Consider the following 57,671-nt stretch of genomic DNA (forward strand, 5'->3'; position numbering starts at 1 on the left):
CCGGTAGCGGACCCTCGTCGCCGGGCCCTCCCGCGTGCTGGTCACCGGTGCGGGATTCACCGGCTCCGATCGCCTCCGCCTACCGAAGCGAACAGACCCGAACGGCCAACCCTCGCTTATGACGCCCCTCTTCCAACAGACTCCGACACGTCCTACCGTAAACGCGCACCGATGACGCGTACATGCCGTCATCCCGCCGTTCGCGAGTTGGAGGAACGTCGACGATGCGTCACCCTCACAGCCGCACGACCCGCCGCAGAGTGGCCGGAGCGTTCACCGCAGGACTGCTGTGCGCGGCGGGCCTCGCCGCGCCCGCCCTGGCGGCCCCCACCGGGCCTCCCGCGATCCCCGCCGTCACCGAGGGCCTGGCCCTCACCCCGCCGATGGGCTTCAACAACTGGAACTCCACGCACTGCCGGGCCGAGTTCAACGAGGACATGGTCAAGGGCATCGCGGACCTCTTCGTGGCGAAGGGCCTGAAGGACGCGGGCTACCGGTACGTCAACCTGGACGACTGCTGGGCCCTGCCGCACCGCGACGCGAACGGCGAGCTGGTACCCGACCCCGTGCGCTTCCCCGGCGGGATCAGGGCGGTCGCGGACTATGTGCACGCCAAGGGGCTCAAGCTCGGCATCTACACCAGTGCCGGCACCAAGACCTGCAACAGCGCGGGCTTCCCGGGCGCGCTGGGCCACGAGTACAGCGACGCGCGGCAGTTCGCCGACTGGGGCGTCGACTACCTGAAGTACGACAACTGCAACAACCAGGGCGTGGACGCCCGGCAGCGCTACCGGACCATGCGGGACGCGCTGCGGGCGACCGGCCGGCCCATCGTCTACAGCATCTGCGAATGGGGCGAGAACAAACCCTGGGAGTGGGCCTCGGACGTCGGCCAGCTGTGGCGGACCACCGGGGACATCAGCGACAGCTGGAGCTCGATGCTGTCGATCCTGAAGCAGAATCTCCCGCTCGCGCCGCACGCCGGTCCCGGCCACTGGAACGACCCCGACATGCTGGAGGTCGGCAACGGCGGCATGACGGAGACCGAGTACCGCTCGCACTTCTCGCTCTGGTCGGTCATGGCCGCGCCGCTGCTCATCGGCACCGACCTGCGCAAGGCCTCGCAGGCGACCTTCGACATCCTGGCCAACGAGGAGGTCATCGCCGTCGACCAGGACCCGCTCGGCAGGCAGGGCGCGGTCGTCTCCGCCGCGGACGGGCGCTGGGTCGTCGCCAAGGAGATGCGGGACGGCAGCCGCGCGGTGGCCCTCTTCAACGAATCCGGCACCGCCCAGCGGATCGCCACCACCGCGAGCGCCGTGGGACTCCCCGACGCCGACGCCTACACCCTGCGCGACCTGTGGCAGCACCGCGGCTACAACACCGCCGGGACCATAGCGGCCACCGTCCCGGCCCATGCCACGGTCCTGCTGCGCGTGTCGGCCGACCCGCGCTGGGCCGACCACCCGCCCGCCGTCGAACTCGGCCTGGACGGCGACCCGTTGCTGGAGGCGGCCACCCCGGCCACGCTGACCAGCACCGTCACCGACCTCGGACGCACGCCCGCACGGCGGGTGTCCGTGACGCTGACCGGCCCCGCCGGCTGGACCGTGCGGGCCACCTCGGCGGCCTCGGCCGCCACCCTTTCCACCGGCCGGACCCTGCGCACCGGCTGGCGGGTGACCGCCCCGCCCGGCACCCCGGCCGGGTCCTACGGCCTCACGCTGCGGACGAGCCACCGCTCGCCGTCCGGCACACCGGTCACCGGCACCCTCCCGCTGACCGCGTCCGTCGTCGTGCGGCCGCCCTCCGGCACGTCGTACCTCGGCGACCTGCCGTGGCTGTCCGCGACCAGCGGCTGGGGGCCGGTGGAGCGCGACACCAGCAACGGGGAGAGCGACGCGGGCGACGGCCGGCCGCTCACCATCGGCGGGACGGTGTACGCCAGGGGACTCGGCGTCCACGCGCTCAGCGACGTCTCCTTCTACACCGGCAGGGCCTGCGAGAAGATCACCGCCTCCGTCGGTGTGGACGACGAGAAGGGCGCGAAGGGCACCGTCGCCTTCGAGATCCGGGCGGACGGCACCCGGGTCGCGGCCACGGGCGTCCTCACCAACGCGATGCCCGCCGAACCGGTCACCGCCGACGTCACCGGCGCCCAGGTGGTCCGGCTCGTCGTCACCGACGGCGGGGACGGCGTCGACTCGGACCACGCCGACTGGGCGGACGCGCGGCTGAGCTGCTGAGCCGCCGTACCACCGGACCGCCGACGCCGACGCCGACGACCGGCTACACGCTCGCCGCGGTCGCGTCCGGCCTGCGGGTCAACGCCGCCGCGGCGGCACCGACCAGGCCCGCGTCGGTGCCCATCTGGGCGGGTACGACGGTGAGCCGCCGCACGAAGGACAGGGTCGCGTAGTCGGTGAGGGCCTTGCGCAGGGGGGTGAACAGGATCTCGCCCGCCTTGCCGACGCCCCCGCCGATCACCGCGATGTCGATCTCGACCAGGGTCGCGGTGGCCGCGATACCGGCGGCCAGCGCCTGCGCCGCCCGCTCGAAGGAGGCCACGGCGACCGGGTCGCCCGAACGGGCGGCGGCGGCCACCGCGGCGGCCGAGGTGTCCCCGTCGGGCCCGGGACGCCAGCCCCGCTCCAGCGCGCGGCGGGCGATGTTGGGGCCGCTCGCGATGCGCTCCACACAGCCGCGCGCGCCGCACGGGCAGGGATCGCCGTCGAGGTCGACACTGATGTGGCCGATGTGGCCGGCGTTTCCCGTCGGACCGGGGTGCAGCCGCCCGTCGAGAACCAGGCCGCCGCCGACGCCCGTCGAGACCACCATGCACAGCGCGTTGTCGTGGCCGCGGGCGGCGCCCTGCCAGTGTTCCGCGGCGGTGATCGCGACACCGTCGCCGATCAGCTCGACCGGCAGACCCCCGGTGGCCGTACGCACCCGGTCGACCAGCGGAAAGTCACGCCAGCCCGGCACGTTCACCGGGCTCACGGTGCCCGCCGAGGCGTCCACCGGGCCGGCGCTGCCGATGCCCAGGGAGCCGGCGCGTCCCCACAGGGGCGACCCGGCGAGGTCGCCGAGCACCCCCTCGACGGCCCGCATGACCGTTTCGCCGTCCTGCTGGGCGGGCGTGGCGCGCTGGGCCCGGGCCAGTATCCGTCCGTCGCCGTCCACCAGCGCGCCGGCGATCTTGGTGCCGCCGATGTCCAGGGCCGCCACGAGGTCGGTGTGCATCAGAGTCAGATCTCCCCGTTGAAGCGTGAGAAAAAGAGGCAGGCCGGTCAAGCGGTGGGGGCGCAGGCCGGAGACAGCGGTGGACAGTCTCTCTCGCATCTGACAACGTTGTCCAGGCTCTATGCTCGACGCCACATCCTCATACAAGCCCACGGATCACGCACTACCCCCGGTGTGAGAGACGGACGAGAGACAGGACAGCGCATCGTGCCCGAGACCACCCGCCGCGCGGACCGCCTTCCCGGCACGCGGTACGGCAACCGCCCGACGATGAAGGACGTGGCGGCGCGCGCCGGGGTCGGACTGAAGACGGTCTCCCGGGTGGTCAACGGCGAGCCCGGGGTCACGCCCGACACCGAGCGCCGGGTGCAGGAGGCGATCGACGCCCTCGGGTTCCGCCGCAACGACAGCGCCCGGGTGCTGCGCAAGGGGCGTACGGCGAGCATCGGCCTGGTCCTGGAGGATCTCGCGGACCCGTTCTACGGCCCGCTCAGCCGTGCCGTGGAAGAGGTGGCCCGCGCCCACGGGGCGCTGCTGATCAACGGCTCCAGTGCCGAGGACCCCGAGCGGGAGCAGGAGCTGGCGCTGGCCCTGTGCGCCCGGCGGGTGGACGGCCTGGTGGTGATTCCGGCCGGGGACGATCACCGCTATCTGGAGCCCGAGATCAGGGCCGGCGTGGCGACCGTGTTCGTGGACCGGCCGGCCGGGCGCATCGACGCCGACGTGGTCCTGTCCGACAACTTCGGCGGTGCCCGTGACGGCGTCGCCCACCTCATCGCGCACGGCCACCGCCGGATCGGTTTCATCGGCGACATGCCCCGCATCCACACCGCGGCCGAGCGGCTGCGCGGCTACCGGGCGGCCATGGAGGACGCCGGGATAGCCGTCGAGGAACGCTGGATGTCCCTGGGGGCGACGAACCCGGAGCGGGTGCGCAGGGCGGCGGAGGACATGCTGGCCGGCCCCGGTCCCGTCACCGCGGTCTTCACCGGCAACAACCGGGTGACGGTCACCGTCATCCGGGTCCTCGCCGAGCAGTCCCGCAGGGTCGCGCTCGTCGGCTTCGACGACATCGAGCTGGCCGATCTGCTCCAGCCGGGCGTCACGGTCGTCGCGCAGGATTCCGCGGCCCTCGGCCGTACCGCCGCCGAGCGTCTCTTCCGTCAGCTGGACGGCACGCTCGTCGCGCCGGAGCGGATCGAGCTGCCGACCCGGCTGATCACGCGCGGTTCGGGTGAACTGCCGCCGGCGGACTGACCGCGGCACACCGCCGCGGCGCCGGACCGGCCGGCGCCGCGCGGAGCGGGCCGTACGGCGGCCGTCGGCCCCAGCGGGTACCGCCGGAGGCTCGTCCGGCCGCGGCCCGGGCGGCACGCTACTGCGCGGAGGCGGTCAGGTCGCCCCGCCGGGGTGACGCGAAGCCCTCCAGATCGGCGCGGGTCAGGCCGCTGAGGCGGGCGACCTCGGCGATGTCCAGGGCGCCGCAGTCCAGGCCGCGCAGGAGGTAGCCGCTGAGGGCCTTGGCGGTGGCGGGCTCGTCCATGACGTCGCCGCCGGCCCGGTTGGCGTACCGGGCGAGGCGGCCCGCGGCCTGCTCGAAGCCCTCGCGGTAGAAGGCGAACACGGCCGCGTAGCGGGTGGGGATGTGCCCCGGGTGCATGTCCCAGCCCTGGTAGTAGGCGCGGGCGAGGGCGCGGCGGGTGAGGCCGTAGTGCAGCCGCCAGGCGTCGTGGACCTTGGCGGTCGGGCCGACGGGCAGCACGTTGGTGGAGCCGTCGGAGACCCGGACACCGGTACCGGCCGCCGCGACCTGCATGATCGCCTTGGCGTGGTCGGCGGCGGGGTGGTCGCTGGCCTGGTAGGCGGCGGAGACGCCGAGGCAGGCGCTGTAGTCGAAGGTGCCGTAGTGCAGGCCGGTGGCGCGGCCCTCGGCGGCCTGGATCATGCGGGCGACGGTGGCGGTGCCGTCGGTGGCGAGGATGGACTGGCTGGTCTCGATCTGGATCTCGAAGCCCAGCCGGCCGGCGTCCAGGCCGTGCGCCTTCTCGAAGGCCTCCAGGAGGCGGACGAAAGCGCCGACCTGCTCGGGGTAGGTCACCTTCGGCAGGGTGAGGACGAGGCCGTCGGGCAGGCCGCCGGCCTCCATCAGGCCGGTGAGGAAGACGTCGAGGGTGCGGATGCCCCGGTCGCGTACGGGGGCCTCCATGCACTTCATGCGGATGCCCATGTACGGCGCCGCCGTGCCGTTCTCGTACGCCTCGGCGATCAGGCGGGCGGCACGGGCGGCCGCCTCGTCCTCCTCGGCGTCGGGGCGGGGGCCGTAGCCGTCCTCGAAGTCGACGCGCAGGTCCTCGATGGGCTCGCGCTCCAGCTTGGCGCGGACGCGGGAGTGGACGGGCTCGGCGAGGTCGTCGGCGAGGCCGAGGACGGCCGCGAAGGAGGCGGCGTCGGGGGCGTGTTCGTCGAGCAGGGCGAGCGCCTGGTCGCCCCAGGTGCGCAGGGTGTCGGCGGCGAAGGCGTCACCGGGGACGTACACGGTGTGGACGGGCTGCCGGGTGCCGGGGTCCCCGGGGTAGCGGCGCTCCAGCTCCGCGTCGACCGGTGCGAGGGAGGCGCTGATCTCCTCGCTGACAGTGCCTGCGAGGCTTGTCGCCACCTTCTCCTGCTGACCCATCCCACACCCTCCAAGCTTTCCGCTCTACGGAATCAACAATCCGTATAGTGAAGTTATCCGCCAACCTTCCCGCTGGTCAACACCGCACGGCGTTCCCTCCGCTCCCCGCTCCCGGCCCGTTCACGTCGATCTGGCAGCCTGGACCGAGTCCCTCCTTCCCGTACAGCGGTTCCTCAACGGGCCGCCCGGCAGCCGTCGCAGAAGGAGCACACGTGCCGATCCTCAGCCGCGTCACGCGCCGTACGGGCCGGAAGGCCGCGTCGGCCCCGGCCGCCGTGCCCCCGCCCAGTACAGCACTCTCCGCCGGCCCCGCCCGGGCGGGCAGACGGCCCGGCGCTCCACCCCTCCACGTCATGTCGTTCAATCTCCGCCACGCGAGCACCGCCGAGCCCCACAGCTGGGCGGCCCGCAGACCCGCGGTGCGCGCCCTGATGCACCGCGAGGGCCTGCACATCATCGGCACCCAGGAAGGGCTCTACCAGCAGCTGCGCGACATCGAGGCCGACCTCGGAGCCCCTTACGACTGGATCGGCACCGGACGCGCGGGCGGCAGCCGCGGCGAGTTCGCGGCCGTCTTCTACGACACCCGCCGGCTCGCTCCGCAGGAGTACGACCACTTCTGGCTCTCGGACACACCGGACGTCATCGGGTCCAACGGCTGGGGCGGCGGCTCCGTCCGGATGGCGACGTGGGTCCGCTTCCGGGACCTGCTCGACGGCGACCGGGAGTTCTTCGTCCTGAACACCCACCTCGACGACCGCAGCCGGAGGGCACGGGCGCGGGCCGCCGCCCTGATCCTCCGGCGCATCGCCGGGCTGGACCGCTCGCTGCCGCTCCTCGTCACCGGCGACTTCAACGTCCCCGCGCACAGGAGCCCGGTCTACGACGCGATGCTGGCCTCCGGCCTGACCGACACCTGGGACACCGCGGCCGAGCGCGGCGCCCTGTACGGGACCTTCCACGGATACCGGCCGCCCAGGCCGAACGGGGACCGCATCGACTGGATCCTCGCCACCCCCGCGGTCACGGTCCACCGGGCCTCGATCGGCACCTTCTCGCTGAACGGCCAGTTCCCCAGCGACCACCTGCCGGTGCAGGCTTCCCTGACGCTGGGATGAGGCGAGGCCCCCGCGACCGTCTGCTCGGTCGCGGGGGCCTCGTACGGCGAAGGCGGAGCTCAGCCCTTGCGGGTCTTGATCTCCTCGGTCAGCTGCGGGACGACGTCGAAGAGGTCGCCGACCACACCGAAGTCGACCAGCTCGAAGATCGGGGCCTCGGCGTCCTTGTTGACGGCCACGATCGTCTTCGAGGTCTGCATGCCGGCACGGTGCTGGATGGCGCCGGAGATGCCGTTGGCGATGTACAGCTGCGGCGAGACCGACTTGCCGGTCTGGCCGACCTGGTTGGTGTGCGGGTACCAGCCGGCGTCCACCGCGGCACGCGAGGCGCCGACGGCCGCACCCAGGGAATCGGCGAGCGCCTCGATGATCGAGAAGTTCTCCGCGCCGTTGACACCGCGGCCACCGGAGACCACGATCGCGGCCTCGGTCAGCTCCGGGCGGCCCGTCGACTCACGCGGCGTACGGCCGGTGACCTTCGTGCCGGTCGCCTTGTCCGAGAAGGTGACGGACAGGGCCTCGACCGCACCGGCGGCCGGGGCGGCCTCGACGGCGGCCGAGTTCGGCTTGACCGTGATGACCGGGGTGCCCTTGATGACACGGGACTTGGTGGAGAAGGACGCGGCGAACACCGACTGGGTGGCCACCGGGCCCTCGTCGCCGGCCTCCAGGTCGACGGCGTCGGTGATGATGCCGGAGCCGATGCGCAGCGCCAGGCGGGCGGCGATCTCCTTGCCCTCGGCGGAGGACGGGACCAGCACGGCGGCCGGGGAGACGGCCTCGTGGGCGGCCTGCAGCGCGTCGACCTTCGGCACGACCAGGTAGTCGGCGTACTCGGACGCGTCGTGGGTGAGGACCTTCACCGCGCCGTGCTCGGCGAGCGTGGCGGCGGTGTCGGCGGCGCCGTTGCCCAGCGCGACGGCGACCGGCTCGCCGATGCGGCGGGCGAGGGTCAGCAGCTCCAGGGTGGGCTTGCGGACGGCACCGTCCACGTGGTCGACGTAGACGAGGACTTCAGCCATGGGATTGCTCTCCTGCGTAACGAAGTTGAGGGGCGGTCAGCGGGGGCGGGCCCTAGATGAACTTCTGGCCCGCGAGGAACTCAGCGAGCTGCTTGCCGCCCTCGCCCTCGTCCTTCACGATGGTGCCGGCCGTGCGGGCCGGACGCTCGTTCGCGGCCTCGACCTTGGTGAACGCGCCGTCGAGACCGACCTCCTCGGCCTCGATGTCCAGGTCGGACAGGTCCCAGGACTCCACCGGCTTCTTCTTGGCCGCCATGATGCCCTTGAAGGACGGGTAACGGGCCTCGCCGGACTGGTCGGTCACGGAGACGATCGCCGGGAGCTGGGCCTCCAGCTGCTCCGAGGCGGCGTCACCGTCGCGGCGGCCCTTGACCACGCCGCCCTCGACGGAGACCTCGGAGAGCAGGGTGACCTGCGGGACGCCCAGGCGCTCGGCGACCAGCGCCGGGACGACGCCCATGGTGCCGTCGGTGGAGGCCATGCCGGAGATGACCAGGTCGTAACCGGCCTTCTCGATGGCCTTGGCCAGCACCAGGGAGGTGCCGATGGCGTCGGTGCCGTGCAGGTCGTCGTCCTCGACGTGGATGGCCTTGTCGGCACCCATCGAGAGGGCCTTGCGGAGCGCGTCCTTGGCGTCCTCGGGGCCGACCGTCAGAACGGTGACCTCGGCGTCGTCCGCGTTCTCCGAGATCTGCAGCGCCTGCTCGACCGCGTACTCGTCCAGCTCGGAGAGCAGACCGTCCACGTCGTCGCGGTCGACGGTCAGGTCATCGGCGAAGTGCCGGTCGCCAGTGGCGTCGGGCACGTACTTCACAGTGACAACGATCCTCAAGCTCACGCCGGCTCTCCTACTGCATCGTCTATTTCCGGGCTGCCTCTTGGAGGCAGCATAGGCGCCTCAAGCGGCCGATCCCGGTCGGGGCGTCGGCGCGCTCCGACCGAAATATTACTCGTCAGTACACCCAGTTCCTGCCCGCTAAGCAAGCGCTTTGAACTGTGACGTTCGCAACGCAGCGTAACCGGAATTCGACGGCTCCGCAGGAGCGGTCGGCCGTGATCAATCCCGCAGGCCGTGGAAGCGGCCCTGGTGGTAGAGGAGCGGTCGGCCGGCGCCCGAGGGGTCGCCCACGACCACCTCGGCGAGCACGATCCGGTGATCACCGGCCGGCACCCGGCCCACGATCCGGCAGACCAGCCAGGCGAGCACGTCGTCCAGCACCGGCGCGCCCTCCGGCCCGTCCCGCCAGGCGGTGGCCGCCCCGAACCGGTCGGCACCGCTGCGCGCGAAGGTGGCGGCCAGGTCGCTCTGGTGCTCGCCGAGTATGTGCACGCCGACATGGTCCGCCTCGGCCACTGCGGGCCAGCTGGAGGCGCCCGTACCGATGCCGAAGGAGACCAGCGGCGGATCGGCGGAGACGGAGGTGAGGGAGGTGGCGGTGAACCCGACGGGACCGGAGGCGCCGCGCGCCGTGATCACCGCGACCCCGGCCGCGTGCCGGCGGAAGGTGGAGCGCAAGAGGTCGGGAGAGGCGATCTGGGGGGTGCCGAGGCCGGGCGTTGCCGTCATGGAGTTGTCCTTCTGCGAGGAAAGAGGAACGGGTCCGTGGCTGCTCAACAGCCGGGACAACGTGCGCTCGCGGTGCGGGCGAGGTCGATGTGGACCCGCCCGTGGAGAAGGAGTTCGGTCGGCATACGGTCAGGTTGACGATAGGTGTGGCGCACAGTCAAGCAGGTTCCCCGTTCTGGAAGATGTCTCACTGTCCCGTGCGGCCCGCCCGGACGGCCTCCCCCAGCGCGGCGATGACGTCGGCCCTGCGGGGCTGCCCGGCGGCGCGGCGCACCACCCGCCCATCGGCGTCCAGGACCAGGACGGTGGGGGTCTTGAGGATCTCCAGCTCGCGTACGAGGTCCAGGTGGGCCTCGGCGTCGATCTCGACGTGGGTCACGCCCGGGACCATCCCGGCGACCTCGCCGAGGACGCGCCGGGTGGCCCGGCAGGGCGCGCAGAAGGCGCTGGAGAACTGCACCAGCGTGGCGCGCTCGCCCAGTTCGGCGCCGAGTTCGGCCGTCCCGAGCCGCCTGCCGTCGTCACGCCCGCGCACCCGCACTCCCGTTCCGCCGCTCGCGCGGCCCACCTCCGCGGGCACCCCGCGAAGGGCGCACCACCGGTCCGGTCATCCCGGCTACAACCGTGCGGGAGCGGCCGAGATTCCCGGCGAGACCCCTGCCGAGGTAAAGGGGATCCAAAGATCCGAGGTGGGGTGTAGGCCGACGTGACGAGGATCTCCCCGGCGCGGGGCACCAGGACTGGCTACCCGTCCGTTCTTCGGGCACGATCTGCGAGACGCCGTAAAACCTACGGCTGCGTAACTTCCCCGCCGGGATCCCCTTTCCCGAGCAGAGCAGAAAGGGTCCACCCCGCCCATGGCAGAGCTGGTCTACCGTCCCGTCATCGGTTTCGCCAAGACGTTGTTCAAGGTCTGGGATCTGAAGATCGACTGTCAGGGGTCGGAGAACATCCCGCGCTCGGGCGGCGCCGTGCTGGTGAGCAATCACATCAGCTACCTGGACTTCGTCTTCAACGGCCTGGCCGCGCTGCCGCAGAAGCGCCTGGTGCGCTTCATGGCGAAGGAGTCCGTCTTCCGTCACCGGATCTCCGGGCCGCTCATGCGCGGGATGAAGCACATCCCGGTGGACCGCACCCAGGGCGAGGCCGCCTACGCGCACGCGCTGGACTCGCTGCGCTCCGGCGAGGTCATCGGGGTGTTCCCGGAGGCCACCATCTCGCAGTCGTTCGCACTGAAGAGCTTCAAGTCGGGTGCGGCACGCCTGGCGCAGGAGGCGGGCGTCCCGCTGATCCCGATGGCCGTCTGGGGCACGCAGCGGCTGTGGACGAAGGGCCAGCCCCGCAACTTCAAGCGCGACCACCTGCCCGTCACCATTCGCGTGGGCGAGGCCGTGGAGGCACCCCGCGACCAGTACGCCGGGGCCATCACCCGCCGGCTGCGCGAACGCGTCCAGGAGCTCCTGGACGCCGCCCAGCGGGCCTACCCGGGCCGGCCCAAGGGGCCGGAGGACTCCTGGTGGCTGCCGGCGCACCTGGGCGGCACCGCACCGACGATGGAGCAACTGCGCGCGGCGGAGGCGCACTGAGCGAGCGCCACGGGACGGAAGGCGCGCGGTGCGACGCCGGGTGCCCGTGGTGCGGCGTCGAGTGGCCCCGGCGCAGGGGTTGTTCAGGGTCTCTTTGCGGGTGACCCCGGCCGGGTTCCCTTTCCGGGTGGCCACGGCCGCCCGTCGTGCGACGTTGTCGCCGTCGCCGGGTGCGGGAGCGCGTGGGGCGCTCGCGCAGTTCCCCGCGCACCTTCTGTCGGCACAGTCCGACCTGTTCGAAAAGCCGGGCACACTCGGCTCGCCGAACCATTGCCCGCCTTCCGTCAGTTCGGCGGCGCGGCCTCGGCCTCACCGGAACCGACCGGGCCCGCGCCCCTCGTGTCGGTCTCAGAGGGCGTCGGGGAGCGTCTTCCGCAGGTGCGGCCGGTCGGGGGCGGCTCGCAGGGCGTCCAGGACGGCCGGGTGCGGTTCGGCGTACAGGACCGGGTAGTCCGTCTCCTCGGACGCGGGATCGGGGATCCAGGCCAGCCGTTCGCCGTCCAGGGAGAACCGGGCGTCGATGCCGGGCTTGTTGCCACGGGGGTCCTGCCGGTGCCAGGCGCCGTTGAAGCGGACCGCGACCAGGCCGTGGACCGCGTGGCCGCCCTCGTCGTCGGTCAGGCGCTGGTAGCAGAGGGCGGTCGGGATGTCCTCGGCCCGGAGCAGGGCGGCCAGGGCGTGGGACTTGGCGTGACAGATGCCGGTGCCCAGGGCCAGCACGTCAGAGGCGCGCCAGGTGACACGGAGATCACCGGAATCCCGGGAGTGCGGGATGGCGTCCCGGACGAACTCATAGGCGGCCCGCGCATATTCATACGAGTCTGCCACCTCTGCGGTCAGGCGGGCGGCGGCTGCCCCGACCACCGGGTGATGGTGATCGATGACCTCGTCTGCGGCCAGGTACGCGGACAGGTCGGCTGTGTTCTGGATCAGCTCCATGCCCGCAGAGCATAAGAATGCGATCACCCGACAGTCAATGACTTTCCGGGTGACCGCATACCTATGCGCGCCGTGAGGTCAGCGGGCCATCTCCTCCTTGAGGGCGCCCACGAACATGTCGACGTCGTCCTCCGTGGTGTCGAAGGAGCACATCCAGCGGACCACCCCGGCGCCCTCGTCCCAGAAGTAGAAGCGGAAGCGCTTCTGCAGGCGCTCGCTCACGTCGTGCGGCAGCTTGGCGAAGACGCCGTTGGCCTGGACCGGGTAGAGGATCTCCACACCGTGCACCGCGCGCACGCCCTCGGCGAGCCGCTGGGCCATCTCGTTGGCGTGGCGGGCGTTGCGGAGCCACAGGTCCTTGGCGAGAAGGGCCTCCAGCTGCACGGAGACGAAGCGCATCTTCGAGGCCAGCTGCATCGACATCTTCCGCAGGTGCTTCATCTGGCGCACCGCGTCCTGGTTGATGACGACGACCGCCTCGCCGAACAGCGCGCCGTTCTTCGTCCCGCCCAACGACAGGATGTCGACGCCGACCGCGTTGGTGAACGTACGCATCGGCACGTCGAGGGAGGCGGCGGCGTTCGCTATCCGGGAGCCGTCCAGGTGCACCTTCATGCCCCGCGCGTGGGCGTGCTCGCAGATCGCGCGGATCTCCCCGGGCGTGTAGAGGGTGCCCAGCTCGGTGCTCTGGGTGATCGACACGACCTGCGGCATCGCGCGGTGCTCGTCCTCCCAGCCCCAGGCCTGCCGGTCGATCAGCTCGGGGGTGAGCTTGCCGTCCGGGGTGGGCACGGTGAGCAGCTTCAGACCGCCCATGCGCTCGGGCGCGCCGCCCTCGTCCACGTTGATGTGCGCGCTCTCGGCGCAGATCACGGCGCCCCAGCGGTCGGTGACCGCCTGGAGCGCGACCACGTTGGCACCGGTGCCGTTGAAGACCGGGAAGGCCTCCGCCGTGGCCCCGAAGTGACCGCGGATGATCCCCTGCAGGTTCTCGGTGTAGTCGTCCTCGCCGTACGCCACCTGGTGACCGCCGTTGGCCAGCGCCACGGCGGCCAGCACCTCGGGGTGGACCCCGGCGTAGTTGTCACTGGCGAAACCGCGGACCTGCGGGTCGTGATGGCGACGCGCGTCGGTCTTGGGAGGGTTCACGGCTTCTCGGTCAGCCACAGACGGTTTCCGTTCACTTCGGCGGCGGTCTTGCTCCAGACGCCCTCGATGGCCTCGGCCAGGTCCTTGACGTCCGTGAAGCCCGCGAACTTCGCGTTGGGGCGTTCGGCGCGCATCGCGTCGTGCACCAGCGCCTTCACCACCAGGATGGCAGCCGCCGAGCGCGGCCCCTCGGCGCCCTCGGCGATCCCCGCCTTGCGGAAGCCGTCGGCCATCGCGAGCGTCCACGCCTCGGCGGCGGCCTTGGCCGCGGAGTACGCCGCGTTGCCCGCCGTGGGCTTCGACGCGCCGGCGGCGCTGGTCAGCACGTACCGGCCGCGGTCGCTGCGCTGCAGGACGTCGAAGAAGGCGAGGGAGGTGTGCTGGACGGTGCGGACCAGCAGCTTCTCCAGCAGCTCCCAGTCCGCGAGGTCGGTCTCGGCGAAGGTCGCGCTGCCGCGCCAGCCACCGACGAGGTGGACCAGTCCGTCGACGCGGCCGTGGTCCTTCTCGATGCGCGCGGCCCAGTCGCGGGTGGACTGCAGATCGAGCAGGTCGACCGTCTCGCCGGTGACCGTGGCGCCGCCCCGGGCGTAGCGGGCGGCGTCGACGGCCTCCGCCAGTCGCTCCGGGTTGTTGTCGGCTCCGACGACGACCGCGCCCGCTTCCGCGAGCCGCACCAGCGTCGCGTGTCCGGCGGGTCCGCCCGCACCGGCCACCGCGATCACCGCACCACTGAGAGACCCGTTCCCCACCATGTTCTTCCCCTCTTGAGCAGTGTTCTTCAGCCGGCCGCTCACGCGGCGAGCCGCTCGGCGCCGTCCGCCGTGATGCCCTTGGCCGAGGCGATCACATTCTTCAGCTTCTTGGACAGCGCCTCATAGAACATGCTCAGCGGAAACTCGTCCGGAAGCACGTCGTCCACGAGCTTGCGCGGCGGCAGGGTGAGGTCCAGGGCGTCGGGGCCCTTGGCCCACTTGGAGCCGGGGTGCGGGGCCAGGTAGGTGGAGACCAGCTCGTAGCCGGCGAACCAGTGCACCAGCTTCGGGCGGTCGATGCCGTCCTTGTACAGCTTCTCGATGTCGGCGCACAGCTGGTTGGTGACCTGCGGGGCGCGCTCCCAGTCGATGGAGAGCTTGTTGTCGGTCCAGCGGACGACGTCGTGCTTGTGCAGGTAGGCGAAGAGCAGCTGGCCGCCGAGGCCGTCGTAGTTGCGGTTGCGGTCGCCGGTGACCGGGAAGCGGAACATGCGGTCGAAGAGCACGGCGTACTGCACGTCGCGGGCCTGCGGGACGCCGTCCGCCTCGAGCTTCACGGCCTCCTTGAAGGCGGTGAGGTCGCAGCGCAGCTCCTCCAGACCGTACATCCAGAACGGCTGGCGCTGCTTGATCATGAACGGGTCGAACGGCAGGTCGCCGTGGCTGTGGGTGCGGTCGTGAACCATGTCCCACAGCACGAAGGCCTCTTCGCAGCGCTTCTGGTCGTGGACCATCGCGGCGATGTCCTCGGGCAGCTCCAGACCGAGGACGCCGACGGCGGCGTCGGTCACGCGGCGGAAGCGCGCGGCCTCGCGGTCACAGAAGATGCCACCCCAGGAGAAACGTTCCGGCGCCTCACGGACGGCGATGGTCTCCGGGAAGAGCACGGCCGAGTGGGTGTCGTAACCCGGCGTGAAGTCCTCGAAGGTGATGCCGCAGAACAGCGGGTTGTCGTAGCGGGTGCGCTCCAGCTCGGACAGCCAGTCCGGCCAGACCATGCGCAGCACGACCGCCTCCAGGTTGCGGTCCAGGTTGCCGTTCTGCGTGTACATCGGGAAGACGACCAGGTGCTGCAGGCCGTCCTGGCGGTTCGCGGCGGGCTGGAAGGCCAGCAGGGAGTCCAGGAAGTCCGGCACCTCGAAGCCGCCCTCGGCCCAGCGGCGCAGGTCCTTCACGAGGGCCTCGTGGTAGGCCGCGTCGTGCGGGACCAGCGGGGAAAGCTGCTCGACGGCGTCGGCTACACGCTCGATCGCCGCCACCGCGTCGGCCCGCTGCGGGGCACCCTCGGCCTCGAAGTCGATCGAACCGTCCTTCGACTGCCATGGCCGAATCTGCTCCACGGCATCCTTGAGCACGGGCCAGGCCGGGTGCTCAACCACCCTGGTCAGCGAAGGAACCAGTCCCTCCGTACCCGCCTGCACAAGAATTTCCGTCATGTCCCATCCTCCACGGGAGAACCTCTCGTATGGACACCGTATGCATACCCCGTTTCTCTCAGCAAGACCGTGACCCGAAAATTATTCTGCGTACGCCCTTGGTCGCCGATGTTTTTCCTGCCGTAAACCGTGACGACGCTCACTTCCGCCGACGGCGCCCGACGCCGTAGCGGTGGCGCCCCGATGGGTCAAGGGCGCGGGGGACTCGCCCACTGGCGGGTGACGGCCGGGGCGGATACCGGCCAACTGGCGCCTGCCCCGGGTCCCGAATGCCATGCGCAGCTGCGGGTTCAACGTCCGGTCCGGCCATTAGGCTGCGGCCTTGCCGCGTGGACGACGACGTCCGGGACGCATCCGTCGGTCCGCGCGTCGCCGAGCCGCCGTCGACGGAAGCGAGTTGAACCTTGAACTTCCTTACCATCGGTCACCGCGGGGTCATGGGCGTCGAGCCCGAGAACACCCTCCGTTCCTTCGTCGCCGCGCAGCGGGCCGGCCTCGATCTGATCGAACTCGATCTGCACCTGAGCAAGGACGGCGCCCTCGTCGTCATGCATGACGCGGACGTGGACCGTACGACCGACGGCTCCGGACCGATCGCCGAGAAGACCCTCGCGGAGCTGCGCGCCCTGGACGCGGGCCGTGGCGAGCGGGTACCGGTGTTCGAAGAGGTTCTGGAGGCGGTGAGCGCGCCGCTGCAGGTCGAGATCAAGGACGTGGCGGCGGCACGGGCGCTGGCGGAGGTGATGCGCGCGCGGGACCTGACCGCGCGGGTGGAGGTCTCCTCTTTCCACGACGACGCGGTCGCCGAGATCGCGCGACTGGTGCCGGGCGTGCGCACCGCGCTGGTCGCGAGCCGGTACGGCACCGATGTGGTGGACCGCGCCGTCGCCGTGGGTGCCGCGGCCCTGTGTCTCGACATCCGCCGGCTGACCCTGGAGGTCGTCGAGCACGCGCGCGCGTCCGGGCTGCGGATCGTCGGCTGGGTGGTCAACACGCAGGAGCAACTGCGGCTGGTGCGCGCGCTGGAGCTGGACGGGGCGACGACCGACTATCCGGAGATCAAACGCACGGGGCGCTTCACGGCGTAGGCGCCTCGGTCGTCACGGCGTGCCCGGGCGCCACCGCGTCGGCGCCGCGGCATGGGCCGGGAACACGGCATGCTCCCACGGCACGGCCCGGGTACACGGCACGCCGTGGGGGGCACGCCGAAGCGCTGGGGCGCGCTCAGTCGAGGTTCTTGACCAGCAGCTCGAACTCCAGGTCGTCGCGCCGCGGGATGCCGAAGCGCTCGTCGCCGTACGGGAACGGGGACGTCTTTCCCGTACGGCGGTAGCCGCGCCGCTCGTACCAGGCGATCAGGTCCTCCCGCACGGAGATCACCGTCATGTGCATCTCCGTGGCGCCCCAGGCCTCGCGCGCCTGTCGCTCCGCCTCCGCCATGACGATCTTGCCGAGGCCCGCGCCCTGCAGGGCGGGACTCACCGCGAACATGCCGAAGTACGCGTGGACACCGCGGTGTTCCAGCTGGCAGCAGGCGACGATCCGGCCGTCCTGCTCGACGGTGAGCAGCCGGTTGTCCGGCGCCTTGATCACTTCGAGCACGCCCTCGGGGTCGGTCCGCTGCCCCTCCAGGATGTCCGCCTCGGTGGTCCACCCGGCCCGGCTGCTGTCCCCCCGGTAGGCCGACTCGATCAGTGCGACGAGGGCGTCGGCGTCGGCGTCGGTGGCATCACGGAAGACGAGTCCGGCGGCGGGGTTGTCCATGGCAGTGGTCTCCGATCTCGGGCGTGGCTGAGCCACCGATGAGAGTAACGCTGCCGCTAGGCTCCCCCCGCATGGTGCATGTACTGAGCAGCCGGACCCTGCTCCGGCCCTCCGACCCCGAGCGCTCCCGCACGTTCTACGGCGAGCAGCTCGGGCTGTCCGTCTACCGCGAGTTCGGTACCGGTCCCGAGCGCGGCACGGTCTACTTCCTCGGCGGCGGTTTCCTGGAGCTCTCCGGCCGGTCCGACGGGCCGCCCTCACCGGCGGTGCGGCTGTGGCTGCAGGTGGCGGACGTGACGGCCGCGGGTGAGGAGCTGCGGGCCCGGGGCGTCGAGATCGTACGGCCCGCGGTGAAGGAGCCCTGGGGGCTGGTCGAGATGTGGATCGCCGACCCGGACGGCACGCCGATCGTCCTGGTGGAGATCCCGTCGGACCACCCGCTGCGTCACCGGCCCGGGATCTAGGGATGTGCCGGGTGAGGCGGCCGTTCCCGGCGGACGCCGGGGCCGGCCGCCTCACCCACCGCCGTCTAGCCGTTCCCGGGCACGGCTAGACGGCGGGGTCCGTCGCGCGTTCGCCGGCCTCGGCGGACATGAGGGATCCGGTGGTCGCGCCGCCGTCGACGGTGGGCCGTCCCAGCAGCCAGGTGAGCAGCGGACCCGCCATCGCGGTCGTCACCACGGCCATGACGACCATGAGCGAGTAGAGCTCCTGGTCGAGGTAGCCCAGTTGCAGTCCCACGTTCAGGACGATGAGCTCGGTCAGGCCGCGGGTGTTCATCAGGGTGGCCAGCGCGGCCGACTGCCGGACCGGCATCCGGTTGAGGCGGGCGGCGGCGAACGCGCCGACGAACTTTCCGCCGACCGCCACCAGCAGGATGAGCCCGAGGTCCCCGAGCCCGTTCGCGTCGAGCCCGGAGAGGTCGACCTTGAGGCCGGCGACGAGGAAGAACACGGGAAGGAGGAGGGTGCTGCTCATGTGTCCGAGGCGCTCGTGCACGTCACGGCGGAGCCGGTCGGTGCCGGAGCGCGGGAGCACGACGCCGAAGAGGAACGCGCCGAAGATGTAGTGCAGGCCCAGCCACTCGGTGGCGGCGGCGGACAGCAGCAGGCCCGCGACGATGCCGGCGAAGACGGTCGGGGTGAGCCGGAGCGACGGCCGACGGTCCACCAGGCGGCGCAGGGCGGGGCGCACCAGGAACAGCATGGCCAGCAGGAACGGGACGGCGAGCAGGATCCGCCACTGGTCGGGCCCTGCCGAGCCGCTGATCGCGACGACGGCGGCGAGCAGGGACCAGGCGAGTACGTCGTCGATGGAGGCGCAGGCCAGCGCCACCACGCCCAGCGGGGTACGGGCCATGTTCCGGTCGGTGAGAATCCTGGCCAGCACCGGGAACGCGGTGATCGACATGGCGATGCCCATGAACAGCAGGAACGCCGTCCTGTCGTCGGTGCCGTAGTCGTCCATCAGATAGAGCCCCAGAACGGCGCCCAGGCCGAACGGCAGCAGGATGGAACTCAGCGAGACGGTGGGGGCGATGGCTCCGCTTCCCCGGATCAGGGCCGCGTCCCACTCCAGTCCGACGATGAACATGAAGACGGCGACACCGATCGCGGCCAGGGCGCTGAGCAGGGGCCGCGTGTCGGCAGGTAAGAGGGTGTCGGAGAGCGCCCCGTGAAACAGGGTCGGTCCCAGCGCGATGCCCGCCAGGACCTCACCGATCACCGCGGGCTGGCCCAGGCGGCGAGCCAGTGCGCCGAGCAGCCGCGCCAGGAGGACCATGGCGGCGAGCCCGACGAGAAGTGAGGTGGTCTGTTCCGTGGTCATGCAGTCGGTCTCCGTCCTTGCGCTCCGGTCCGCCCTCCCCAATTGCTGGACGTGGCCGAGCGAGGTGGGCAGGTGGGTGATCCGGGGCGGTGCGGAACGGACCTGACCGATACGGGCTCCCCGTCAGGCCGGTCATGAATATGACAGTCGGCTCCGTCGGCCATCAACCCTTAGTCATGTGTACAAGCCACCCAAAGGGTCGCCGCCCGCTCACCCGTCGAGACGGAGCCACCGGCCCGGGACTCAGGCGCGCAGCGCGTTCCCCAGGCCCTCCAGGCGGCTCAGCAACCCGGTGAGCAGGCCCGCGAGTTCGCCCTGTTCGTCCGGGGGCAGGACGGACAGTACGGCCGTCTCGTAGCCGAGTTGCTCGGGGAGGATGCCGTCGACCAGGTCGCGGCCGGCGTCGGTGAGACGGAGGTGGGCGACCCGGCGGTCGCGGGTGTCGCCGCGCCGCTCCACCAGGCCGCGCTCGGTCAGCTGCTTGAGCCGCTTGGTGACGGCGGCCCCGGAGGAGAAGGTCTCCCGGGCCAGATCGCCCGGGGTCAGCTCGTGACCGGTCCGGCGCAGCGCGCCGAGCAGGTCGAACTCGGCGCGGCTCAGGCCGGCCCGGCGCAGCGGGGCGTCCTCGGCCTGCTGCAGCAGGGCGGCACAGCGGTTGATCCGGCCGATGATCTCCATGGGCCCGGTGTCCAGCTGCGGGTGGACGGCCTGCCACTGGCGGACGACTGCGGAGACGGTGTCGCTCCGCGCGGGGTCGCTGCCGCCCCCGGGCCGGGCACCGGTCGCGTCGCCGCCGGGCGTCGGTCCGCCGTTCGTCGCCGTCATGGCCGCATGTCCTCCGTCGTCCTGCCCGGGTCCTGGTCCCGGGACGGGTCCCGCGGTACGAGCCCCTGGCGCCGTACCGTCGCCGCGAGCGTACGGTGTCCGGCCTGTTCGACGAGCACGACCCGCTCCTCCGGCAGGGCGCGCCGCCACCACTCGCCGGCGGCGGCGTCGGCCGTGGCCCGCAGATCGACCAGGGCGGCGGCGAGGCCTCGGCGGGCGGAATCCAGGGCGTGGGGCCCCGGGTGCGGCTCGGCGAGCAGGCGGGCGGCGCTCTCGCGGGCCCGCTCGGCCGCGGTCAGCGCGTGGTCCAGGCGGTCGCCCGCGCGCCGGTTGGTGACGGCGACGGCGGCGACGAAGCCGACCAGCGCGCCGACGAGGGTGTCCACGACCCGGTCGGTGATCAGCTCGGCCGGGTCCTGGGTGCGCGCGAACTCGGTGATGAGCAGGGCCATCGGGGTGACGCAGACGCTGCCCAGCCAGTAGTTGCGGCCGATGAGGGCCTCCGCGCCGAAATTGAGGGCGACACAGCACAGCACCAGGGCGGCGGGGTGCAGGTGGGCGAGGGGCGCCAGGGCGGCGAAGGCGAGGACGCCGACGAGGTTGCCCACGACGCGCTGGACTCCCCGGTTCCAGGTGAGCGTGACGTTGGCCTGGTAGAGGGAGGCCGCGGTCACCAGCGCCCAGTACGGCCGGCCGACGCCGAGGGCGAGAGCGGCGTATCCGGCGAGGGCGCAGCCGAGCGCGGTGCGTGCGGCGATCGGCGCGAAGGGGGTGCGGCGGTGCCACGGCGACCGGGGCGGCAGGGCACGTTCGACGGCCACGCCGAGGAGTTCGTCGGCCGATGCGCGCGGCTGCCCGACGCGTGGGATCCGGCCGGTGCCGCGCAGTTCGCGGGCCCAGGCGCGCAGCCGCACGGGGTCGGTGGCGGCGGGCGCGGCGAGCGCGACCTCGGCACGGACGAGAAGCTGTTCGAGGGCGCGGCGGGTGGCGTCGGGGCGGGCGCCGGTGGCGAGCAGCGACTGCCAGGCGGCGTGGATCGCGGCCGCGGTCGCGGCGCGGGCCCGGGTGTGGCCGTCGGCGGTGCCGCGCGTCCCGGCGTACACGGCGGCGGCGTTCAGGGCCTGGGCGGTGGCCCGGCGTTCGGGGCCGTGCGGGCGGAACAGCCCCGGTGCCATGCCGACCAGCCAGGCCCAGGCGCCGGCGGCGAGGGCCAGCCCGAGGTGCCCCGGGATCTGTCCGAGGGGCTGCGGCGCGAAGAGCGAGGCGGAGCTGATGAAGGTGAGGACCACATTGCCGGGCGGACCGACGCGGGTGGCGTCGCACACGGTCTTCTGGACGGCCGCGAGGACCGCGCCGACGGTGACGAGGACGACGGCGTTCGTGGTGAGCGCCGCGGTGAGCAGGGCGACGGCGAGGCCGCCGACCATGCCGAGCACCACCCAGGCCAGCGCCCGGGCGCGGGCGGCGTAGGGCCGGTTGTGGCCGTAGAGCGCGCACAGCGATCCGGCCATTGTGTACATGGCGAGATCGAGGCGGCCGAGTGCGAGCAGCGTGAGGTTGGGCGGGGCGATCGCGGCGACCGCGCTCAGCGCGGGCTTGAACCAGATGTCGGAGGGGCGTCCGAGGCGGAGGGCCCCGGCGAGGGGAAGGGCGAGGTGAAGACGGTGGGGGGTCGCACTGCTCATACCATCAATTTAGCATGTGTTTTACCCGTGAAATAGTCGGGGGCGGGGATGACCGGCGGTGACGGTCCGTGCTCCCCCGTATGCTCCCCGCGTACCCCCTTGCGCTCGCGTGCGCTCCGCCGCTCCTGGGCATCGCATCCCTCGACGACCGTCGAGCGGAGGTGCCGCGTGCCCGGACCGGTGTCGACAGCCTGGCTGCTGGTCGCGCTGTGCGCGGCGACCGGGGCCTACTGCCTGCTGCGGATGCGCAGCGGCGTCGAGGAGCAGCGCCGGGCCGCGGGCGGTGAGGCGCTGATGGGTTTCGGCATGGCCGCGATGGCCGTGCCGGCGGCGGTGTACACGCCGCCGCGATGGGCCTGGCCGGTGTACGCGGCCGTGTTCGGCGCGGCCGCCCTGCACGCGCTGTGGAACGGGCGCGGCGGCCCCCGCCATCTGCACCACCTGGTGGGGAGCGCCGCGATGGTCTACATGGCGGTGGCGATGACCGTCTCCCCGCACGCCGCCCACCATGGGCACGGCGGCACCGGCGTGCCCCTGCTGACCGGCGCGCTCCTGCTGTACTTCGTGGGCTATGTGCTGCTCTCCGGTGTCCGTCTGGTGCCCGCCACCGCCATGGCGCACGGGCCGGTGCCGGCCGGCTGGGGCGACCGCCCGGAGCTGGCCCGGGCGTGCCGGCTGTCGATGGGGATCGGCATGGTGACCATGCTGCTGGCGATGTGACCACCGGGCCCAGGACCACAGCAGGACGACAGGGTGGGCGGGGCCGGCAGGAACACACGCGTTGAGTACGTCACTTCGGCACCGGGGACCGTACCGCCGGGCGGTTCGGCGCTCATAGGGTGCTGACCATGATGGTCCCCGTGGCCCTGCTGCTGCTCGGCGCCCTGACCGCCGTCGTCGCCCCGCGGCTGCTTGCCCGGGCCGACTGGCCGGACCGCGAGCCGGTCGTCGCCCTGTGGGTGTGGCAGTGCGTGGTGGCGGCCGTCCTGCTGTGCTGCGCCCTGTCGATGACGCTCAGCGCGGCCGCGGCCTGGCAGGCCGTGCGGGGGCACGTGTTCGCCACCGCGCCGCGCACGGTCGTCGACGCGTACGCCCTCGGCACCGCCGGCCCCTGGGCGGCGCCCACCGCCGTACTGCTCGCCTGCGGCGGCCTGTGGAGCCTGGCGATGCTGGTCCGCGAGGTCGTACGGGCCCGGGAACGGCGGCGGGGACGACGGACCGAACTGCTCGTGCGCGCACCGCTGTTGCCGGGTGAGGAGCCGGCCGGCGGCCGGCTGGTGGTGCTGGAGGGCGACCGTCCCGACGCCTGGTGGCTGCCCGGCAGCGCACCCCGGCTGGTCATCACCACGGCCGCGCTGCGCAGGCTGAAGGGGCGGCAGCTGGACGCGCTCCTCGCGCACGAGCAGGGGCACGCGCAGGCCCGGCACGACTGGCTGCGGCACTGTTCGGCCGCGCTGGCGGGCGGTTTCCCGCGGGTCCCGGTGTTCGCCGCGTTCCGCGACGAGATGCACCGGCTGGTCGAGCTGGCCGCCGACGACATGGCGTCCCGGCGCTTCGGCCGGCTGACGACGGCGCTGGCCCTGGTGGAACTCAACGAGGAGCGGGGCGTGTTCGGCCCCGGGCCGACGCCACAGGCACACCTGCCGCAGCGCGTGCACCGGCTGCTGACCGCCCCCGACCGCCTCCCCGCACTGCACCGCCTGCGCCTGACGGCGACCGCCGCACTGGTACCGGCGCTCCCCGTACTGGTGGCCCTGGTACCCGGCCTGCGGGCCCTGGGCTGACACCGGTCCGGAGACACCGGGGCCGCTGACCGGTGCCGGCCCGCGGGCCCTGGGCCGACGCGAAGGCGGCCGCGGGAGGTGGTGGCTCGTGGATGGCCGGTGGCGGCTCACGGTAGGCCGGCGGCGGTTCGTGGGTGGGTCGGTGGCGGTTCGCGGGTGGGGCGGTGGCGGTTCGCGGGTGGGTCGGTGATGGGGCGGTGGTGGTTCGTGGGTGGGGCCGGTTCCGGGCATGCCGGTCTTGGCCGTGGGCGCTCGATCAACAAAGATCGCGGCATGCACCGTCGCCCCACCGCTCCCCCGCCGCCGTCCCCCGACCCGCCGGCACCGCGCCGCACGGCCACCCGCGTCGCCGCCGGCCTCGCCGTCTGCTCGGTCCTGCTGCTCACCCTCGTCGCGGCGCGCTGGCACCCGCTGCTCGCCCTGGACGGCGGCCTCTCCCGCACCACCCACCGCTGGGCGGTCCACTACCGCGGGGTCACCGAGGTCTTCCGGGTGCTGACGGACTGGGTGTGGGACCCGCTGACCATGCGCCTGGCGTGCGCGGCGGCGGCCGTGTGGCTCATCTGGCGCCGCGCCGCCTGGTGGACGGCGCTGTGGCTGGCGGTCACCTGCGCGGTCGCCGCGATCGTGCAGCAGTCGGTGAAGGCCGCCGTCGACCGTCCCCGTCCGGCCTGGCGGGACCCCGTCGACACCGCCCACTACGCGGCCTTCCCCTCCGGTCACGCGATGACCGCCACCCTGGTCTGCGGCCTGCTGCTGTGGCTGCTGCACCGCTGCGGACCGGGCCGCGTCCTGTGGCGTACGGCGGTGGCGGCCGCGCTCGTCTCCGTGGCCGGAGTGGGCGTGACCCGGGTGTGGCTGGGCGTCCACTGGCCGTCGGACGTGCTCGGCGGATGGCTGTTCGGGGCGCTGCTCGCGGCACTGGCGGTGATCGTGTACGAGTGGCCGCGGGGCCGCCGGCCGGAACTGCCGCCGCGTCGGCGCGGGTAGAGTCCCGCGCATGGCCGCCGTGCTGTTCGACTTCTCCGGGACCCTGTTCCGCGCCGAGACCGCCGAGTCCTGGCTGCGCGCGGTGCTGACCGAGACGGGCCACACCCTGCCCGAGTCGGAACTGACCGGCACCGTCCGGGCGCTGGAGGAGGCCGGAGCGCTGCCGGGCGGGGCGGTGCCGGTGGAGCTGCCGGCGGACCTCACGGGCCTCTGGGCGGTCCGTGACGAGAGCGCTGAGCTGCACCGGGCCGCGTACACGGGCCTGTCCCGCCGGGTGCCGCTGCCGGATCCGGGACTGCACGACGCCCTGTACGAGCGGCACATGGCACCGGCGGCGTGGGCGCCGTACCCGGACGCCGCCGAGGTGCTGCGCACCCTGCGCGAGCGCGGGACCGGCATCGGCGTGGTCAGCAACATCGGCTGGGACCTGCGCCCGGTGTTCCGCGCGCACGGGCTCGACGCGTATGTGGACACGTACGCGTTGTCGTACGAACACGGGGTGCAGAAGCCCGATCCGCGGCTGTTCGCGGTCGCCTGCGAGGCGCTCGGCACGGATCCGCGGGAGGTGCTGATGGTCGGCGACAGCAGGCCGGCGGACGGCGGGGCCGCGGCCCTCGGCTGCCGTGTGCACTTCGTGGACCACCTGCCGGTGACCGAGCGCCCCGACGCGCTGCTGCCGGTACTGGACCTGATGAGCTGAACGGGCCTCCGGAGGGCCCCGCGATGCCGGCGATGCCGCTCCGACCGCCGGCGGCGGCTCCGGCCCGCGCGCACCGCCTCGCCGGCTGACGCCCCCTCAACCACCCGACCGGACGACGGAGAGCACGTGAAAGACGACACCCGTCCGGAACCGGCGAGCCCCGCACGGACGGGTTCCGGGATGCGGACCCGGAGTACGGGCCTGTGGCATGCCTCCTCGTGCGCCTGAGCCGGTACCGCGCCGAGCCCGGGCCCCCGGAGGAGCAGCCGTGCCGTCCGTCTGAGACGATCCCCCGCGTCGCCCCAGACGGACGGCTTGCTGCGGGCAGGCCCCAACCACAGGGCCGGCCCGATGCGTTGAGTATAGTTGGCTGGCAGCCAGTCAACGCAGGAGTTTCAGGATGTCCCCGCGCAGCGCCTCGGTCAATGAAGAATTGCGGCGGCGTTCCCGGGAACGGCTGCTGCAGGCCGCCGTGGAACTGGTCGGCGAGCACGGCTTCGAGGCCACGACGCTGGGCGACATCGCGGACCGTGCCGGTTCGGCGCGCGGACTGGTGTCGTACTACTTCCCCGGCAAGCGCCAGTTGGTGCAGTCCGCCGTACACCGGCTGATGCACCGCACGCTGGAGGAGGCGCTGGAGCGGGAGCCGTGCACCGAGGACGGCCGGGAGCGGCTGGCCCGGGCCATCGACGCGATCCTGGGCCTGGCCCGGGACCGGCCGGTGCTGATGCGCCAGCACATGGCGGGCCTGCTCCAGGCCGAGGGCTTCGTGCAGTGCCCGGAGCAGCGCCGGCTGGCGGAACTGCTCGGCGACACCGTCGCCCGGTACGGCGCGCAGGACGTCTCGGCCGACTACCCGATGCTGCGGGCCCTGTTGATGGGCGCGGTGTTCTCGGCGCTGGTGCCGGGGGTGCCGATGCCCGTACCGGTGCTGCGGGCCGAGCTGTTCCAGCGGTACGGGCTCGACCGGGAGATGGGTGTGCCCCCGGAGAGCGAACCGGCCCCGAAGGCGGAGGACCAGGATCTGTCCCGGTTCTTCGCCACGGAGGAGCGGCCGGGCAACGCCTGAGGCGGCCGGGCCGGCTCGTCAGCGCCGGGCGTGACGGGGTGCCAGAAAGCCGGCGTCCCGCGCCTGGGCGATGAGCCGCAGCGAGCGTCGGCGGCTGAGTCCGGTCGCGTCCATCACGGCGAGCACCGGGTCGGCGCCCTCGTCCCGCGCCGCGCGGTACTCCTCCGCGACGAGCCGGCGGCGCTCGACACCGCGCGGCCAGGGCCGCCGGGCGCGGCGCGGGCCCGGACAGCGGACGCCCGGCCCCTCTCCCGCGGGGGTGAGACAGCCGGGGCTCGGTTCGGTTCCGTCCTCGGCCGTGACGCAGCCGACGTCCGGTTCGACCCCGTCCGCCGCCGTGAGACAGCCGGCGTCCGATGCGGTCCCGTCCGCCGCCGTGAAACGGCCGACCTCCGCTTGGGTCCCGTCCGGCTCCACCGGGCAGCCGGACACCGGTCGGGCTCCGTCCGCCTCAGTCGCGGGGCCGAGGTCCGTCTCCGTCGCGCGGCCGAGGTCCGCTTCGGGGGCGTCCGTGTCCGGCGGGCGGCCGGCGTCCGGTCCGGCGCTGTCCGGCGGGCGGCCGGCGTCCGGTCCGGCGCTGTCCGGCGGGCGGCCGGCGTCCGGTCCGGCGCCGTCCGCCGTCGCCGCGCGGCCGATGTGCTCGCCGGTGCCCTCGCCCCCGGTGTCGCCCGCACGGTTCCGCTCCGACGGCACGCCGCACGCCACGGCCAGCGGTCCCCCGATCCAGTCGGCGAGCACCGTCAGGTCGGCCAGGGACAGGGCGGGCTGGGCCCTGACGTCCTCGATGGAGACGCATCCGCCGCTCAGCACCGCCAGGGCGTCGACCCCGGCGCCGTCGCGGAAGGCCAGCCGGACGTGGAACCACGCCGTGGTGCCGCCATGCTCGCGCACCTCCCACGCGGGCCACACGGAGACCGCGCCATCCTCCGCGTTCCGATCAGAGAGATTCAGAAAAGATGCTTCCAGCACACACGAAACGTAACCGCATGATCACATTCCATAAGTACAGACGCGCATCCGGATCACTCCACCGGCCCCTGCCCACCGGCCCCCGCCGGTGCCATCCTGGAATCGTCCGCACGCCCCTTCCTTCGGGCAAGGAGTACCGCTGTGCTGCGTGTCGCCGTCGTCGGTTCCGGACCGAGCGGGTGCTACACCGCCCAGGGCCTGGTCCAGCGTGACCCCGGGGTCCACGTGGACGTCCTGGACCGGCTGCCGTGCCCGTACGGGCTGGTCCGCTACGGCGTCGCCCCCGACCACGAGAAGATCAAGTCCCTGCAGAACAGCCTGCGGTCGGTGCTGGAGCACGAGCGGGTACGGTTCCTCGGCGGGGTCCGGGTGGGCGGCCCGGGCGGGCTGCCGGTGGAGCGGCTGAGGGAGCTGTACCACGCGGTGGTGTACTGCGTGGGCGCCGCCACCGACCGGCGGCTCGGGGTCCCCGGCGAGGAGCTGCCGGGCAGCTGGTCGGCGACCGAGTTCGTGTCCTGGTACAGCGCGCACCCCGACGCGGCCGACGCCGGCTTCCTGCGCGGAGTGCGGTCGGCGGTGGTCATCGGCGTGGGCAACGTCGCGGTGGACGTCGCCCGGATGCTGGTCCGCGGGGCGGCGGAGCTGCGTCCCACCGACATCCCGCAGGCCGCGCTGGACACCCTGGCGACGAGCGGGCTCACCGAAGTGCACATGGTGGGCCGGCGCGGCCCCGCGCAGGCCCGTTTCACCACCAAGGAGCTGCGCGAGCTGGGCGGTCTGCCCGGCACCGAAGTGACCGTGGACAAGGCGGAGTTGGCGCTGGACACGACCGATGCCGGCACGTTGCCGGCCGGGCAGCGCCGCAATGTGGAGGTGCTGCGCGGCTGGGCGACGCAGCCGTCCGCCGCGGCCGCCCGCCGGATCCGGCTGCGGTTCTTCCTGCGCCCGGTGGAACTGCTCGAGGCCGGTGGCCGGGTGGGCGCCGTACGCTTCGAGCGGACGGTACCGGACGATCAGGGCGGTGTGACCGGCACGGGCCGGTACGAGGACGTGCCCGCGCAGTTGGTGCTGCGCTCGGTGGGCTATCGCGGAGTACCCCTGGCCGGGCTGCCGTTCGACCCGGCGAGCGGCACGATCCCGCACCACGAGGGCCGCGTCCTGCGTGACGGCCAGCCCTCCCCGGGCGAGTACGTCGCCGGATGGATCAAGCGCGGCCCGACCGGTGTCATCGGCACCAACCGGCCCTGCGCGAAGGAGACGGTGACCTCCCTGCTCGCGGACGCTCCCGCGCTCGGCCGCGCGGAGGTGCCGGCGGATCCGGTGGCCGCGCTGCGGGCGGCGGGCGTCGAACCCGTGCCCTGGAACGGCTGGCTGGGGATCGAGCGGGCCGAGGCCGAGCTCGGGGTACGGCTGGGGCGGAGCGTGGTGAAGCTGTCCGACTGGGACACGCTGCTGGGGGCGGCGCGGCTGCCGTAGCCCACGGGGAGCGTCCGGCGGCCGGGCCGGGCAGGACACACACCGGCGACTGTCCCGAACGTACTGCCGCCGAGCGCGGTTCGGCCGCCTGAGGTGGTTCGGCCGCCGATAGGGGATCGGCCGCCGATAGGGGTTCAGCGGTCGGCGGGGGGTTCAGCTGCTGTCGCCGAGGCGGCCGGCCTGTCGGTCCGCGGCGGCGAGGAGGCTGTCTAGGAGTCCTGGGAAGAGACCTTCCAGGTCGTCCCGGCGCAGGCCGTTCATCTTGGCCGTGCCCCGGTAGACCTGCCGGATGACCCCGCTCTCCCGCAGTACCCGGAAGTGGTGCGTGGTGGTGGACTTGGTCACCGGCAGATCGAACTGCGAGCAGGACAACTCCGCCTCCTTGGCGGCGAGTTCACGCACGATCCGCAGCCGCATCGGGTCGGACAGCGCGTGCAGCACGGACTCCAGCCGGATCTGCTCCCGCTCCGGGTGCGGCAGCGCCCGGCCGGTGGTGGCGGTCTCGGTCACGGCGCCTGCCCTTCGTCACGTAATTCCTTCGGCGGCCTCCATCGTACGAGAGGCATCGTAGTTTGACATCTCTCGTAGTACGAGGAGTACCGTACGAAGCCACCAGTGGTCCCGTGACGAATGGAGTCCGTCGTGAGCGCGCTCTTCGAGCCCATCACCCTGCGCGAAGTGACCGTCCCGAACCGGGTGTGGATGGCCCCCATGTGCCAGTACTCGGCCGAGCCGGAGGGCCCGCTCGCCGGCGCTCCGCACGACTGGCACTTCGCGCACTACGCGGCGCGCGCCGCCGGCGGCACCGGCCTGATCCTGGTGGAGGCCACCGCGGTAGCGCCCGAGGGCCGGATCTCGCCGTACGACCTCGGGCTGTGGAACGACACCCAGATGGAGGCGTTCCAGCGGATCACCCGCTTCCTCACCGCCCAGGGCACCGTGCCGGGGATCCAGCTCGGCCACGGCGGCCGCAAGGCGTCCACCGACCGGCCCTGGAAGGGCGGCGCGCCCGTCGGGCCGGATGCGCACGGCTGGCAGCCGTTCGCCCCGAGCGCGGTCGCGTTCGACGAACGCCACCCTGTACCCACGGAGTTGACGACCGATCAGATCACCGAGATCGTTGGTCGATTCGCGGCCGCCGCGCGCCGGGCGCTCGCCGCGGGCTTCGAGGTCGTCGAGATCCACGGCGCCCACGGCTATCTGATCAACGAGTTCCTCTCCCCGCACTCCAACCGCCGCACCGACGCCTACGGCGGCTCGTACGAGAACCGCACGCGGTTCGCCCTGGAGGTCGTGGACGCCGTGCGCGAGGTGTGGCCCGCGGACAAGCCGGTGTTCTTCCGTGTCTCCGCGACCGAATGGCTTCAGGAGGGCGGCTGGACCCCGGACGACACGGTCCGCTTCGCCCACGACCTGCACGCCCACGGTGTCGACCTGCTCGACGTCTCCACCGGCGGGAACGCGGTCGGCGTCAGCATTCCGACCGGTCCTGGCTACCAGGTCCCGTTCGCCGCCCGGGTGAAGGCCGAGACCCCGCTGACGGTCGGCGCCGTCGGCCTGATCACCGAGGCCGGGCAGGCGCGGAAGATCCTGGCCAACGGCGAGGCCGACGTGGTGCTGCTCGGCCGGGAGCTGCTGCGCAACCCCTCCTGGGCCCGGCACGCCGCACGGGAACTGGGCGGGGAGGTCCGGGTCCCGGACCAGTACCACCGCTCGGTCTGAGCCTCCCGCCGACGCCGCCGGCGGACCCACGGGCGGCGCCCGCGGAAGGCCCATCGGGAGGCCCGTGAGGAGCCCGCTGGGGGCCCGTGACGGGTCCGTCGGGGAATGGCGTGAGGGGCCGTCGGCGGGCCGGTGGATCCTCGCTGGGCGACGGAACCCGGCCGACGGAACCCGGTCACGTCGGCAGCAGGCGGCCGATGGTCTCCTCCAGGCGGGGCAGGGTCCGCTGTCCCGCCAGTGCCAGCGCGATCGCGGCCACCACTCCGGCCCAGGCGACCGGACCGAGCGGGGTGCAGCCGAAGAGACGGCTGACGCCAGGGATCTGCACCGCGGCGACCAGCGCCAGGGCCGAGCCCAGGGACGTGATCTGCACCAGGCGGCTGTCGCGCCGGTCGAGCAGGGTCTGCGCGAGCTGGGTGCCGACCACGCCGCAGAGCGCCATGGTGCTGGAGCGGCGAGCGGTGCCGGGGGTGAAGCGGCCGATCAGCCACGCCGTGAGCGCGCCGAGGCAGGTGGTCACGGCCCGGTGCCGGATCTGCCGCAGCAGGGGGTCGCCCAGCACGCCCGCGGCCTCCTCCACGTTGGTGAGGTCCGCCTCGCCCTCCTTCTCCGTCACCGCCACCGCCATCGACGGGAACAGGTCGGTGAACAGGTTCACCATGAGCATCTGCCGGGTGGACAGCGGCGCCCGCCCGGACAGCAGCGTCCCGAGGATGCCGAAGCCCACCTCGCCCGCGTTGCCGCCGATCAGGATGGCGATCGCGTCGGCCACGCTGTGCCACAGGGCGCGGCCCTCGCCGACCGCGTCGATCAGCACCGTCAGGTCGTCGTCGGTCAGCACGATGTCGGCGGCGTTGCGCGCGGCGGCCGAGCCCCGCGCGTTGATGCCGACGCCGATGTCGGCGGCGCGGATCGCGGCGGCGTCGTTGGCGCCGTCGCCGACCATGCCGACCACCCGGCCCGCGTCCCGCAGTGCCTCCACGACCTGGAGCTTCTGTTCCGGCGCCACCCGGGCCACCACGCCCGCGTCGCGCAGCATCCGGGCCCGGGCCGCACGGTCCGCCGAGGCCAGCTCGTCGCCGGTGACCACCACGGTGTCCGCGGGCCAGCCCAGTTCGGCGGCGATGGCCCGCGCGGTCTGCGGATGGTCGCCGGTGAGTACGACGGGCCGCACACCCGCCCCGATCAGTCCGTTCACCAGTGCCGTGGACGTCTCGCGGGGCACGTCCGACAGGGCCAGCAGGCCCTTGTACTCCAGGCCCTCCAGCGGCCGTTCGAGGGCCTCGGCCTCCTGCTCGCCCTCGTCGAGCCGCCGTTCGGCCACCGCCAGCACCCGCAGGCCGTCCGCCGCCAGCGACTGCGCCCCGTCGGAGGCGTGCTCCGGCAATCCGGAGCAGGCGGGCAGCACGGTCTCCGGGGCGCCCTTGACCACGAGCACGGCCGGGCCGTCCCCGCCCCGGCCGACGGCGGCGGCGTACCCGCGCGCGGCCTCGAACGGCAGACCGGCCAGCTGAGTCCAGTCCGGATCCGGTCCCGCGGCGGCCAGCACGGCCTCGTCGGTGGCGTGCACCGGCTGCTCGGAGCCCCCGTTGCGCCGCGGACAGGCCCGCGCTGCGGCCCGGATCGTCCTCTCGGCGCCGGTGTCGTCCGCCGCGTGGACCGTGCCCTCGGCGTCGGTGGTGCGCACCAGCCGCAGCCGGTTCTCGGTGAGCGTGCCGGTCTTGTCGAAGCAGATGGTGTCCATGCGGCCGAGCGCCTCCAGCGTGCGCGGGGTCCGCACCAGGACACCGCCCCGGCTCAGCCGCCGGGCCGCCGCTAGCTGGGCGACCGTCGCCACCAGCGGCAGCCCTTCGGGTACGGCCGCCACGGCCACCGCCACGCCGCCGCTGACCGCCTCGCGGATCGGCGTGCCGCGGACCAGGGCGAGGCCGGTCACCGCGGCGCCGCCCGCCAGCGTCAACGGCAGTGCCTTGCGGGTGAGGTCCTGGAGCCTGGCCTGCACACCACCGGCCGGGGGCGTACGGGCGGCGAGGTGCACCGCGCGGGCGGCCTCGGTGCGGTCGCCGATGTCGACCACGACGGCCCGGCCCTCCCCCGCCACCACGGTCGTCCCCTCGAAGACCATGCAGCGCCGTTCGGCCACCAGGGCGTGCGGGGTGGGGTCCGTCTGCTTCTCCACCGGCAGCGACTCGCCGGTCAGGGCGGACTCGTCCACCTCCAGGCCGTCCTGCCACAGGAGCCGGGCGTCGGCGGGCACCACGTCGTCCCCCTTGAGGTGGATCACATGCCCAGGCCGGAGCCCGCCCGCCTCCACGGTGCGGGTGCCGCCGGCCGGGGCCTCTTCCTCGGACGGGACCAGGCGCGCCTTCTGCTTCTGCTCCGCGACCAGCCCGGACAGCGCCCGCTCGGCCCGCAGCCGCTGGACGCCGCCCACCAGGGCGTTCAGGTCGAGGGCGCCGACGACGAGCAGCGCGTCCACGACGGAGCCGAGGATCGCCGACGCCGCCGAGCCGACCGCCAGCACCGGGGTGAGCGGATCATGGAGTTCGCCGCGGACGGCCCGGCCGAGCCGGTAGGACCAGCGTGCGGGGGCGACGGCCGGGTGCCGGGTGACGCTCCCGGTCGCCTTGCGCAGCCGGGAGGTCAGCGTGTCGAACGGTCCGGTCTCGGCCGGCGGTTCGTGTTCGAGCCGCTCCCTGGCCTGGTCCGGGTCCAGCTCGTGCCAGTGGACGCGGGGGCGGGGGTGCGGGGCGCGGGCCACCGCCACGCCTATCGCGGCCCGGATGCCGGACAGCAGCGCCGTCGCGGCGCCGGCGTCGACCGGGGCGTGCCGGAGGCCGGGCAGCACGGCCCGGCGGCCGGCTCCGCCGCCGGACTCGCCGACGGCGACGAGCAGCCCGGACAGCGCGGCACCGGAGCGGGCCAGCGTCTGGGAGCGGCGGCCGACCGCGCGGGCAGCCGGGACGGCGGTCAGGATCCGCCACACGTCGGGCAGGCCGTGCAGGGCGAGGATGTCGGCGCCCCAGTCGACGGCGCCGTCCCGGTCGGTCAGGGCGACCGCGACGTCGGCGGCGCGCAGTGCGGCCGGCACGTCGTCGCCGTCGGCCTCCTGTACCCGGGCGACCACCAGCACGGCCCCCTCGCCGCCGCGCGCCTCGTACACGACGTCGTCCAGCGGTCGGCGGGCGTCGACGACCTGGTCGGCGAGACCGGTGAAGTCCTCCAGGGCCGGGTCGTCCACGAGGACGACCCGCAGCCCGGCACGGCGGGCCGCGTCGAGCACCGGCTCGGCCCACGGGTCGGCCTCGCCGTCCTCGGTGCGCAGGGCGCCGGAGTGCAGGACGACCGTCCCGGCCATCTCCAGCTGGCGCAGCCGCTTCGGGGCGCGGACCAGCACGCCCGTGCGGGCCAGGGCGGCGCTGAGCATGGCGTGGAAGGCGGCCGGACCGTAGCGGGCGGCCTTCGGGGAGCCGGCCAGCACCGCTTCCGCCGCCTCCGCGCCGTCGTGTTTGACCAGCAGGGTGGCCGCCGCGCCGAGCACACTGCCCGCGGAGGCGTGCGCCGCGTACTCCTGGGCGGGCGTGACGCGCAGCGGTGGGCGCGGCGGGCCGCCCGCGGCGAGGCTGACCCGGCCGGGTGCGCACAGCCGATCGTGCACGGCGTCGAAGGCGGCGGAGCGGGCCACCGTCTCGGCCACCTGGCAGGCCCGCAGGGTGCCGTCGAGCAGCAGGGACGTGGGGGTCTGGCCGGCTCCGTGCGCGGCCGCGTTCACACAGGCCAGCACGAGATCCATGGGGGTGTCGCCGAGCCGGGCCCGCAGCCAGTCGCGGAAGCGCGGGTTCTCCCGCAGCAGGGTGACGGCCGCGGTGACCATCCGGGGGGAGGGCGGCAGCCGCAGCGTGTACGCGGCCAGGGCGACGGCGGTTCCGACGCCGTCGGCGGCGAGCGTGGCCACGGCGGCGCGCACGCCGGCCGGGTCGGCCGGGTGGGTGGTCTCCTCCACGTCCCCGCCGGCCAGGACGAGGCCGTGCCGCTCGGCCAGGACGGCCGCGTGCTCCAGGACCCGGTCGGCGGCCTCCTCGCCGGTCGCGGTCACCACCAGACGGGCGAGTCCCTGGTCCCAGTAGGCGAGGAGCACGTCGGGATGTTCCTCCAGCGCCTCGGCGACCCGGCGCGCGAGATGCCCGGTGCCGCCCGCGCGGCGCGCCTGTTCGCCTTCCACCGGGCGTACGGCCAGGTGGGCGCGGGCGCCGGAGCGCCAGTGGTCACCGGCGCCGGGCAGCGCGTTGCGGGCCACGCGTGACACCCGCACGGCGGCATCCGCGCCGCGCACGCCGGCCCGGGCCGTTCCGGCGGCGGCACCGGCGGCCATTCCGACCGCGGGTGCGGCGGCGCGCGCGAGCAGGCGTGGTGCCGCGGGCAGCAGGCGGGCGGCGGCCGCCGGCACGGTGAGCAGTCCGGGCAACTTGACCTCCTCAGAGCGTGGTGCGGTCGGGCCGCGCCGTCGGGCCGAGGGGACCGGGGGTCGTTCTGGCGGCCGGCCCCCCGACACCGTGGGCGGACTCGGGCGGGCTGGACGCCCGCGCGTGACCGGATCCCTTGGCGCCCGGCCCGGGGGCGTGTCCGGGGGTCGGGGTACCCGCGGGGGTCCCGGGCCCGGCGGACACCGGGCCGGGAGCCCGGCCGTGCCCGTGGCTCGCGCCGCCGGACCTGAGGGCCGCGGTGCCGAGGTCGTGTGCGGGCTCGGGGCCGAGGTCGCCCGCGTCGGCCGGGCGGCCGGGACGGGGCTGGGTGAGCCAGGCGACCGCCGCGCCGGTGAGCGCCACGGGCCACTCCACCACCCCCGCGACGCCGAGCACTCCGGCTCCGGCGTACACCGCCATGCGCCGTCCGCGGGGCGAGACCGCGCCGACCTTGGCCAGGGTTTCCTCCGCGGCCCTGCTCACCGTTCCGGCGCCGGGCACCTTGCGCAGTACCGAGGCCGCGCCGCGCAGGGGTGCCGTGAGGACCGACGACTTCTGCTCAGCCATGACTCTCCTCGGGTGAGATCGTCTGACGTCGCCCACCGAGTGCCCACGACCATGCTGGTCATCCCCCTTTGCCCGGAAACGCCCGCACTTACCAGGGAACGTCACGGCTCCCCACGGCGCCACCCGCCCCGCGCGCCACGCCGGCCGGCCCCGGACATCGCCTACGACGGAGCCGGGGCGGGCCGATCACCGTGGCCGGGCGGCGGTCGGCGGGCCGGGCACCATGGCCGGGCCGCGGTCGGCGGCCCGGCCGTTTGTCACGCGGCGGCGGACTTGCGGCGCCACTGCCCGGACAGGACGAGGTGGGCGGCGACACCGAAGACCAGGCCCCAGAAGGCGGAGCCGATGCCGAAGAGGGTGACGCCGGACGCCGTGGCCAGGAACGTGATCAGCGCGGCCTCGCGGTCCTTCTCCTCCTTGACCGCGCCGGTCAGGCCGCCGGCGAGCGCCCCGAACAGCGCGACACCGGCGATGGCGGCGACCAGCTCCTTCGGCAGCCCGGCGAAGAAGGCCACCAGTGTGGAGCCGAAGGCGCCGATCAGCAGGTAGAAGGCACCGCAGGAGACACCGGCCACGTAGCGCCGCCGCGGATCGTGGTGCGCCTCCGGGCCGGTGCAGATCGCGGCGGTGATCGCGGCCAGGTTGATCGCGTGCGATCCGAAGGGGGCCAGCGCCGTGGACGCCAGCCCGGTGGTGCCGATGAGCAGACGGTCGTCGGGCCGGTAGCCGGAGGCGGAGAGCACCGCCATGCCGGGGGCGTTCTGCGAGGCGAGCGTGGCCAGGATCATCGGCACGGCGATGCCGACGAGGGAGGCGACGGAGAACTCCGGCGTGGTGAGCACCGGCCGGGCCAGCTCGATCTTGTCCACGTGGACGTGCAGCCGCGAGGTGGCCGCACTGCCCACGACGCCCACGGCCAGCGCGATCAGCACCGCGTACCGCGGCAGCAGACGCTTGGCCAGGAGATAGGCCACCAGCACCGATCCGGCGATGAACGGTGCCGTCTTCAGCGAGGTGAAGACGTGCGTGCCGAAGCTGAACAGGATGCCCGCCAGCATCGCCGAGACGACCGCCGTCGGCACCTGACGCATCAGCCACCCGAACACCCCGGTCAGCCCGATCAGCGTGATGACGGCGCCGGTGATGAGGAACGCGCCGACGGCCTCGGCGTAGGAGTACGCGCCGAGGCTCGTGACCAGCAGGGCCGCTCCCGGCGTCGACCAGGCGGTGATGACCGGCATACGAGTGCGCAGGCTCAGCCCGATACAGGTCAGACCGCTGCCGATGGAGATGGCCCACACCCAGGAACTGGTCTGCGCGGTGTCGAGGTGTCCGGCCGAGGCCGCCGAGAGCACGATGACCAGCGGCCCGGAGTAGGACACGACGACGGCCACGAAGCCCGCCAGCACGGCGGACAGCGACGCGTCGCGCAGCAGCCGGGGCCGCTCCGCCGGAGCCGGTCCGCCGGCCGGCTCCGGCGGCCCGGGCCGCTCCGGTCGGGAGCGGCCGGGAGAGGAGGCCGGCGCGGCGGGGTGCGCCGCGCCGGCGGTGGTGTCTGTGTCAGGGGACTCGGGGCTCAACTGTCTTCCTTCGCAGCCCTTTCCAGGGCCTGTTCCAGATCGGCGACGAGATCGGCCGGGCTCTCCAGGCCGATGGAGAGGCGGACCATGTCCTTCGGTGCGGTGCTGCCCGGCCCCTCGAAGGTGTAGCGGTGTTCGATGAGGCTTTCCACGCCGCCCAACGAGGTGGCACGGATGAAGAGTTGACAGTGCTGGGCGACGCGCAGCGAGCGCTGGTGGTCCCCGGCGACATGCAGGGAGAGCATGCCGCTGAATCCGCCGGTCATCTGGCGGGCGGCGATCCCGTGTCCGGGGTCGGTGGGCAGGCCCGGGTAGGCGACCCGGCTCACCAGCGGGTGCTCGGCGAAGTGCTCGGCGAGCGCGAGGGCGGTGGCCGATATCTGCCGCATGCGCGGGAACAGCGTGCGTATGCCGCGCATCAGCAGGTACGTCTCCAGGGGGCCGAGGAGCGGGCCGGTCAGCCTGCGGTGCAGCCGGAGCCGCTCCCAGAGCGTCTCGCGGGCCTCGGTCCGCTCCGGCGCCAGCACCAGGAGGCCGGCGACGACGTCGGTGTGCCCGTTGAGGTACTTGGTGCCGGAGTGCATGACCACGTCGGCGCCGAGGTCGAACGGGCGGCTGTGCACCGGAGTCGGGACCGTGTTGTCGACGCCGAACAGGGCACCGGCGCGGTGGGCGATCTCGCCGACGGCCGCGACGTCGGTGACCGTCCAGGTGGGGTTGGCCGGGCTCTCCACCCACACCAGGGCGGTGGGGGCGGCGCCGACGGCCGCGGCCACGGCGTCCAGGTCGTCCATGGGCACCTGCACGACCTCCAGGCCGCGCTGCGGCCCGAACTCCGTCAGCCACTTGGTCAGTCCGAAGTACATGGTCCTCGGTACGACGACCCGGGAGCCGCCGGGCAGCACCTGGAACACCGCGGTGGCCGCCGCCATGCCGGAGGCGAACACCAGGGCCTCGGAACCTCCCTCCAGGCCCGCGACCACGTTCTCGACCTGCTCGTAGCCGGGGCTGCCCTGGTCGCGCAGGTAGGCCAGGCCACCGGGGAGCCGGTACTCGGCGTCCCGGGCGAAGGTGGCGGAGAGGCCGACGGGCGGCGGTACGGCTCCGGTCACCGGGTCGCGCCAGCCGTCGGCCTGCGCGGCGCGTGTCTCGGCCCGGTACCGCGTCGTCCAGGGCGTGAACTTCTCGCTGTTGGTCATCGCTTCCTCGTGATCACTGACGGCAGGGAGGTGCTCAGGGCGAGTTCCGCGTCCATCAGTGCGCGGGACGGCAGGCCCGGAGAGGGGACGTAGTGGTTGTAGTAGCTGGAGCCCTCGGTGTGCGGGCCCAGGAAGAACAGCCGCGGCTGGGTGTTCCCGGCGCGGTCGATGCCCTGGCCTTCGCGGGTGACCGCCAGCCCGTGGGCGGGGCCGCCGCGGGAGCCGAGGGTGCGGATCCGGCCGGCGGCGGCGAGGGTGGCGAGCAGGGAGCCGGGGACGCGTGCGGGCGAGGGCTCGTGGACGTGGGCGTGCACCACGTGGTCGGCCTCGACGGACGCGGGCCGGAGCAGGGCGGTGGATTCGAGGATCCAGGGGCCCTGTCCCGCCGGGGCGATGACCTTGGGCCGCGGGCCGGGGCCGAGCCGGACGACGCCCGCCTCGACGAGGGCCAGCAGTTCGGCCGAGCGGTCCAGCTGCGGGCCGATGACCAGCCGGTTGACGGTGGTGCTGAACTCGCCGAAGAACCGGGCCAGGGAGGCGTCGTCGAGGCCGGGCGCGTCGACGGCCGTCCGCAGCACGTCGCGGTGGTCCCGCAGGACTTCCAGGGCCTCCTTCAGGGGACTGACGCCGAGTCCGGCCCGGGCCTCCACCAGGTCCGCCGCCACCTCGCCGGTGAACCAGCGCGTGTACGCGTCGTGGTCCGCCCACTGCCGCCCGGCCGCGGCCGCGGAGAGGATACCGTCCAGCGGGGCCGGCCCCCAGCGGTCGCGGCACTCCTCCAGCAGCGTCTCGTACCCGGCCTCCCGTACGCGCTCGGCGAACTCCCGGTCCGCGGCCGCCGGGTCACCGCACTCGCGGGCCCGCACGGTGCGGTGGTAGGCGAGCTCCATCTCCGCCTCGACCAGCGGGAGTACGTCCGCGGCGAAGTCCAGGCGGCCGTCGGCCCGCCGGCTGCGCAGCCGCGCCACGGCGTCGGCGGTCAGCGCGAGCGGCGCGCACCGCACCCGGTCCGGTGCCAGGTACGGCCGGCTGCGCGAGGGCAGGCCCGAGCGGTTGGCCAGGACGATCCCGGGCTCCCGCCCGCTCGGTACGTAGCGCGTGCCCGAGGCGTGCGGCTCGTGCCGGCCGCCGCGGCCCACGGTCAGGCTCGCGATGACGTCCATGGCGGTGAGGCCCATGCCGAGCACGGCCACGCGCTCCCCCGGCGCGATGCCGTCGAGCGCTTCGGGCAGCGGGTAGGGACGGGTGATCAGCCGTGGTTCGGCGGCCGGTGCGGCCGGACGGTACAGGGAGTGGTGGCCGACGGTGACGAACACGGCGTCGGCGTCGACAAGGGTGCCGTCGGCGAGTTCCACCACCTCCGTGCCGGCCGGGCCGGGCCGCACGTCGACGGCCTCGCAGCGGTGCGGCACGACCGTCAGGCAGTCGGGTGCGGCCGCGACGACCGCCTCGGCGGCCCAGGCGAGGTACTCGCCGAGCAGCCTGCGGGGCAGGAAGTCGTTCGGGCGGATCCGGTGGCCCTCGCCGACGCGGACGGTGCGGCCGTCGTCGGCGAGGCGGAGGTCCCGCTCCTGGCACCACTCGGCGAGCGAGGGGCCGGACAGCGGTGCGGGGCCCTCGACCATCCGCTCGTCCGCGAACGCCGTCAGCTGGGAGCAGACGGTGTTGAGCAGCAGGTGGTCGGGCTGGTCGGCGAGGTGGAACCCGGGGCCAGGCGGCTGCGGGTCCACCAGGTGCACGGTCACCGGCGCGGGCCGGGTGAGGCAGTGGGCGACCAGGCGTTCCAGGAGCCCGAGGCCCCGGGAGCCCATGCCGATGATCGCCACGGTCGTCGCGGAGGGGCGTATCGAGGTCACCATCGGCGCGTCTCCCCGAAGAAGTCGGGGATCTCGACGGCCGTGCCGTCGCGGCGCGCCTGTTCCAGGACGAAGGCGCCGACCGCGAGGTCCAGCACACCGAGGCCGAACGGCGAGAAGATCACCGGGCGTCCGCGGTCGGGCACGACCTCGCCGCCGAGTACGCCGGCGAGCGTGCCGGTGACGAAGTCGCGGGAGCCGGTGGCCTGTTCGGCGAGGTGCGGCGAGGTGTCGGCCTTCAGGCAGTGGTCGACGTCGTCCAGGATGTTCTGCGCCCGCAGCACCACCTCGGGGGCCAGGTCGCGCAGCGAGATGTGCAGGACGAGCTGGCCGGGCTCGAAGGGCGTGGTGACGTAGGGCTTCAGCGCCGTGGTCGCGAACACGACGGTGTCGGCGGCGAGGGCCGTGGCGAGGTCCGGGGTGAAGGAGGCGGGCACGGCTTGCGTGGTGCGCAGGTGCTCCACCAGGGCCTGGCCGGAGGGCTCGTGCAGGTCGTGGACCAGGTAGGTGTCGGGGACGCAGTCCGCGGCGTTCAGGTAGTCGCAGATGTTGCGGGCGATGACCCCGGCGCCGACGACGGCGATCGTCTTTCCCCGGTGTCCCTCGGGCCGGAGCGTGGCGGCGGCCAGGGCGGCGGAGGCGGCGGTGCGGGCGGAGCTGATGGCGGCGGCTTCCAGGCAGGCCACGGGGTGGCCCGTCCCGTAGTCGTTGAGGACGAGTACCGCGGAGGCCCGCGGCGCCCCCGACCGCGTGTTCTCCGGGAAGCTCGCGATCCACTTGATTCCGGCGACGCCTGCCTCGGGGCCGAGGAAGGCGGGCAGGGCGATGATGCGGGAGTCCGGCTTCTCCGGGAAGCGCAGGAAGTAGCTGTCGGGATTGACGGTCCGGCCGGTCTCGTGAATGCGATAGGTGCGTCCGACCAGATCGAGGACTTCGCGGCGGCTGTTTTGCAGCACATTGCGCACGGCACCGCCGGCGACAATTTCAAATTTGAACACTTTACGGTTCCCCCGGCTCGGCGTGTCATCCGAGCTTCGTTTTTCGTCGATGGGCTCTTCAGTGATGTCCGGGCCAGCGCTCGGCCACCCAGGAATCGTTGTAGATCGTCTCCAGATAGCGCTCGCCGAAGTCGGGCGAGATCGCCGCGACGACACTGCCGTCCGGAATCCTCTTGGCCGCGCTCCGCACCGCGCTGAGCACCGTCCCCGTCGATCCGCCGAGCAGCAGGCCGCGTTCCCGGGCGAGGGCGCGGCACATGTCCACGGCTTCCGCCTCGGGCACCAGGACGACTTCGTCCACCAGGGACTCGGTGAGTATCTCCGGGCGCCTGCTGGTCCCGAGGCCGGGAATGTGCCGGCGGGCGGGCGGGCCTCCGAAGGTCACCGACCCCACGCTGTCGACGGCGACGATCCGCGTCGCGGGACTGTGGCGGCGGAAGAACTCCGCGCACCCCATCAGCGTCCCGGTGGTGCCGGCGCCGACGAACACGTAGTCCACCCGGCCCAGCGCGTCGAGCACGGACCGCCCCGTCCGCTGCCGGTGCGCCTGCGGTCCCGCCGGGCTGGCGTACTGGTTGAGCCAGTACAGGCCGGGCTCCCGGCGCAGGCGCTCCTGGATGTGATCGATACGGGACTGCAGAAAGCCGCCGTTGCCGTCCCGGACGGTGACCACCTCGACCTCGGCGCCGAGGGCCGCCATCAGGCGGACCGTCTGCGGGTTGGCGTTGGGGTCGGTGACACAGGTGAGGGAGTAGCCCTTGGCGGCGCAGACCATCGCCAGGGCGACTCCCAGGTTTCCCGAGGTCGATTCGATGAGCCGGGTCCGCGGAAAGCGGCACCCGGACGCCTCGGCTTCTTCCACGAGGGCGACCGCGGTCTTGAGTTTCACCGAGCCCGCGGGATTGAGGCCCTCGATCTTGAGGAAGACGGAACTTCCCGGAACCAGTTGATGGAGCTGGATGAACAGGTCGTCCAGCACAAGGTCGTACACTTCTTCCGCTATCACCAGGATCCAAACCGTAGAACTGGGCACGCGCGGCGGGGTCAACGCCGAAGCAGGTGGTGCCCATCGGGCTTGTCGGTCGGTGCGCAACATTCAGCGCACGCTACGCAGAAGGGACTTCTTTCCCCCGTCCCCCGTGTATCGCTGTATCCCCCATTCATTCGTAGCGATAAAACTACTTTGACATGACACGACTTCCAAGACAAGCAAAGTCTTGTCAACGGTGGTGTCGGACCGCGGGGTTGCTCCCTTTGAGGGGCTCATTCCGTGGTCCGTCCTCGTCCTCCGACGCGCCCAGGGCCCCGGCCAGTTCCCGGCGGTAGTCGGCGTACGCCGTCCGCAGGGCCTCCCCCGGCCAGTCGGGCGGCAGCAGCGGCGCCGGCAGGACCGGGTCGGCGAGCAGGTGCCGGACGGCCGCCGCGTAGACGGTGAGCCGGGCGGCCGGATCAGCGGCTCCGGCCGCCCGGTCGAGCAGCGAGCGGGCGCCGGCCGCCCAGTCGGCCGACGGCCAGAGCCGGGCGGCCAGTTCGCGCGGCGGCTCGTCGGGGCGGGCCGTGTACGTCAGGGCCACCCGGTGCAGAGCGGCCGGCAGCGGACGGTCGAGATTGGCCGGGCGCAGCCACACGCCCTCCCGGAGTTCGGCCAGACGCAGGGCGACCAGCCGGGCGCGCAGTTCGGCGCGTTCGGCCGGGCCGCGACCGGTCGCCGTGATCACCACCATCTCCCAGTCACCGTCCCACGCGCGCGTGCCCGGGCGTACGGCGTCGTCCTGGCGTCGCTGCCGGGCCAGCAGCCGGTCACTGAGCCGGTAGACGGCGTCCGCGCGCCGGAGGTCCCCGGCGGCCACCATCCGGCTCAGCGCGGCCCGCAGCGTGGAGCCGCCGACCCCGAACGGCTCCACGAGCCGGACCAGGTCCTTCACCGGCAGCTCGGGCGGATGCACGCCGAGGAGCAGACTCAGCACGACCGACCGGGCGGACAGGGGTCGCAGGCCGGCCGGATCCGAATCCGCGGGGACGTTCATGCGCATGGGCCCGTACTGTACGTGCGTCTTCTTGTTGCATCATTGCTACAACCGCAGGCAGAGTGCAACATGCTTGTATGGTCTCGATTCCCGCGCAGCCTCAGCCGCAGTCCCAGCAGCCCGACGCCACGCACGACGTCACCAACCAGGCCCCGCCGCTCGTCCCCTACGACGCCTCCGCCGACACGGCCCTGCTGGAGGGTCTGCGCCGGGAGGGCGCCGGGTGGGCCGAGGACGGCATCCGGCGGCTGGGGGCGCGCGCCGGCAGCACGGAGGCCCAGGAGTGGGGCGAGCAGGCCAACCGGTACGAGCCGGTGCTGCGCACCCACGACCGCTACGGCCACCGCGTCGACGAGGTGGAGTTCCACCCCAGCTGGCACCACCTGATGCGGACCGCGGTCGCCGAGGGACTGGCCGGTGCCCCATGGGCCGACGACCGGCCGGGTGCGCACGTGGCCCGGACCGCGGGCGGTCTGGTGTGGGGGCACACGGAGGCGGGGCACGGCTGCCCCACGTCGATGACCTACGCCGCCGTACCCGCCCTGCGCGCACAGCCGGATCTCGCCAAGGTCTACGAGCCGCTGCTCACCAGCCGCGAGTACGACCCCGGCCTGCGCGTTCCGGCCGAGAAGCCCGGGCTGCTGGCCGGGATGGGCATGACCGAGAAGCAGGGCGGCTCCGACGTCCGGACGAACACCACCACGGCCACACCCACCGGGGAGCCGGGCGTGTACACGCTGCGCGGGCACAAGTGGTTCACGTCGGCGCCGATGTGCGACGTCTTCCTGGTGCTCGCGCAGGCCCCGGGCGGGCTGTCCTGCTTCCTGGTGCCGCGGATCCTGCCGGACGGCACCCGCAACACCTTCCGCATCCAGCGGCTGAAGGACAAGCTGGGCAACCGGTCCAACGCCTCCTCGGAACCGGAGTTCGAGCGGACCGTGGCCTGGCTGGTGGGGCCGGAGGGGCGGGGCGTGAAGACCATCATCGAGATGGTCAACTGCACCCGGCTGGACTGCGTGATGTCCTCGGCGGCCCTGATGCGCAAGACGCTGGCCGAGGCGGGCCACCACGCACGGCACCGCAGCGCGTTCGGCGCCCGGCTCATCGACCAGCCGCTGATGCGCAACGTCCTGGCCGATCTCGCGCTGGAGTCGGAGGCGGCGACGACGCTCACGCTGCGGCTGGCCGGCGCGGCCGACCGCGCGGTGCGCGGCGACGCCGGGGAGCGGGCCTTCCGGCGCATCGCCACGGCCGTCGGCAAGTACTGGGTCACCAAGCGGGGCCCGGCCTTCACCGCCGAGGCCCTGGAATGCCTGGGCGGCAACGGGTACGTCGAGGACTCCGGCATGCCCCGGCACTACCGGGAGGCCCCGCTGCTGTCGATCTGGGAGGGGTCCGGGAACGTCAACGCGCTCGACGTACTGCGCGCCCTCGGCCGAGAACCGGACAGCGCCGAGGCCCTGTTCGCCGAACTCGCCCTCGCGCGCGGGGCCGACGCCCGCCTCGACACGGCCGTGGCCGCGCTCAAGGACCAATTGGCCGAAACCGATCAGGTGGGTGCCCGTCGGCTGGTCGAGCGGATGGCGCTCGCCCTGCAGGCGTCGCTGCTCGTGCGGCACGCCCCGCACCCGGTCGCGGACGCCTTCTGCGCGAGCCGGCTGGGCGGCGACTGGGGCCACGCGTTCGGCACCCTGCCCGCGGGGACCGGCCTCGACGCCATCCTGGAGCGCGCACTGTCCGGCCTGAACTGAACCCTCCACGCGCGCGTGCGCATGACCGCCTCCCCATGGCCGGTGACCGCCGACGGATCGCACACAGTCAGCACATGGATTCGGACCGTTGTCGGTGCCGTGGTGCACACTCGCGATCAGGTGGCACTCGCCTGGGGAGGACAACGGTGTTCACGGGGATCGACGAGGTCGACTGGGACTCGCTGCGGCACGCGTACGGCAGCGCGGAGGACGTGCCGGGATGGTTGCGGGCCCTCGCGTCCACGGACACCGCCGAGCGGGCGACCGCGCTCGACGGGATGTACGGCGCGGTGCACCACCAGGGAAGGGTGTACGACTCGACGCTGGCCTGCGTCCCCTTCCTGTTCGCGCTGGCGGCCCGCGAGGAGGTGCCGGAGCGGGGCTGCATAGTGGAACTCCTGGTCAGCATCGGCGGGTCGAGCGCCGAGGACCCGGAGCGGGAGCGGCGGGCGTGGGAGGCGGTGCGCGCGGGCGCCGAGGCGTTCGCCATGCTCGCCGGGGACCCTGATCCCGCCGTGCGCCAGGCGGCGGCCGGGGCCCTGGTGCGCTTCCTGGACGACCCCCCGCGGGTGCTGGAGCTGCTGCGGCAGCGGCTGCGGGCCGAGCGGGACGACTCCGTCCTGCCGGCCCTGACGGAGGCACTCGGCCTGTTCGCGCAGCGGTACCCCGCGCACGCCGACGGCGCGGTGGACCTGCTGGCCGAACAGAGCGCGCCGCCCTTCGCGCCGGGGCAGCGGCTCGCGGCGCTCGGCCAGCTCGCCCTCCGCGCACCCGGCCGGCTCCCCGCCGACCTGGTGCCGGCGGCGGTGCGGTTGCTGCACCAGCGGTCCGCGCAGCGCCTCCCGGCCCGGGAACTGCCCGGCACGGACACCCTGGTGCGCCGGATACGGCGGCTGCGCCCGTCCGATGAACAGGGCGCCGCGCTGCTGCGCACCCTGCACGGCGCGCTCGGTGACCGGGTGGACGACCGGATCGCCCTGCTCAGCGGGCAGTTGGCCAGTCCGGACCCGGTGGACCGGTGCAATGCCGTGTGGATGTCGGCGGTGCTGTTCCGCGGCTGGCGCGGCGCGTACGACGGGCCCGTGCGGCTGCTCGGCGCCCAACTGGACACGGAACAGGACCGGTTACGGGACGCCGCCGTCTCGGTCCTCGCGGAGCTCTACGCCCTGGCCGCGCCCGCCGCGGACGAGCTGCACATGCTCGTGACCGCCCGGCCCGACCTGTGGACGCACCGCTGGGAGCGTTCCTCGCCCACGCTGGGCGGCCCGCTCAGGGCGCTGGCCAGGACCGGCGATCCCCGCGCGGTCCCGGCGCTGGCCCAGCTCCTGGCCGGCCCGGCGGCACCCGCCGGGCTGGGCTGCGAGGTCGCGCATCTCGGCCCGGCCGCGGCCCCCTTGGCTCCCGCGCTGCGCGACCGCCTCGGCCGGATACCGCTCGCCTCCCCCACCGCCGCCCGGCTCGCGGTCCCGCTGCTGACGGCGGTCAGGGCCATCGGCGACCGGGATGCCGTTCCCGAGGTGCTGCGGCTGCTCTCGGGTGCCCCCGACGGCCTGGGCGCGCGGGACGAGGTGGCCGGCCACGTGATCGGGACCCTGGCGGACCTGGGCGCCGCCCCGCAGGCGGCACCGCTGCTGCGCCGGCTGCTCCACACCCGCCACGCGGCCGCAGCGGCGGGCGCGCTGTGGTCGGCGGACGGGGACGCCGCCGCCGTGCTTCCGGTCCTGCTGCGCGAGTTGCGGCGGGCCGACGCGGGCCTGCGCCGCGGCGCCGTGCGGCAGCTCGGCAGGCTGGGCCCGGCCGCCCGCACCGCGCTGCCCGAGCTGCGCCGGCTCGTCCGGTCGGGTCCGGCGCGGGAGCGTGTGGCGGCCGCGGGCGCGCTGTGGCACATCGCCGGGGATCCGGAGCCGGTCCGGCCCGTGTTCCGGACCGCGTGGACGGCGGACCCGCGCACCCGCGTCCCCATCGCCCGGTGCCTGGCCACGATGGGCCCCGCCGCGGCGCCGCTCCGCGACCTGATCGCCGAGGAACCGACCCACCCCCGCCGCCACACGTCCCACGGAGACGCGTACGGCAGCCACGACATCCCCGACGACGAGGAACTGCTACGGACGTGCCGCGAGGTCCTGGCGGGGCTGTAGCCGACGCGGAGCCCACAGAACGGGCCGCAGGGCGGGGCGCCGTGGGAGGACGGGGAGCGCGGCGCGGGGCGGGATGACGGCCGGATGGCGCGGGGGGATGGCGCGGGGGGCGCCGCCGAGGGCTACTCGGCAGGGCGGCCAGAGGAAGGCGCCCTGGGCTATGCGGCAGGGCGGCCCGGGCACATGGCCACGACACGGGCGGGCGCGCGGCCCCGCACGACGGCCCAGGGGTTGGCGGCCTGGACTATGCGGCAGGGCGGCCCGGGAGCGCGGCCACGACGACGGCACGGGCGCGCGGCCACGGTCACGGCGGCGACGCGGGCGCGCGGCCCCGCGGGACGGCACAGGCGCGCGCCCGCGTCAGCGGTGCGGGCTCCTGTGGGCGTTGGTAAGGATGCGGGGCCGGGTCAGACCATGCGGCCCCACTGCGGGCCGAGTCGGGACCATTCCGTGTCCCAGGCGTCCATGCGCCGGCGCTCCAGTCGGCCCCGTACGGTCAGGCCGCCGACGAAGGGGACGGCGGCGGCGCTCACGCCGACCAGGAGGCCGATCAGGGTGGCCCGGAAGGCGCCCTCGGACGCGCTGGTGGGCCGGGAGAGGAGCCGGCCCCCCGGGTCGGTCCACACGGTGACCGGCGTGCCGGCCCTGCTGCCGGGCTCGACGCGGACCTGGCCGGTGTGGGCGGAGCCGTCCGCCGCCGTCCAGCGCACCTTGGTCCAGATCCGTTCACCGGCGGAGGCGTGGCTGTTCTGTGCGGGGGACGACCCCGGAACCAGTGCCACGATCCTGGCCACCACGGGCCGCCGCTCGGCCCGCTCCCGGGCGAGCCCCCGCTCCACCGAACCGGCCGCCGCGAGGCCCGCGAGCACGCCGGCCAGGACGGTCAGCAGACAGGCGCCGAGCACCACCCAGGCCTCCACCACGTCGGCCCGGCGTTTGAGCGGATTGCGCCGCCAGCGCCACAGCCACACCTTCGGACCACGGAACGCCTTCAAAGGCATCCTCCTCACGAGCGCACCGACCGGCCGGACCGCCCTCCCATACGGGAGAGATCGCTCCGTTGCTCACGACGAGCCGTCACCCCGACGGTCGCACGAGACACCCCTCTCGCGCAGGCGCATGCCGGAACGGAACCGGCCGATCCTCGCCACAGGCCGGCGACACAGCCCATGACCTGCGCGGACGCGCGATCCGGGGGACGGTGTCAGTGGTGGGGTGCAGACTGGCCGATGACTGACGACGACTACCTGGACAAAGGCGTCCCGGAGGTGATCGGCATGGCCGAGGTACTGCTCGCCGTGGGCACCCGCAAGGGCCTGTTCATCGGGCGGCGGAGGGGCGGCGGCCCCTGGGAGTTCGACGAGAGTCCGTATTTCAACGCTCAGGCGGTCTACTCGGTCGCGATCGACACCCGGGGTGCCCGGCCCCGGCTGCTCGCGGGCGGCGACAGCGCGCACTGGGGCCCGTCGGTGTTCCACTCCGACGACCTCGGCCGCACCTGGACCGAACCGGCCCGGCCCGCCGTGAAGTTCCCGAAGGACACCGGCGCCTCCCTGGAGCGCGTCTGGCAGCTGCACCCGGCCGCCGCCGAGCCCGACGTGGTATACGCGGGCACGGAACCGGCCGCGCTGTACCGCTCGGAGGACCGCGGCGAGAGCTTCGAGCTGATCCGGCCGCTGTGGGAGCACCCGACCCGCGCGCAGTGGGTGCCGGGCGGTGGCGGTGAGGGCCTGCACACCGTCCTCACCGACGCCCGCGATCCCCGGGCCGTGACGGTGGCCGTCTCCACGGCGGGGGTGTTCCGCACGGCCGACGGCGGCGCGAGCTGGTCGCCGTCCAACTCCGGTGTGTCCGCGGTGTTCCTGCCGGATCCGAACCCGGAGTTCGGCCAGTGCGTGCACAAGGTCGCCCGGGACGCGGCCGACCCGGACCGGCTCTATCTGCAGAACCACTGGGGGGTGTACCGCAGCGACGACGCGGGCGGGCACTGGACCGACATCGGCACGGATCTGCCGACCACGTTCGGATTCGCGGTGGCCGCACACCCCCACCGGGGTGACACGGCGTACGTCTTCCCGATCAACGCGGACGCCGACCGGGTGCCCGCCGAACACCGCTGCCGGGTCTTCCGCACCGCCGACGGGGGCACGACCTGGGAGCCGCTGGCCGAGGGCCTGCCGATGGAGGACCACTACGGCACGGTGCTGCGGGACGCCCTGAGCACGGACGACAACGACCCCGCCGGGGTGTACTTCGGCAACCGCAACGGCGAGGTGTTCGCCTCGGCCGACGACGGCGACAGCTGGCGGTCGCTGGCCACGCATCTGCCGGACGTGCTGTGCGTACGGGCGGCGGTGGTCGGCTGACCGCACACATGACCGCACGCGCGAGCGGGCGGACGGACGGCGAGGCGGCTCCCGGTCGTGCCTCGGCCACCGGTCGATCGCCGGTGGGCGTACGGCAGCAGGGTGACGCCCGTCGCACCACCCTTGCATGAAATCGTCGAACCGGGCTGGGCGAAGGCCCTGGAGACCGTCGCCGGACGGATCGCCGAGATGGGCGACTTCCTGCGCACGGAGATCGCCGCGGCACGCACCTACCTGCCGGCCGGACCGAACGCCCTGCGGGCCTTCCAGCAACCCTTCGACGAGACAGGGTCCGACACCAAACCGAGAGATCGCAGCCGGTCGAGGCCAGTTCTGGTGGCTGTCCCGACGGATGATCGCGGCTGCCCCCCGCACGAACGCAGGCCACCTGCCGATGACAGGGGGCCTACGTCGTGCGGGCCAACGCCCGCTGTCACCCCACCCTGCGCTGTGCAGGTTTACGAGCGCAGCTCACCACGGGAATCGACAAACGATGAAGCCATGTCGGCAAGATCAGCCAATTCGACATCAGCCAGAATCTCACCACCAGGCGACGATTGCACAGAAAAGCGACCGTCACCCTGCGGTTCGATGCAAATCTCACCAGCATCCCTCTTGAAGGGATCGATAGCCAACCGCAAGACGTCGTGGGAGAAGAACGGAAACATGCCGCTCAAGCGAGAGTTTGACCGCAGCGCGGCCAGCATCTCACGATGAGAGATGTGGTTATCATCCGCCAAAAGGATGCTCCAGGCTGTTTCCGCGGGTTCGCCGCGCTCGTAGCCTTCAGCCATTTTGGAGAACTCGATGAACGGAAAGCGCTCACGCAGAGGCGCAAGAAGCACACCACTCCGCCATGCGTCGATGACTTCCGCGATGTCTCCCAGGGCGGACGTGCTCCCGTTTGCCCAGACGAAATCACCCTCGGCACTGTCCATGGAGATTGAAAAGGCTCTCCGGTTCAGGACCGTGCTGATTCTGATGAGTCCACGACTCGAAGCAGCCTCGGCAGTGCGATACACGCTGAGCCCTCGATCCGAGGCAGGTCGTACGTCTCCGAGGTCGAGACCACGGTTTTCCGCAAGGCGACGAAGCGCCTGAGACAGACCACCATTCGTCACTAGCTCTGGGTAGTACTTTGCGTCTGGAGCTTCAGCGAAGCCAGCCATCGGCATATCCACGGCTCTCAGGCCTCTTCCATGCTGTGTTTACGGTTCACCAGGACCCCACAGTAGCCACATCTTGGAAAGGGCGGGGTCTGTCGCCCAGGCTGGCTCCCCCAACGGCAGCACGTCTCCGGCTGCATCGTAGAAGGTTATCGAACTCCATGGCCGTTTCCCTGAGACCACCGACTTTGCAAGCCATGCCATCTCCTGCTCGGTCGCCTTCGATCCCGTCGACATCCCTCTCAGTGCCGAACCGGTGAATCCGCCAGCAAAACCCTTGGTGTTGACGTGAATGTGAATAGCAGGGTTGTCGATTGCCGCCATGACCCACTCTTGCCAAGTTCTCCCGTCCGGGAGCTTACCCATGTAGTGGGTGAAGCCTTTGTCAAGAGCCCACTCGACAGTCCCCATATCCTGCGCACCGAGTGCCACATTGGTACAGCTCGTGTTATGGACCAGCACGGGCGTGTCGCCCGCGACCACATAGTACGTGTGGAGGTTGTCAACCGAGAGGTTGTAGGCGGAGTGAAGTCGGTGGTAGCGGAGGACACTGACCACGGTGACGGCCCGGCCGTCGCTGGTGCGCAGGGTCTGGCCCCGCTTGAGGTCGCCGGCGTCGATCCAGCGGTGCGCGCTGGGCGACCAGAAGGGGTGGTGCTGGGTGGCGGTGATCCGTGCGTTGCCGGCGCTGATCGTAATGTCGGCGAACTCGGTGTCGTCCGGCGTGTAGATGGTGCGGGTGACGGTGTGGTCTTCGGTGCGGCCGCTTTCGGGATCGGTGGCGAGAACCTCGTCATCGACTCGGACGTCCTGGATCTGCTTGGTCGTCCCGTCCGCCATCAGCACCTGGGTGGTGCCAGGGAAGCTGTTGCGCTCGCACGCCTTGGCCAGGATTCTGCTGATCCTCGCTTCGATACCAGCAAGGGCCTCGGCAGACAGGGGGAGGGCGCGTAGTGCCTTCCAGGCATCCGCAAAATCGATGCCGGTCCTGGCGGCGGCGTCAAGTGCCTTGACCGCGTTGCTGATGTCGGCGAGTGCGCCTTCCACGGGGAAGTAGTTGGCGTAGGCCCAGGCGCAGCCGCTGACGCTGCCGTGGAGGCAGTCCATCATGTCGTCGGCGAAGAACGAGAACAGGATCGACCCGGCGACGTCACCGAAGAGGCCCTGCCATCCGGCGCGGACGATGTCCTTGCCGGAGAAGTGGTGCTGCCAGTTGTCGATCTTGATGTTCTTCAGGGTCGACCGCTGGAGGAACTGCCACGCCGCTTTCGGGCAGCCGTCGGCCGTGGCCTGGGCCTTGTCGTCGGTGCACAGGTAGAAGTCGGCCTCGTAGGTGACGACCAGGTTGTACGCGGCGTCGCAGCCCCTGATGGCCGCTTCCGGCATCCCGGGGCACTTGCCGATCTGCTGGGAGCTGACGATCTCGACGGTGGACTCGTCCGGGACGGCGAACACACCGGGAATGCCCGTGCCGGAACCCTCGGATGCCTTCTTGTTGGCCTGCTCCTGTTCCGTCCGGTCGGCCGCTTGCTGGGCTTCCTTGGCGTACTTGTCGGCGTCCTTGGCGGCCTGTTCGGCTTCGGTGGCGGCGGCGTCGGCGCGGGTGGCGGCGGCGCGGGCGTCCTTGGCGTCCTGTTCGGCCTGGCCGGCGGCGGAGCGGGCGGCTTGGGCGTCGAGTTCGGCGGCGTCGGCGGAGTCGCGGGCGTCCTTGGCGTAGCCCTCGGCCTTGCCGGCGGCCTTGTCGGCGGCGGCTGCGTCGTCGGCGGCCTGCTGGTCGTAGGTGATGGTGCGGGCCAGTGACGCCTGCGCGGCCGCGGCGGCCTTGGCGGCGTCGGCCGCGTAACCGAGGGCCTCCTTGGAGTAGGTGCGGGCGTCGGCGGCGTACTTGGCGGCGTTGGCCGCGTGCTGGTAGGCCTCCTTGGCGTCGCCCTTGGCCTGGTCGGCGATGTTCTTCGCGGCGTCGGCCTCGGCGGCGGCGTTCTTGGCGTGCGCGTCGGCGACGGCCTGCTGCTGCTCGGCGATCGTCTTGGAGGACTGGCCGGTCAGCACCACCAGGCCGGCGGTGGAGTCGGTGTCGACGTAGGCGGAGCCGAGCTGGACGGCGTCGTTGGCGGGCGCGGCGACCTGCTTGGCCGCCTCACCGGCGTCGACGGCCGCCTGGGCGGTGACGTGCGCGAACCCGGCGGCCTTCGCCGCGGCGGCGAGCGCGACACCGGCCTCCTTGTTGGCGGCGTCGGCCTGCGTCTTGGCGTCCTTGGCGTGCTTCTCGGCCTCGTCGGCCAGCTTCACCGCGGCCTGCGCCTCGGCGGCGGCGTCCTGGGACGCCTTGATCGCGTCGGCGGCGGCGCTGGTGGCCGTCTTGACGGCCGCGTCGGCCTTCAGCTTGGCCGCCTGCGCGGCGTCCGCGTCGGAGCGGGCGCGCTTGGCGGCGGCTTCCGCGCGGGTGGCCGCGGCGTCGGCGTCGGCCGCGGCCTGGGTGGCGGCGTCGGCCTCGGAGCGGGCCCTGCCCGCCGCGGCCTCGGCGTTGTCGGCCGCCGTGTCCGCCTCGTTCGCCGCGGCACGGGCCGCGTCGGCCGCTTCGCCCGATTCCAGTTTGTCGGCGTAGGCCTCCTTGGCGTCCGCCTTGGCGCGCGCCGCGTCCGCCTTCTGTTCGGCGTCCCAGGCGTCGTCGCGCATCTCCTTGGCGTGGTCCTTGGCCTTGACCGCGTCGTCCCGCCGGTCCCCGGCGGTCTTCTCGGCGGCCTCGGCCTTGTCCTTGGCGTCCTTCGCCTTCGTCGCCTCGGACTCGGCGTTCTTGCGGTGCTCGGCGGCCTCGGCCCGGCTGGCGGCGGCGTTCTCCTTCTCCGCCTTGGCCGTCTTCTCCTCGGCCTCCGCCGCGAGCCGCTTGGCGTGCGCGTCGGCGGCGGCCGCCTTCGCATTCGCCTCGGCCTTCACCGCGACGGCCAGCTTGGCCTCCGCGGTCTCCTTGTCCTTCTTGGCGTTGTCCCGGTGCACCTTCGCCGCGTCCGCCGCGGCCTTCGCCTGCCACTCGGCCGCCTCGGCGGCCTTCTTGCGGAACTCCGCCTTCGACTGCGCCGCCTGCGCCAGCGCCCGCTGCGCGATCGTCGCGCTGTCACCGGCCGCGGCACGCGTCGCCGCCTCCGCCGTCTCACCGGCCTTCTCCAGCGCCGCAAGCGCGGCAGCCGCACCCTTGGTCACCTGGTCCTTCTGCAGACCCACCAGGAGGCCACGGCCCCGCGGGGCGCCCGCCGCGTCGGCGATGCCGTACGCCGCCTGCAGCGCCGTGTCCGAGGTGGCCGCAGCATTCTGCGCGGTCGTCAGCTGTGCCTTGACTACGGCGAGTTGCTTCTTCGCCTCCGCCTGCGCAGCAGTGATGCCGGCCTTTGCCTTGGCCACGTCGGCCGCCGCGGGGGCGCTGCCGGTGTGGGTCTTGGCGACGATCCTGAACTTCTGTGCGGCCGAGCCGTTGCAGGTCGACTGCACGGCGTCCTTGCTGTTGTCGAACGTCGGCAGGTGCAGGCACTTGCCGGACGCCGCGTTCACCAGGGGACCGGCGCTACGGACGTTGAACTGCCACTGCTGGGCCTTGCTGCTGCCGCAGTCCCGGATCTGGATCTTGGTGCCGTCGGCATTGGCCCCGTTGAGGACCTCCAGGCACTTGCCCGAGTTGATGTTGCGCAGGGTGTAGCCGCCGTCGTAGGACGCCCACAGCTGCCACTTCTGCGCGGCGCCGCCGTTGCAGGTGTAGATCTGCACCGGGGTGCCGTTGGTCTTGCCGGCGCCCTGGACGTCCAGGCACTTGCCGGCAGCGCCCGGCACCTGGATCTCCAACTCACCGTCACGGATCCAACCGAGGCCGCCCTCGGTGTAGTAGTCCAGCCAGCGGGTGGAGTAGTCAGCGATCCACGACTGGCCCAGCAACTTGCCCAGCGCGAACGTGCCATCCTGCAGCGCCTTGTTGGCGGCACTGCTGGCAGCAAGGATCTGGGTGCGCTGCGTGGCCTGCGAGGAGATCTCCTGCTGCCACTCGCCGGACGCCTGCGCCACTTCCTTGCCGAGCACCCGGTCGGGGTCGATCGGGTCGTGCCACGCGCACGAAGCGAAGCGTGCCTTGAGATCCTCGACCGCGATGCGGAACTCTGGGGTGTCCGGTGCCGGCGCGGTCCTGGGGAAGCCTCCGGAAGCGAGGAAGATGCGGGCGTCGTCGGCGAACACCCGCGGCACGAAGATCTCGTTCGGGACGATGTCCCCGGAGTTCTTCTTCCAGAGCTTCCAGGCCTCCTGCTCCTGGCTCGTGCCGCCGCTGGTGTACAGCGGGTCCCCGATGGCGAGGGCGGCCTTCTTCGTCTTGTCGTCCGCCTGCGGTGACGGGTCGTAGAACGGCGACAGCAGGTCGACCGACTTGAAGTAGGACTGGTAGAGCCAGGGAAGCAGCCCCGCTGTATCGAAGAAGTTCTCTCCCTTTGGGGAGCCAGGGTAGTCGTCCAGGCCGCTGACAGCCTTGCTCCAGGACTGGCGGGTGTCCTGCGCCTTCTTCACCCAGGCGTCGGAGTCGTCACTGTCCTTCTGCCAGGCCAGCTCGTACGCGCCGGTGCCGTATGTGCGGTCCGCCTTCTGGTGCAGCTGGTCCGCCGGCAAGGACACGGAAGTACTCGCCAGCCCGTACAGATTCGGGCCGCCCCTGCGCAGACCATCGGCCATCAGACACTGGTCGAAGCGCAGTTGCTCGGCAGCCTTGGCGTCGAACCCATCGTAGGAGTCGGCGAGCGGGCTGTTATCCGGACCACGGTCGGCGGCCAAGGCCGGAGACACCGCGGCAGGGGCGAGCAGAGCGAGGAGAGCGAGCGGGACGACCGGAGTCGCCAGCCGTGCCATCCATCTGGGGCGTCTGCCCTGCGTCCATACAGGTCTACGCAACACGCGTATCCCTCTCTGTAGGGGGTGGCTTGTGCGGGCGCACTCCCGGGAGGAAAACGTCAGGGCCATTCATGGGACCTCATGTGGTGAACGGCGCTCCCCCGCGAACACGCCAGACACTCCAGGACAAGCGGACTGGTCAGGTCCCACCGGGAGCGGACGCCACCATAGGCACGGCGATCATTCTTACGGCAAGGCCGTTACCAGCAGGGGGAGTTACGCTTGGTAACCAACTGGCGCGTGAGAGACCTGTGTGGATCCTGTGCGTGGCTCGTGGGCGCCATCGCGTCGACTCCTGCTGAAATCACGGCTTTGCACACTCTCCGTAACTATGAGATCAACGTCACAACCGAAGGCCGCAAACACTGGAAAGGTCTCGCCTCGTTCGAGGGCCCGCGGAACCACAGGGCCAAGTCCTGACGACCTTGGTCGCAGCGCCTGCCACGGGGTCTCGTCGTCGGCAAGGGCGACGCGCGCCCCCGGCATGACTCACGAGTTGGTGCGTGATAACGGGTGGAGCGTGTTCGCCCTGCTCGCGGCCGTTTTCAGGTCATGAGGGTGCGGTCGGAGACGAGGCCGGCGATGGCTCGGTAGATGTCGGGCAGGCGATCGCGTCGTTGGGTCCAGCGCATGAGTTGTTTCCAGCGTCTGTGGTCGGCGAGGGCGTGCCCGACGGTGATGCGGTCGGATGAGTGGCTGTGCCGCTCGCGTTCCCACTGTTCGACCCTGCCGGGCACTGCTCCGGGGCGTGGCTTTCTGGGCGGCGTGAGTGCCTGGCCGGGATGGTCACGGCTCAGGCCCAGGTAGCCGTCGTCGGGTCGAAGCGCTGGAAGCATCGGCCCACAGGGTGCGGCCCCGGTGGTCAGCGCAGGTCGTCGGCGACACCGAGGGGGTCGATGGCCAGGGCCGGGCTGACAGCGCCGTTGAGACGGCGCAGGCTGCGGTAGGCGGCCGCATTCAAGGGCGTCATGGGCCTCATATGCCTCCGGTGTCCAGGAATTGCAAGTCGGCAGCAAGTCCAGGCCAAGGCCCGGTGAGCACCGTGTCGTATCCGCCGTCGGCATTCGATCCTGGAGCAACCGAGCGTGTCACCCAGCAGTACCTCCGAACAGCCCCGCCCCTACGAGACGATCGCGGACCACCGCGAGCGGAAACCGCTGTCGCCCCTGCTCCCCGCAGCGCCGCACGGTGCGACGGGCCGGGCCGCCTCGGTCGCCCACCGCTTGACCGAATACGGGCTGCACCGCCACCGCAAGGACGAGTCCGTTCGGCCATCGCTCCGCGAACGCACCGCGCAGCGGACGCCGGTCGTACTGGTCCGCGGAGCGGCGCGATGACGGTACTCGACCGCGCTCCCCACGACGTCCTGGACGCCTACCGCACCTGCGAGTTCGTCCCCCTCGGCAAGGACCGAACGCCGTTGGCCTGGCCGACGGCCGTGGCTCGGCGCGAAGACGGAACCCTCCTGCTGACCACGTCCCTCGCCTTCGCCCAAAAGGCGCTGAACGTACGCCGCGACGGCCGGGTCGCGCTGCTCTTCTCCGACCCCACGGGCAGCGGACTGGACCGGGCTCCGCAAGTGTTCGTGAGCGGCCGCGCCCACTGCCCCGACGCGATCATGACGGGTCCGGAAGGGGCCGAGGAGTACTGGCGCAGGCTCTTCGAACGCCAGCCGCACAGCCGCGCCTACCTCAAGCGCCCCATGAGGCCGGTGATGTCCTGGTACTACCTGCGCCTCCTCATCACCGTCGAACCCGAACGGGTGAGCATAAGGCCGAGCCTGGAGGAGCTGCCGTGGCTCGAGGCGCCGGCTCCCGCCGCCGCGACGCAAACGCTGCCCGGGGCCGCGCAACTCGGCCGTATGCCGACGGCGGTACTGGCCGGCCGGGACGCCTCGGGGGCACCGCTGCTCGCCCGTACCCGCCCGCAGCCGACACCGTCGGGCTATCTGGTCGAGGTTCCACCGGACTGCCGTGTCGAGCCGGGGCCGGCCAGCCTGCTGGTGCACCGGCACGACGAACTGCTGAACCACATGTACAACGCGCTCGTACGCGGAGACCTGAGGCAGACCGGTTCGGGCTGGCTCCTGGTGCCGTCCAGCGTGATCGAACCCATGGGTTCCGGCCGGCTCAGCGATGCCCTGCGGGTCCTGCGCCAGACCAAGCGGTCGACCGACCGCTATCTCGCGCGGCGCGGTCTGCCCCGCCCGAAAGTGCAGTGGGACCAGTTCCGTTCCCTGGCGGCACCGTCGCCTACAGGACGGAGCCGACCGTGCTGAACTGCCGCTCCGTGCGTGAGGAGTCTCCGTGCGAGCCCTGATCGGCCACCTCGCCGCAGCACTCG

The 57,671-nt window shown here is 72.8% G+C and carries 45 protein-coding genes and 3 pseudogenes; 19 read left to right on the forward strand and 29 right to left on the reverse strand.

Annotated elements, in window-relative coordinates; translation table 11 throughout:
• The first annotated feature begins 224 nt into the window (after window positions 1–224).
• Window positions 225–2,246 (forward strand): NPCBM/NEW2 domain-containing protein, encoded by a 2,022-nt coding sequence (locus FHS34_RS07080; protein ID WP_184962255.1) that lies wholly within the window; start codon window positions 225–227, stop codon window positions 2,244–2,246.
• A gap of 43 nt (window positions 2,247–2,289) precedes the next feature.
• Here FHS34_RS07080 and FHS34_RS07085 read toward each other — a convergent pair whose 3' ends face one another.
• Window positions 2,290–3,243 carry an ROK family protein gene (locus FHS34_RS07085; protein ID WP_184962257.1) on the reverse strand — a complete coding sequence of 318 codons (954 nt, stop codon included), beginning with the start codon at window positions 3,241–3,243 and terminating at the stop codon, window positions 2,290–2,292.
• Window positions 3,244–3,450: 207 nt separating this feature from the next.
• Between FHS34_RS07085 and FHS34_RS07090 the strand changes: the two genes are divergently transcribed.
• Entirely contained in the window at window positions 3,451–4,500 is a 1,050-nt protein-coding gene (locus FHS34_RS07090; protein ID WP_184962259.1) for a LacI family DNA-binding transcriptional regulator, read from the forward strand.
• Window positions 4,501–4,618: 118 nt separating this feature from the next.
• Here FHS34_RS07090 and FHS34_RS07095 read toward each other — a convergent pair whose 3' ends face one another.
• Window positions 4,619–5,917 (reverse strand): DUF6986 family protein, encoded by a 1,299-nt coding sequence (locus FHS34_RS07095; protein ID WP_184962261.1) that lies wholly within the window; start codon window positions 5,915–5,917, stop codon window positions 4,619–4,621.
• Window positions 5,918–6,129: 212 nt separating this feature from the next.
• On the opposite strand from FHS34_RS07095, the gene FHS34_RS07100 reads away from it, so the two are divergent.
• The gene (locus FHS34_RS07100; protein WP_184962263.1) at window positions 6,130–7,035 is read left to right on the forward strand and encodes an endonuclease/exonuclease/phosphatase family protein; all 906 of its coding nucleotides are present in this window, start codon (window positions 6,130–6,132) and stop codon (window positions 7,033–7,035) included.
• A 59-nt stretch (window positions 7,036–7,094) separates the two neighbouring features.
• Here the strand turns inward: FHS34_RS07100 and FHS34_RS07105 are convergent, their stop codons facing one another.
• The 4 genes and pseudogenes from FHS34_RS07105 to FHS34_RS07120 form a co-directional block, all read right to left on the reverse strand.
• A complete protein-coding gene (locus tag FHS34_RS07105; protein WP_184962265.1) occupies window positions 7,095–8,057 on the reverse strand; it encodes an electron transfer flavoprotein subunit alpha/FixB family protein in 963 nt (320 codons plus the stop codon).
• Window positions 8,058–8,109: 52 nt separating this feature from the next.
• Window positions 8,110–8,895 (reverse strand): electron transfer flavoprotein subunit beta/FixA family protein, encoded by a 786-nt coding sequence (locus FHS34_RS07110; protein WP_184962267.1) that lies wholly within the window; start codon window positions 8,893–8,895, stop codon window positions 8,110–8,112.
• 219 nt (window positions 8,896–9,114) lie between these two features.
• Window positions 9,115–9,624 carry a flavin reductase family protein gene (locus FHS34_RS07115; RefSeq protein WP_184962269.1) on the reverse strand — a complete coding sequence of 170 codons (510 nt, stop codon included), beginning with the start codon at window positions 9,622–9,624 and terminating at the stop codon, window positions 9,115–9,117.
• Between the two features lie 187 nt (window positions 9,625–9,811).
• Window positions 9,812–10,235, reverse strand: a pseudogene (locus FHS34_RS07120) (thioredoxin family protein).
• Window positions 10,236–10,481: 246 nt separating this feature from the next.
• Between FHS34_RS07120 and FHS34_RS07125 the strand changes: the two are divergent.
• Window positions 10,482–11,210, forward strand: a complete 729-nt coding sequence (locus tag FHS34_RS07125; protein ID WP_184962272.1) for a lysophospholipid acyltransferase family protein — start codon at window positions 10,482–10,484, stop codon at window positions 11,208–11,210.
• Window positions 11,211–11,558: 348 nt separating this feature from the next.
• Here the strand turns inward: FHS34_RS07125 and FHS34_RS07130 are convergent, their stop codons facing one another.
• From FHS34_RS07130 to FHS34_RS07145, 4 genes are all read right to left on the reverse strand, one after another.
• A complete protein-coding gene (locus tag FHS34_RS07130; RefSeq protein WP_184962274.1) occupies window positions 11,559–12,149 on the reverse strand; it encodes a transglutaminase-like domain-containing protein in 591 nt (196 codons plus the stop codon).
• Window positions 12,150–12,227: 78 nt separating this feature from the next.
• A complete protein-coding gene (locus FHS34_RS07135) occupies window positions 12,228–13,298 on the reverse strand; it encodes a threonine aldolase family protein (protein WP_184962276.1) in 1,071 nt (356 codons plus the stop codon).
• Window positions 13,295–14,053 carry an SDR family NAD(P)-dependent oxidoreductase gene (locus FHS34_RS07140; protein WP_184962278.1) on the reverse strand — a complete coding sequence of 253 codons (759 nt, stop codon included), beginning with the start codon at window positions 14,051–14,053 and terminating at the stop codon, window positions 13,295–13,297. The genes FHS34_RS07135 and FHS34_RS07140 overlap by 4 nt, the downstream gene beginning before the upstream one ends.
• Window positions 14,054–14,091: 38 nt before the next feature.
• Window positions 14,092–15,489 carry a DUF6421 family protein gene (locus FHS34_RS07145; RefSeq protein ID WP_184962280.1) on the reverse strand — a complete coding sequence of 466 codons (1,398 nt, stop codon included), beginning with the start codon at window positions 15,487–15,489 and terminating at the stop codon, window positions 14,092–14,094.
• Window positions 15,490–15,893: 404 nt separating this feature from the next.
• Here FHS34_RS07145 and FHS34_RS07150 point away from each other — a divergent pair, with 404 nt between their 5' ends.
• Window positions 15,894–16,577, forward strand: a complete 684-nt coding sequence (locus FHS34_RS07150; protein ID WP_184962282.1) for a glycerophosphodiester phosphodiesterase — start codon at window positions 15,894–15,896, stop codon at window positions 16,575–16,577.
• Between the two features lie 136 nt (window positions 16,578–16,713).
• On the opposite strand, the gene FHS34_RS07155 is transcribed toward FHS34_RS07150, so the two are convergent.
• Window positions 16,714–17,253, reverse strand: a complete 540-nt coding sequence (locus tag FHS34_RS07155; protein WP_184962284.1) for a GNAT family N-acetyltransferase — start codon at window positions 17,251–17,253, stop codon at window positions 16,714–16,716.
• Window positions 17,254–17,324: 71 nt separating this feature from the next.
• On the opposite strand from FHS34_RS07155, the gene FHS34_RS07160 reads away from it, so the two are divergent.
• Window positions 17,325–17,717, forward strand: coding sequence for a VOC family protein (locus FHS34_RS07160; protein ID WP_184962286.1), 393 nt, complete (start codon window positions 17,325–17,327; stop codon window positions 17,715–17,717).
• Window positions 17,718–17,802: 85 nt separating this feature from the next.
• On the opposite strand, the gene FHS34_RS07165 is transcribed toward FHS34_RS07160, so the two are convergent.
• The 3 genes from FHS34_RS07165 to FHS34_RS07175 form a co-directional block, all read right to left on the reverse strand.
• A complete protein-coding gene (locus FHS34_RS07165; protein ID WP_184962288.1) occupies window positions 17,803–19,080 on the reverse strand; it encodes a cation:proton antiporter domain-containing protein in 1,278 nt (425 codons plus the stop codon).
• A gap of 243 nt (window positions 19,081–19,323) precedes the next feature.
• Window positions 19,324–19,905, reverse strand: coding sequence for a MarR family winged helix-turn-helix transcriptional regulator (locus FHS34_RS07170; protein WP_184962290.1), 582 nt, complete (start codon window positions 19,903–19,905; stop codon window positions 19,324–19,326).
• Window positions 19,902–21,590, reverse strand: a complete 1,689-nt coding sequence (locus FHS34_RS07175) for an FUSC family protein (RefSeq protein ID WP_184962292.1) — start codon at window positions 21,588–21,590, stop codon at window positions 19,902–19,904. Before FHS34_RS07175 ends, FHS34_RS07170 begins: the two co-directional genes overlap by 4 nt.
• A 168-nt stretch (window positions 21,591–21,758) precedes the next feature.
• On the opposite strand from FHS34_RS07175, the gene FHS34_RS07180 reads away from it, so the two are divergent.
• The 5 genes from FHS34_RS07180 (at window position 21,759) to FHS34_RS07200 (ending at window position 26,133) form a co-directional block, all read left to right on the forward strand.
• A complete protein-coding gene (locus FHS34_RS07180; protein WP_184962294.1) occupies window positions 21,759–22,310 on the forward strand; it encodes a DUF5134 domain-containing protein in 552 nt (183 codons plus the stop codon).
• 128 nt (window positions 22,311–22,438) lie between these two features.
• Window positions 22,439–23,374: a M56 family metallopeptidase gene (locus FHS34_RS07185; protein WP_184962296.1), complete on the forward strand. Its 936-nt coding sequence runs from the start codon at window positions 22,439–22,441 to the stop codon at window positions 23,372–23,374.
• Window positions 23,375–23,647: 273 nt separating this feature from the next.
• Window positions 23,648–24,364 carry a phosphatase PAP2 family protein gene (locus FHS34_RS07190; protein WP_184962298.1) on the forward strand — a complete coding sequence of 239 codons (717 nt, stop codon included), beginning with the start codon at window positions 23,648–23,650 and terminating at the stop codon, window positions 24,362–24,364.
• A gap of 10 nt (window positions 24,365–24,374) precedes the next feature.
• Window positions 24,375–25,064, forward strand: a complete 690-nt coding sequence (locus FHS34_RS07195; protein WP_184962301.1) for an HAD family hydrolase — start codon at window positions 24,375–24,377, stop codon at window positions 25,062–25,064.
• A 400-nt stretch (window positions 25,065–25,464) separates the two neighbouring features.
• A complete protein-coding gene (locus FHS34_RS07200) occupies window positions 25,465–26,133 on the forward strand; it encodes a TetR/AcrR family transcriptional regulator (RefSeq protein ID WP_184962302.1) in 669 nt (222 codons plus the stop codon).
• A gap of 18 nt (window positions 26,134–26,151) precedes the next feature.
• Here FHS34_RS07200 and FHS34_RS44075 read toward each other — a convergent pair whose 3' ends face one another.
• Together FHS34_RS44075 and FHS34_RS44080 are read right to left on the reverse strand one after the other, a co-directional pair.
• Entirely contained in the window at window positions 26,152–26,550 is a 399-nt protein-coding gene (locus tag FHS34_RS44075; RefSeq protein ID WP_372478630.1) for a DUF6214 family protein, read from the reverse strand.
• A 294-nt stretch (window positions 26,551–26,844) separates the two neighbouring features.
• A pseudogene (locus tag FHS34_RS44080) lies at window positions 26,845–27,102 on the reverse strand (DUF6214 family protein); the annotation flags it as partial.
• A gap of 141 nt (window positions 27,103–27,243) precedes the next feature.
• Between FHS34_RS44080 and FHS34_RS07215 the strand changes: the two are divergent.
• Window positions 27,244–28,578, forward strand: coding sequence for an FAD-dependent oxidoreductase (locus FHS34_RS07215; RefSeq protein WP_184962304.1), 1,335 nt, complete (start codon window positions 27,244–27,246; stop codon window positions 28,576–28,578).
• Between the two features lie 153 nt (window positions 28,579–28,731).
• On the opposite strand, the gene FHS34_RS07220 is transcribed toward FHS34_RS07215, so the two are convergent.
• A complete protein-coding gene (locus FHS34_RS07220; RefSeq protein ID WP_184962306.1) occupies window positions 28,732–29,088 on the reverse strand; it encodes an ArsR/SmtB family transcription factor in 357 nt (118 codons plus the stop codon).
• 132 nt (window positions 29,089–29,220) lie between these two features.
• Here FHS34_RS07220 and FHS34_RS07225 point away from each other — a divergent pair, with 132 nt between their 5' ends.
• Entirely contained in the window at window positions 29,221–30,300 is a 1,080-nt protein-coding gene (locus FHS34_RS07225) for an NADH:flavin oxidoreductase/NADH oxidase (RefSeq protein ID WP_184962308.1), read from the forward strand.
• A gap of 175 nt (window positions 30,301–30,475) precedes the next feature.
• Here the strand turns inward: FHS34_RS07225 and FHS34_RS07230 are convergent, their stop codons facing one another.
• The 8 genes from FHS34_RS07230 to FHS34_RS07265 form a co-directional block, all read right to left on the reverse strand.
• Complete coding sequence (locus FHS34_RS07230) at window positions 30,476–34,765, reverse strand: cation-translocating P-type ATPase (RefSeq protein ID WP_184962310.1); 4,290 nt, start codon at window positions 34,763–34,765, stop codon at window positions 30,476–30,478.
• A 10-nt stretch (window positions 34,766–34,775) separates the two neighbouring features.
• Window positions 34,776–35,330, reverse strand: coding sequence for a hypothetical protein (locus FHS34_RS07235; protein WP_184962312.1), 555 nt, complete (start codon window positions 35,328–35,330; stop codon window positions 34,776–34,778).
• A 257-nt stretch (window positions 35,331–35,587) separates the two neighbouring features.
• Entirely contained in the window at window positions 35,588–36,766 is a 1,179-nt protein-coding gene (locus FHS34_RS07240) for a benzoate/H(+) symporter BenE family transporter (RefSeq protein WP_372478631.1), read from the reverse strand.
• 140 nt (window positions 36,767–36,906) lie between these two features.
• Window positions 36,907–38,109 carry a trans-sulfuration enzyme family protein gene (locus FHS34_RS07245; RefSeq protein ID WP_184962316.1) on the reverse strand — a complete coding sequence of 401 codons (1,203 nt, stop codon included), beginning with the start codon at window positions 38,107–38,109 and terminating at the stop codon, window positions 36,907–36,909.
• Window positions 38,106–39,968, reverse strand: coding sequence for an FAD/NAD(P)-binding protein (locus tag FHS34_RS07250; RefSeq protein WP_184962318.1), 1,863 nt, complete (start codon window positions 39,966–39,968; stop codon window positions 38,106–38,108). The genes FHS34_RS07245 and FHS34_RS07250 overlap by 4 nt, the downstream gene beginning before the upstream one ends.
• Window positions 39,962–40,963 carry a 2,3-diaminopropionate biosynthesis protein SbnB gene (gene sbnB / locus FHS34_RS07255; protein ID WP_184962321.1) on the reverse strand — a complete coding sequence of 334 codons (1,002 nt, stop codon included), beginning with the start codon at window positions 40,961–40,963 and terminating at the stop codon, window positions 39,962–39,964. The genes FHS34_RS07250 and sbnB overlap by 7 nt, the downstream gene beginning before the upstream one ends.
• A 58-nt stretch (window positions 40,964–41,021) precedes the next feature.
• On the reverse strand, window positions 41,022–41,969 hold the full coding sequence (gene sbnA / locus FHS34_RS07260; protein WP_225817766.1) for a 2,3-diaminopropionate biosynthesis protein SbnA: 948 nt from the start codon (window positions 41,967–41,969) through the stop codon (window positions 41,022–41,024).
• A 214-nt stretch (window positions 41,970–42,183) separates the two neighbouring features.
• Window positions 42,184–42,996 carry a PaaX family transcriptional regulator C-terminal domain-containing protein gene (locus FHS34_RS07265; protein ID WP_184962325.1) on the reverse strand — a complete coding sequence of 271 codons (813 nt, stop codon included), beginning with the start codon at window positions 42,994–42,996 and terminating at the stop codon, window positions 42,184–42,186.
• A 71-nt stretch (window positions 42,997–43,067) separates the two neighbouring features.
• On the opposite strand from FHS34_RS07265, the gene FHS34_RS07270 reads away from it, so the two are divergent.
• Both FHS34_RS07270 and FHS34_RS07275 read left to right on the forward strand, forming a co-directional pair.
• Entirely contained in the window at window positions 43,068–44,741 is a 1,674-nt protein-coding gene (locus tag FHS34_RS07270; protein WP_184962327.1) for an acyl-CoA dehydrogenase family protein, read from the forward strand.
• 146 nt (window positions 44,742–44,887) lie between these two features.
• Window positions 44,888–46,879, forward strand: a complete 1,992-nt coding sequence (locus tag FHS34_RS07275; protein WP_184962328.1) for a HEAT repeat domain-containing protein — start codon at window positions 44,888–44,890, stop codon at window positions 46,877–46,879.
• 407 nt (window positions 46,880–47,286) lie between these two features.
• On the opposite strand, the gene FHS34_RS07280 is transcribed toward FHS34_RS07275, so the two are convergent.
• Complete coding sequence (locus FHS34_RS07280; protein ID WP_184962330.1) at window positions 47,287–47,880, reverse strand: Rv1733c family protein; 594 nt, start codon at window positions 47,878–47,880, stop codon at window positions 47,287–47,289.
• A 276-nt stretch (window positions 47,881–48,156) separates the two neighbouring features.
• On the opposite strand from FHS34_RS07280, the gene FHS34_RS07285 reads away from it, so the two are divergent.
• Both FHS34_RS07285 and FHS34_RS07290 read left to right on the forward strand, forming a co-directional pair.
• Window positions 48,157–49,245, forward strand: coding sequence for a WD40/YVTN/BNR-like repeat-containing protein (locus FHS34_RS07285; protein ID WP_225817768.1), 1,089 nt, complete (start codon window positions 48,157–48,159; stop codon window positions 49,243–49,245).
• A gap of 102 nt (window positions 49,246–49,347) precedes the next feature.
• Window positions 49,348–49,530 (forward strand): annotated as a pseudogene (locus tag FHS34_RS07290) (uracil-DNA glycosylase); the annotation flags it as partial.
• 173 nt (window positions 49,531–49,703) lie between these two features.
• Here FHS34_RS07290 and FHS34_RS07295 read toward each other — a convergent pair.
• The 3 genes from FHS34_RS07295 to FHS34_RS07305 all read right to left on the reverse strand — a co-directional run bounded on the left by FHS34_RS07295 (window position 49,704) and on the right by FHS34_RS07305 (window position 56,164).
• Window positions 49,704–50,183, reverse strand: a complete 480-nt coding sequence (locus FHS34_RS07295; RefSeq protein ID WP_184962966.1) for a DUF6193 family natural product biosynthesis protein — start codon at window positions 50,181–50,183, stop codon at window positions 49,704–49,706.
• A gap of 270 nt (window positions 50,184–50,453) precedes the next feature.
• Entirely contained in the window at window positions 50,454–55,286 is a 4,833-nt protein-coding gene (locus FHS34_RS07300; RefSeq protein WP_184962334.1) for an RICIN domain-containing protein, read from the reverse strand.
• Window positions 55,287–55,873: 587 nt separating this feature from the next.
• Window positions 55,874–56,164 (reverse strand): transposase, encoded by a 291-nt coding sequence (locus tag FHS34_RS07305; protein WP_221508611.1) that lies wholly within the window; start codon window positions 56,162–56,164, stop codon window positions 55,874–55,876.
• 249 nt (window positions 56,165–56,413) lie between these two features.
• Between FHS34_RS07305 and FHS34_RS07310 the strand changes: the two genes are divergently transcribed.
• The gene (locus FHS34_RS07310) at window positions 56,414–56,665 is read left to right on the forward strand and encodes a hypothetical protein (protein WP_184962336.1); all 252 of its coding nucleotides are present in this window, start codon (window positions 56,414–56,416) and stop codon (window positions 56,663–56,665) included.
• Window positions 56,662–57,606, forward strand: coding sequence for a pyridoxamine 5'-phosphate oxidase family protein (locus tag FHS34_RS07315; RefSeq protein ID WP_184962338.1), 945 nt, complete (start codon window positions 56,662–56,664; stop codon window positions 57,604–57,606). The genes FHS34_RS07310 and FHS34_RS07315 overlap by 4 nt, the downstream gene beginning before the upstream one ends.
• Window positions 57,607–57,671: the final 65 nt, after the last annotated feature.

Source organism: Streptomyces echinatus, assembly GCF_014203595.1.
In the GTDB taxonomy this organism is placed as follows: Bacteria; Actinomycetota; Actinomycetes; order Streptomycetales; family Streptomycetaceae; genus Streptomyces; species Streptomyces echinatus.

Bases quoted from the DNA above. Each gene is read 5' to 3' on its own strand.
- FHS34_RS07155 (WP_184962284.1), bottom strand. From the start codon at position 17,253: ATGGACAACCCCGCCGCCGGACTCGTCTTCCGTGATGCCACCGACGCC.
- FHS34_RS07195 (WP_184962301.1), top strand. From the start codon at position 24,375: ATGGCCGCCGTGCTGTTCGACTTCTCCGGGACCCTGTTCCGCGCCGAG.
- FHS34_RS07185 (WP_184962296.1), top strand. From the start codon at position 22,439: ATGATGGTCCCCGTGGCCCTGCTGCTGCTCGGCGCCCTGACCGCCGTC.
- FHS34_RS07130 (WP_184962274.1), bottom strand. From the start codon at position 12,149: ATGGAGCTGATCCAGAACACAGCCGACCTGTCCGCGTACCTGGCCGCA.
- FHS34_RS07160 (WP_184962286.1), top strand. From the start codon at position 17,325: ATGGTGCATGTACTGAGCAGCCGGACCCTGCTCCGGCCCTCCGACCCC.
- FHS34_RS07265 (WP_184962325.1), bottom strand. From the start codon at position 42,996: ATGCGCATGAACGTCCCCGCGGATTCGGATCCGGCCGGCCTGCGACCC.
- FHS34_RS07285 (WP_225817768.1), top strand. From the start codon at position 48,157: ATGGCCGAGGTACTGCTCGCCGTGGGCACCCGCAAGGGCCTGTTCATC.
- FHS34_RS07145 (WP_184962280.1), bottom strand. From the start codon at position 15,489: ATGACGGAAATTCTTGTGCAGGCGGGTACGGAGGGACTGGTTCCTTCG.
- FHS34_RS07245 (WP_184962316.1), bottom strand. From the start codon at position 38,109: ATGACCAACAGCGAGAAGTTCACGCCCTGGACGACGCGGTACCGGGCC.
- FHS34_RS07115 (WP_184962269.1), bottom strand. From the start codon at position 9,624: ATGACGGCAACGCCCGGCCTCGGCACCCCCCAGATCGCCTCTCCCGAC.
- FHS34_RS07140 (WP_184962278.1), bottom strand. From the start codon at position 14,053: ATGGTGGGGAACGGGTCTCTCAGTGGTGCGGTGATCGCGGTGGCCGGT.
- FHS34_RS07300 (WP_184962334.1), bottom strand. From the start codon at position 55,286: ATGGCACGGCTGGCGACTCCGGTCGTCCCGCTCGCTCTCCTCGCTCTG.
- FHS34_RS07170 (WP_184962290.1), bottom strand. From the start codon at position 19,905: ATGACGGCGACGAACGGCGGACCGACGCCCGGCGGCGACGCGACCGGT.
- FHS34_RS07105 (WP_184962265.1), bottom strand. From the start codon at position 8,057: ATGGCTGAAGTCCTCGTCTACGTCGACCACGTGGACGGTGCCGTCCGC.
- FHS34_RS07085 (WP_184962257.1), bottom strand. From the start codon at position 3,243: ATGCACACCGACCTCGTGGCGGCCCTGGACATCGGCGGCACCAAGATC.
- FHS34_RS07295 (WP_184962966.1), bottom strand. From the start codon at position 50,183: ATGGACAGTGCCGAGGGTGATTTCGTCTGGGCAAACGGGAGCACGTCC.
- FHS34_RS07250 (WP_184962318.1), bottom strand. From the start codon at position 39,968: ATGGTGACCTCGATACGCCCCTCCGCGACGACCGTGGCGATCATCGGC.
- FHS34_RS07125 (WP_184962272.1), top strand. From the start codon at position 10,482: ATGGCAGAGCTGGTCTACCGTCCCGTCATCGGTTTCGCCAAGACGTTG.
- FHS34_RS07190 (WP_184962298.1), top strand. From the start codon at position 23,648: ATGCACCGTCGCCCCACCGCTCCCCCGCCGCCGTCCCCCGACCCGCCG.
- FHS34_RS07165 (WP_184962288.1), bottom strand. From the start codon at position 19,080: ATGACCACGGAACAGACCACCTCACTTCTCGTCGGGCTCGCCGCCATG.
- FHS34_RS07270 (WP_184962327.1), top strand. From the start codon at position 43,068: ATGGTCTCGATTCCCGCGCAGCCTCAGCCGCAGTCCCAGCAGCCCGAC.
- FHS34_RS07080 (WP_184962255.1), top strand. From the start codon at position 225: ATGCGTCACCCTCACAGCCGCACGACCCGCCGCAGAGTGGCCGGAGCG.
- FHS34_RS07095 (WP_184962261.1), bottom strand. From the start codon at position 5,917: ATGGGTCAGCAGGAGAAGGTGGCGACAAGCCTCGCAGGCACTGTCAGC.
- FHS34_RS07280 (WP_184962330.1), bottom strand. From the start codon at position 47,880: ATGCCTTTGAAGGCGTTCCGTGGTCCGAAGGTGTGGCTGTGGCGCTGG.
- FHS34_RS07315 (WP_184962338.1), top strand. From the start codon at position 56,662: ATGACGGTACTCGACCGCGCTCCCCACGACGTCCTGGACGCCTACCGC.
- FHS34_RS07175 (WP_184962292.1), bottom strand. From the start codon at position 21,590: ATGAGCAGTGCGACCCCCCACCGTCTTCACCTCGCCCTTCCCCTCGCC.
- FHS34_RS07200 (WP_184962302.1), top strand. From the start codon at position 25,465: ATGTCCCCGCGCAGCGCCTCGGTCAATGAAGAATTGCGGCGGCGTTCC.
- FHS34_RS07305 (WP_221508611.1), bottom strand. From the start codon at position 56,164: ATGCTTCCAGCGCTTCGACCCGACGACGGCTACCTGGGCCTGAGCCGT.
- FHS34_RS07235 (WP_184962312.1), bottom strand. From the start codon at position 35,330: ATGGCTGAGCAGAAGTCGTCGGTCCTCACGGCACCCCTGCGCGGCGCG.